General features: G+C 69.1%; 53 protein-coding genes (1 of these 53 running past the window's edge). 34 read left to right on the forward strand and 19 right to left on the reverse strand.

Features of this window, described 5'->3' with window-relative positions:
- The 12 genes from A8G18_RS04635 to A8G18_RS04690 form a co-directional block, all read left to right on the forward strand.
- Positions 1–874 (forward strand): glutamate ligase domain-containing protein (locus tag A8G18_RS04635; RefSeq protein WP_280746497.1); only part of this gene is annotated, 874 nt, incomplete at its 5' end.
- A 110-nt stretch (positions 875–984) separates the two neighbouring features.
- Positions 985–1644, forward strand: coding sequence for a cell division protein FtsQ/DivIB (locus A8G18_RS04640; RefSeq protein WP_016932842.1), 660 nt, complete (start codon positions 985–987; stop codon positions 1642–1644).
- 256 nt (positions 1645–1900) lie between these two features.
- Positions 1901–3142: a cell division protein FtsZ gene (gene ftsZ, locus A8G18_RS04645; protein ID WP_064062923.1), complete on the forward strand. Its 1242-nt coding sequence runs from the start codon at positions 1901–1903 to the stop codon at positions 3140–3142.
- A complete protein-coding gene (gene pgeF / locus A8G18_RS04650; protein WP_064062924.1) occupies positions 3139–3885 on the forward strand; it encodes a peptidoglycan editing factor PgeF in 747 nt (248 codons plus the stop codon). Before ftsZ ends, pgeF begins: the two co-directional genes overlap by 4 nt.
- Positions 3882–4616, forward strand: coding sequence for a YggS family pyridoxal phosphate-dependent enzyme (locus tag A8G18_RS04655; protein ID WP_064062925.1), 735 nt, complete (start codon positions 3882–3884; stop codon positions 4614–4616). The genes pgeF and A8G18_RS04655 overlap by 4 nt, the downstream gene beginning before the upstream one ends.
- Positions 4617–4648: 32 nt before the next feature.
- The gene (locus tag A8G18_RS04660) at positions 4649–5311 is read left to right on the forward strand and encodes a cell division protein SepF (protein WP_016932846.1); all 663 of its coding nucleotides are present in this window, start codon (positions 4649–4651) and stop codon (positions 5309–5311) included.
- Between the two features lie 154 nt (positions 5312–5465).
- Positions 5466–5756: a YggT family protein gene (locus A8G18_RS04665; protein WP_006554132.1), complete on the forward strand. Its 291-nt coding sequence runs from the start codon at positions 5466–5468 to the stop codon at positions 5754–5756.
- Between the two features lie 151 nt (positions 5757–5907).
- Positions 5908–6753 (forward strand): DivIVA-like cell division protein Wag31, encoded by an 846-nt coding sequence (wag31, locus tag A8G18_RS04670; RefSeq protein ID WP_064062926.1) that lies wholly within the window; start codon positions 5908–5910, stop codon positions 6751–6753.
- Positions 6754–6817: 64 nt separating this feature from the next.
- Positions 6818–7078, forward strand: a complete 261-nt coding sequence (locus A8G18_RS04675) for a hypothetical protein (RefSeq protein WP_064062927.1) — start codon at positions 6818–6820, stop codon at positions 7076–7078.
- Between the two features lie 260 nt (positions 7079–7338).
- Entirely contained in the window at positions 7339–10497 is a 3159-nt protein-coding gene (ileS, locus tag A8G18_RS04680; RefSeq protein WP_064062928.1) for an isoleucine--tRNA ligase, read from the forward strand.
- A gap of 11 nt (positions 10498–10508) precedes the next feature.
- Positions 10509–11816 carry a DNA polymerase IV gene (locus tag A8G18_RS04685; RefSeq protein WP_064062929.1) on the forward strand — a complete coding sequence of 436 codons (1308 nt, stop codon included), beginning with the start codon at positions 10509–10511 and terminating at the stop codon, positions 11814–11816.
- A 122-nt stretch (positions 11817–11938) separates the two neighbouring features.
- Positions 11939–12442, forward strand: coding sequence for a WKL family lipoprotein (locus A8G18_RS04690; protein WP_016932851.1), 504 nt, complete (start codon positions 11939–11941; stop codon positions 12440–12442).
- Between the two features lie 83 nt (positions 12443–12525).
- Here the strand turns inward: A8G18_RS04690 and A8G18_RS04695 are convergent, their stop codons facing one another.
- On the reverse strand, positions 12526–13482 hold the full coding sequence (locus A8G18_RS04695; protein ID WP_064063024.1) for a hypothetical protein: 957 nt from the start codon (positions 13480–13482) through the stop codon (positions 12526–12528).
- Positions 13483–13549: 67 nt separating this feature from the next.
- On the opposite strand from A8G18_RS04695, the gene lspA reads away from it, so the two are divergent.
- The 6 genes from lspA (at position 13550) to A8G18_RS04725 (ending at position 21587) form a co-directional block, all read left to right on the forward strand.
- On the forward strand, positions 13550–14170 hold the full coding sequence (gene lspA / locus A8G18_RS04700) for a signal peptidase II (RefSeq protein WP_016935470.1): 621 nt from the start codon (positions 13550–13552) through the stop codon (positions 14168–14170).
- Positions 14171–14184: 14 nt separating this feature from the next.
- Entirely contained in the window at positions 14185–15093 is a 909-nt protein-coding gene (locus A8G18_RS04705; protein ID WP_016935471.1) for an RluA family pseudouridine synthase, read from the forward strand.
- Positions 15094–15096: 3 nt separating this feature from the next.
- Entirely contained in the window at positions 15097–15744 is a 648-nt protein-coding gene (locus tag A8G18_RS04710; RefSeq protein WP_064062930.1) for a hypothetical protein, read from the forward strand.
- Between the two features lie 64 nt (positions 15745–15808).
- Positions 15809–16750: an EamA family transporter RarD gene (gene rarD, locus A8G18_RS04715; protein ID WP_425337689.1), complete on the forward strand. Its 942-nt coding sequence runs from the start codon at positions 15809–15811 to the stop codon at positions 16748–16750.
- A gap of 38 nt (positions 16751–16788) precedes the next feature.
- Positions 16789–20325, forward strand: coding sequence for a DNA polymerase III subunit alpha (gene dnaE, locus A8G18_RS04720; protein ID WP_064062931.1), 3537 nt, complete (start codon positions 16789–16791; stop codon positions 20323–20325).
- Between the two features lie 122 nt (positions 20326–20447).
- Positions 20448–21587, forward strand: coding sequence for a carboxylate-amine ligase (locus A8G18_RS04725; RefSeq protein ID WP_064062932.1), 1140 nt, complete (start codon positions 20448–20450; stop codon positions 21585–21587).
- A 101-nt stretch (positions 21588–21688) separates the two neighbouring features.
- Here A8G18_RS04725 and A8G18_RS04730 read toward each other — a convergent pair whose 3' ends face one another.
- The gene (locus A8G18_RS04730; RefSeq protein WP_016935389.1) at positions 21689–21916 is read right to left on the reverse strand and encodes a hypothetical protein; all 228 of its coding nucleotides are present in this window, start codon (positions 21914–21916) and stop codon (positions 21689–21691) included.
- Positions 21917–22039: 123 nt separating this feature from the next.
- Here A8G18_RS04730 and A8G18_RS04735 point away from each other — a divergent pair, with 123 nt between their 5' ends.
- Positions 22040–22513 carry a nitroreductase family deazaflavin-dependent oxidoreductase gene (locus A8G18_RS04735; protein ID WP_016934120.1) on the forward strand — a complete coding sequence of 158 codons (474 nt, stop codon included), beginning with the start codon at positions 22040–22042 and terminating at the stop codon, positions 22511–22513.
- A gap of 127 nt (positions 22514–22640) precedes the next feature.
- A complete protein-coding gene (ilvA, locus tag A8G18_RS04740; protein ID WP_026003284.1) occupies positions 22641–23960 on the forward strand; it encodes a threonine ammonia-lyase IlvA in 1320 nt (439 codons plus the stop codon).
- 35 nt (positions 23961–23995) lie between these two features.
- On the opposite strand, the gene A8G18_RS04745 is transcribed toward ilvA, so the two are convergent.
- Together A8G18_RS04745 and treZ are read right to left on the reverse strand one after the other, a co-directional pair.
- Positions 23996–24271, reverse strand: coding sequence for a hypothetical protein (locus tag A8G18_RS04745; protein WP_064062933.1), 276 nt, complete (start codon positions 24269–24271; stop codon positions 23996–23998).
- 86 nt (positions 24272–24357) lie between these two features.
- The gene (gene treZ, locus A8G18_RS04750) at positions 24358–26106 is read right to left on the reverse strand and encodes a malto-oligosyltrehalose trehalohydrolase (protein WP_064062934.1); all 1749 of its coding nucleotides are present in this window, start codon (positions 26104–26106) and stop codon (positions 24358–24360) included.
- A gap of 111 nt (positions 26107–26217) precedes the next feature.
- On the opposite strand from treZ, the gene A8G18_RS04755 reads away from it, so the two are divergent.
- The gene (locus tag A8G18_RS04755) at positions 26218–26886 is read left to right on the forward strand and encodes a TetR/AcrR family transcriptional regulator (RefSeq protein ID WP_016934124.1); all 669 of its coding nucleotides are present in this window, start codon (positions 26218–26220) and stop codon (positions 26884–26886) included.
- Between the two features lie 39 nt (positions 26887–26925).
- On the opposite strand, the gene A8G18_RS04760 is transcribed toward A8G18_RS04755, so the two are convergent.
- Positions 26926–27339, reverse strand: coding sequence for a YchJ family protein (locus A8G18_RS04760; protein WP_064062935.1), 414 nt, complete (start codon positions 27337–27339; stop codon positions 26926–26928).
- A gap of 158 nt (positions 27340–27497) precedes the next feature.
- Here A8G18_RS04760 and A8G18_RS04765 point away from each other — a divergent pair, with 158 nt between their 5' ends.
- Positions 27498–27983, forward strand: coding sequence for a TIGR00725 family protein (locus tag A8G18_RS04765; RefSeq protein WP_016934126.1), 486 nt, complete (start codon positions 27498–27500; stop codon positions 27981–27983).
- A gap of 149 nt (positions 27984–28132) precedes the next feature.
- On the opposite strand, the gene treY is transcribed toward A8G18_RS04765, so the two are convergent.
- Genes treY through A8G18_RS04780 form a run of 3 tightly spaced genes read right to left on the reverse strand, consistent with a single transcriptional unit; the run spans position 28133 to position 34931 of the window.
- A complete protein-coding gene (gene treY / locus A8G18_RS04770) occupies positions 28133–30535 on the reverse strand; it encodes a malto-oligosyltrehalose synthase (protein WP_084421506.1) in 2403 nt (800 codons plus the stop codon).
- Positions 30532–32805: a glycogen debranching protein GlgX gene (glgX, locus tag A8G18_RS04775; protein WP_064062936.1), complete on the reverse strand. Its 2274-nt coding sequence runs from the start codon at positions 32803–32805 to the stop codon at positions 30532–30534. Before glgX ends, treY begins: the two co-directional genes overlap by 4 nt.
- Before the next feature lie 47 nt (positions 32806–32852).
- Entirely contained in the window at positions 32853–34931 is a 2079-nt protein-coding gene (locus A8G18_RS04780; RefSeq protein WP_064062937.1) for an acyltransferase family protein, read from the reverse strand.
- Positions 34932–35081: 150 nt separating this feature from the next.
- On the opposite strand from A8G18_RS04780, the gene A8G18_RS04785 reads away from it, so the two are divergent.
- From A8G18_RS04785 to A8G18_RS04815, 7 genes are all read left to right on the forward strand, one after another.
- Positions 35082–36371 carry an adenosylmethionine--8-amino-7-oxononanoate transaminase gene (locus A8G18_RS04785; protein WP_064062938.1) on the forward strand — a complete coding sequence of 430 codons (1290 nt, stop codon included), beginning with the start codon at positions 35082–35084 and terminating at the stop codon, positions 36369–36371.
- A 92-nt stretch (positions 36372–36463) separates the two neighbouring features.
- Positions 36464–37603 (forward strand): 8-amino-7-oxononanoate synthase, encoded by a 1140-nt coding sequence (locus A8G18_RS04790; protein WP_064062939.1) that lies wholly within the window; start codon positions 36464–36466, stop codon positions 37601–37603.
- Positions 37600–38313 (forward strand): dethiobiotin synthase, encoded by a 714-nt coding sequence (gene bioD, locus A8G18_RS04795; RefSeq protein ID WP_064062940.1) that lies wholly within the window; start codon positions 37600–37602, stop codon positions 38311–38313. Before A8G18_RS04790 ends, bioD begins: the two co-directional genes overlap by 4 nt.
- 76 nt (positions 38314–38389) lie before the next feature.
- The gene (locus A8G18_RS04800) at positions 38390–38677 is read left to right on the forward strand and encodes a hypothetical protein (RefSeq protein ID WP_026003506.1); all 288 of its coding nucleotides are present in this window, start codon (positions 38390–38392) and stop codon (positions 38675–38677) included.
- Positions 38674–39510, forward strand: a complete 837-nt coding sequence (locus tag A8G18_RS04805) for a hypothetical protein (protein ID WP_064062941.1) — start codon at positions 38674–38676, stop codon at positions 39508–39510. The genes A8G18_RS04800 and A8G18_RS04805 overlap by 4 nt, the downstream gene beginning before the upstream one ends.
- A 53-nt stretch (positions 39511–39563) precedes the next feature.
- A complete protein-coding gene (locus A8G18_RS04810; protein WP_064062942.1) occupies positions 39564–41480 on the forward strand; it encodes a fumarate reductase/succinate dehydrogenase flavoprotein subunit in 1917 nt (638 codons plus the stop codon).
- Between the two features lies 1 nt (position 41481).
- Positions 41482–42228 carry a succinate dehydrogenase/fumarate reductase iron-sulfur subunit gene (locus tag A8G18_RS04815; protein ID WP_016935037.1) on the forward strand — a complete coding sequence of 249 codons (747 nt, stop codon included), beginning with the start codon at positions 41482–41484 and terminating at the stop codon, positions 42226–42228.
- Positions 42229–42246: 18 nt separating this feature from the next.
- Here A8G18_RS04815 and A8G18_RS04820 read toward each other — a convergent pair whose 3' ends face one another.
- Positions 42247–43242, reverse strand: a complete 996-nt coding sequence (locus A8G18_RS04820; protein ID WP_064062943.1) for an iron-siderophore ABC transporter substrate-binding protein — start codon at positions 43240–43242, stop codon at positions 42247–42249.
- A gap of 112 nt (positions 43243–43354) precedes the next feature.
- Between A8G18_RS04820 and A8G18_RS04825 the strand changes: the two genes are divergently transcribed.
- Positions 43355–44959 (forward strand): MFS transporter, encoded by a 1605-nt coding sequence (locus A8G18_RS04825; protein WP_172506107.1) that lies wholly within the window; start codon positions 43355–43357, stop codon positions 44957–44959.
- Positions 44960–44996: 37 nt separating this feature from the next.
- Here A8G18_RS04825 and A8G18_RS04830 read toward each other — a convergent pair whose 3' ends face one another.
- From A8G18_RS04830 to A8G18_RS04855, 6 genes are all read right to left on the reverse strand, one after another.
- A complete protein-coding gene (locus tag A8G18_RS04830; RefSeq protein ID WP_064062944.1) occupies positions 44997–46154 on the reverse strand; it encodes a VWA domain-containing protein in 1158 nt (385 codons plus the stop codon).
- Positions 46151–48352: a DUF5682 family protein gene (locus A8G18_RS04835; RefSeq protein ID WP_064062945.1), complete on the reverse strand. Its 2202-nt coding sequence runs from the start codon at positions 48350–48352 to the stop codon at positions 46151–46153. The genes A8G18_RS04830 and A8G18_RS04835 overlap by 4 nt, the downstream gene beginning before the upstream one ends.
- Complete coding sequence (locus tag A8G18_RS04840) at positions 48349–49461, reverse strand: ATP-binding protein (protein WP_064063028.1); 1113 nt, start codon at positions 49459–49461, stop codon at positions 48349–48351. Before A8G18_RS04840 ends, A8G18_RS04835 begins: the two co-directional genes overlap by 4 nt.
- A gap of 77 nt (positions 49462–49538) precedes the next feature.
- Positions 49539–50948, reverse strand: coding sequence for a DUF5691 domain-containing protein (locus A8G18_RS04845; protein WP_064062946.1), 1410 nt, complete (start codon positions 50946–50948; stop codon positions 49539–49541).
- On the reverse strand, positions 50945–52237 hold the full coding sequence (locus tag A8G18_RS04850; protein ID WP_064062947.1) for an SWIM zinc finger family protein: 1293 nt from the start codon (positions 52235–52237) through the stop codon (positions 50945–50947). Before A8G18_RS04850 ends, A8G18_RS04845 begins: the two co-directional genes overlap by 4 nt.
- 42 nt (positions 52238–52279) lie before the next feature.
- Positions 52280–52906: a TetR/AcrR family transcriptional regulator C-terminal domain-containing protein gene (locus A8G18_RS04855; protein ID WP_064062948.1), complete on the reverse strand. Its 627-nt coding sequence runs from the start codon at positions 52904–52906 to the stop codon at positions 52280–52282.
- Between the two features lie 161 nt (positions 52907–53067).
- Here A8G18_RS04855 and bioB point away from each other — a divergent pair, with 161 nt between their 5' ends.
- Positions 53068–54081: a biotin synthase BioB gene (gene bioB, locus A8G18_RS04860; RefSeq protein ID WP_016934226.1), complete on the forward strand. Its 1014-nt coding sequence runs from the start codon at positions 53068–53070 to the stop codon at positions 54079–54081.
- Positions 54081–54281, forward strand: a complete 201-nt coding sequence (gene bsaP / locus A8G18_RS04865; protein WP_064062949.1) for a biotin synthase auxiliary protein BsaP — start codon at positions 54081–54083, stop codon at positions 54279–54281. Before bioB ends, bsaP begins: the two co-directional genes overlap by 1 nt.
- Positions 54282–54294: 13 nt before the next feature.
- Here the strand turns inward: bsaP and A8G18_RS04870 are convergent, their stop codons facing one another.
- Genes A8G18_RS04870 through A8G18_RS04880 form a run of 3 tightly spaced genes read right to left on the reverse strand, consistent with a single transcriptional unit; the run spans position 54295 to position 56470 of the window.
- A complete protein-coding gene (locus tag A8G18_RS04870; RefSeq protein WP_064063029.1) occupies positions 54295–54861 on the reverse strand; it encodes a DUF488 domain-containing protein in 567 nt (188 codons plus the stop codon).
- A gap of 13 nt (positions 54862–54874) precedes the next feature.
- Positions 54875–55525: a maleylpyruvate isomerase family mycothiol-dependent enzyme gene (locus A8G18_RS04875; protein WP_064062950.1), complete on the reverse strand. Its 651-nt coding sequence runs from the start codon at positions 55523–55525 to the stop codon at positions 54875–54877.
- A 45-nt stretch (positions 55526–55570) separates the two neighbouring features.
- The gene (locus A8G18_RS04880) at positions 55571–56470 is read right to left on the reverse strand and encodes an SDR family NAD(P)-dependent oxidoreductase (RefSeq protein WP_064062951.1); all 900 of its coding nucleotides are present in this window, start codon (positions 56468–56470) and stop codon (positions 55571–55573) included.
- Between the two features lie 110 nt (positions 56471–56580).
- On the opposite strand from A8G18_RS04880, the gene A8G18_RS04885 reads away from it, so the two are divergent.
- Together A8G18_RS04885 and A8G18_RS22985 are read left to right on the forward strand one after the other, a co-directional pair.
- Positions 56581–57210 carry a TetR/AcrR family transcriptional regulator gene (locus tag A8G18_RS04885; protein WP_064062952.1) on the forward strand — a complete coding sequence of 210 codons (630 nt, stop codon included), beginning with the start codon at positions 56581–56583 and terminating at the stop codon, positions 57208–57210.
- A gap of 62 nt (positions 57211–57272) precedes the next feature.
- Positions 57273–57413: a hypothetical protein gene (locus A8G18_RS22985; RefSeq protein WP_016934221.1), complete on the forward strand. Its 141-nt coding sequence runs from the start codon at positions 57273–57275 to the stop codon at positions 57411–57413.
- 15 nt (positions 57414–57428) lie between these two features.
- On the opposite strand, the gene A8G18_RS04890 is transcribed toward A8G18_RS22985, so the two are convergent.
- A protein-coding gene (locus A8G18_RS04890) for an NUDIX hydrolase (protein WP_064062953.1) crosses the window boundary here: on the reverse strand, positions 57429–57671 show its 3' end. 468 nt of this gene lie beyond the right edge of the window; only the last 243 of its 711 coding nucleotides appear in the window; the start codon falls outside the window, past its right edge; the stop codon is at positions 57429–57431.

The raw sequence follows: 57671 nt of genomic DNA on the forward strand, positions 1-57671 counted from the left end.
GCTCGCCGAGCGGGTCGTCGCGCTCGGCCGCGACGACCTGCGGGTCCGGGGCTACGGCACGGCCGACGTCATCGGCACCGAGGGCGACCACCGCGGCGTTCCTGTCGGCGTGCGTCTCCTCGGCTGGGAGGCCAAGGACGTGGGTGGGGTCGCCGAACTCCACCTCGCGGGTGAGGATTCGCCGCGGACGGTGCGACTGTCGGTCCCCGGCCGGCACATGGCGTTGAACGCTCTGGCCGCGCTGCTCGCCGCGCTCGAGGCCGGGGCGCAGGTCGACGAGGCGCTCGAGGGACTGGCCGGTTTCGGCGGAGTGCACCGGCGATTCCAGTACACCGGCCGCGAACACGGCGTGCGGGTGTTCGACGACTACGCCCACCATCCCACCGAGGTCCGGGCTGTCCTGGCGGCCGCGGCCGAACTCGTCGCGGGGGAGCCGCTGCGCTACACCGAGACCGGCACCGAACGGCCCCGGGTGATCGTCGTGTTCCAGCCGCACCTCTATTCGCGCACCGAGGCGTTCGCCACCGAGTTCGGCGCGGCTCTCGACCTCGCCGACGAGGTCGTCGTGCTCGACGTCTACGGCGCCCGGGAGGAACCGATCCCCGGTGTGAGCGGTGCGCTGGTCGCCCGGGCGGTGAGCAGGCCGGTGCACTACCAGCCGAACCTGTCTGCGGTTCCCCGGCAGGTCGCGCGTCTGACCAGGCCCGGAGATGTCGTGATCACGATGGGCGCGGGTGACGTCACGATGCTCGGCAGGCAGATCCTCGACGCACTCCACAGCAAACCGGGGCGCTACCGTCCGGCCGGGTCCTCACCCGAGCCCGGCGGATTCCGTGCTGCCGGTGGCTCCGGACCGGAGCCGATCGACCCGTGACGCCCGCCGCCGTCTCGTCACGTGCACGTCGTGGGCGACCGTCACGAGAGCCTCGTGAACCCGGGGGGCCCAGGGAACGCGGCACCGCCCGCCGCCCGTCGGGCCGGTCGGTGCGGTTGCGGACCGTGCTCGTCGGGGCAGGGATCGTCGTGGTGCTCCTCGGGGCGATCGCGGTGGCCTGGTTGTCGCCGTTGCTGTCCGTGCGGTCGATCGAGGTGACGGGGATCGAGGTCGTCACCTACGACGAAGTGGTCGACGCGCTCGAGGTGGCCGAGGGCACACCGCTGCTGCGGGTCGACACGGCAGCGGCGGCGCAGCGTGTCGCGACGATTCCCCGCGCGGCTTCGGTCCGGGTGCAGCGGGTGTATCCCTCCTCTGTGCGTGTGACGGTCACGGAACGGGAGGCGATGGTCTTCTTCGACGCACCCGACGGCACCCATTCGGTAGACATCGAGGGGGTCGACTTCGCGGTCGAGCCACCACCGATGTTCACCCCGCGACTGGTGACGCCCTCGCCCGGCACGGGTGATCCCACGACCCGCGCTGCCGTGGAGGTGCTCGACATGCTGCCGCCCGAGCTGCGCGTCCAGGTCGAGACGATCGAAGCGCCGACGGCATCCGACATCTCGCTCGTGCTCACCGACGGGCGTGTCGTGGTGTGGGGTGGAGTCGATCGTTCGGACCGGAAGGCGGCGGTCGTCGGTCCGCTGCTGACACAGCCGGGGGAGCGATTCGACGTGGCGAGTCCCGACCTGCCGACGGTGAGGTGAGGGATCGGTGAAATTCGTGCGGCGTGTCCGGCGCGTCTGCTGGCTAATCCCGGTACCCGTGCCATAGCGTTTCGGACAGCCGCGTTACTTGACATAACCTTCAAGCTGTGGTTGAGGGTTTGTCGAGGCGACGTGCTGCAAGGCCGTCCGACAGACGGACGCGACCGACATGAGCCAGACCCCGACCCAGCACCACCCAGACCCGAGCACCACCCGGAAGCATGCACCACCCGGAACTTCAGGAAGGCGAGAGCACATGACGCCCCCGCACAACTACCTCGCCGTAATCAAGGTCGTCGGTATCGGCGGTGGCGGCGTGAACGCGGTCAACCGCATGATCGAGCAGGGACTCAAGGGAGTCGAGTTCATTGCCGTCAACACCGACGCGCAGGCGCTGCTCATGTCGGATGCCGACGTCAAGCTCGACGTCGGTCGCGAATTGACCCGCGGACTCGGCGCCGGCGCAGACCCGGAGGTCGGCCGCAAGGCCGCCGAAGACCACAAGGACGAGATCGAAGAGGTGCTCAAGGGCGCCGACATGGTCTTCGTGACGGCCGGCGAGGGCGGTGGAACCGGTACCGGCGGTGCACCCGTCGTCGCGAGCATCGCCCGCAAGCTCGGCGCGCTCACCGTCGGTGTCGTCACGCGCCCGTTCTCGTTCGAAGGCAAGCGCCGCGGCAGCCAGGCAGACACCGGAATCCAGACGCTGCGCGAATCCTGCGACACGCTCATCGTCATCCCCAACGACCGGCTCCTGCAGCTCGGCGACGCCGCCGTCAGCCTCATGGACGCCTTCCGTTCCGCCGACGAGGTGCTCCTCAACGGTGTGCAGGGCATCACCGACCTGATCACCACCCCGGGTCTGATCAACGTCGACTTCGCCGACGTCAAGGGCGTCATGTCGGGCGCCGGCTCGGCGTTGATGGGCATCGGCTCGTCGCGCGGTGAGGGACGTGCCATCAAGGCCGCCGAGGCGGCGATCAATTCGCCGCTGCTCGAGGCGTCGATGGAAGGTGCGCGCGGCGTGCTGCTGTCGATCGCCGGCGGATCCGATCTCGGTCTGTTCGAGATCAACGAGGCCGCCTCGCTCGTGCAGGAGGCCGCACACATCGACGCCAACATCATCTTCGGCACGGTCATCGACGACTCGCTCGGCGACGAGGTCCGAGTGACCGTCATCGCTGCCGGGTTCGAGGGCGGAACCCCCGCTCGCCGTCCGGTCGAGGTGGGTCAGCAGCAGCCGGGCCAGTCGCAGCAGCAGCAGCCGCAGCAGTCGCCGCAGCAGCAACAGTCGTCCGGCCGTCCCGGTGCGATCGGTGTCGCCCGCGCCGGTGAACTCGGCCGCCCGGAGCGCGAGCCGGTCGAGCCGGCTCCCGTGCGGGACCCGGCGCCCGTTGCCGGCCAGCCTCCGGCAGGAGGGGGCAACGCACCCCGCAGCGTGGACATCGACGACGACGGTGACGACGACGTCGACGTGCCGATCTTCATGCGCCGTTGACGGCTCCGCATCGCCTGCTGCGCGCGCGCCGGGTCGTGACCACACGGGCCGGTGGGGTGTCCGCAGCTCCGTACGACAGTTTCAACCTCGCCGACCACGTCGGTGACGATCCGGCCGCGGTCGACGCCAACCGGCGGCGACTCGCGTCCGTCATCGGGCTGCCGCCCGAACGCTTCGTCTGGATGGAACAGATCCACAGCCGCAACGTCACCGTGGTCGACGGCCCGGTGACGGGTCCGGTTCCTGCCACCGATGCGCTCGTCACGCGCGAGACCGGGCTCGCGCTCGCGACCCTCAGTGCCGACTGCGTGTCGATCCTGCTGTCCGACGAGGCCGCCGGGGTGATCGCTGCCGTGCACGCCGGTCGTGTCGGTGCGCGCATCGGAATCCTTCCCCGGGTCCTCGACGTCATGGTCGACCTCGGGGCCCGCCCCGAGCACATCGGCGCATTGCTCGGACCGGCGGCGAGCGGACGGAACTACGAGGTGCCCGCGGCCATGAGAGCCGACGTCGAGGCCCACCTGCCGGGCAGCGCGACCCGCACGAGTCGCGGAACACCCGGTCTCGATCTGCGTGCCGGTCTGCGCCGGCAGCTCGCCGAGCACGGTGTGACGGCCGTGGTCGAGGATCCGCGGTGCACGATCGAGGACACCGCTCTGTTCAGTCACCGGCGTTCGGCACCCACCGGCAGGTTCGCCTCGGTCGTCTGGCTCGAGGAGGCACGCGAGGAGGGGACGGCGTGAGCGTTCCGGCCTCCGGGGACAGGCGCCGCGAACTCGCCGGACGTCTCGCCGCCGTCCGCGAGCGACTGGACGCCGCGGCCCGCGCGGCCGGTCGGGATCCGTCGGAGGTCGCACTGCTCACCGTCACCAAGTTCTTTCCCGCCTCGGACGCCGTGCTCCTCCACGAGCTGGGATGTGACCGCTTCGGCGAATCACGTGAGCAGGAGGCGAGTGCGAAGATCGCCGAGTTCCGGGCGAGCGTGGCCGAGCCGGTCGAGTGGCACATGATCGGGCGGGTGCAGCGCAACAAGGCTCGTGCGGTCTCCCGCTGGGCGCACACGGTGCACTCGGTCGACAGTCTCCGTCTCGTGCACGCCTTCGAGAAGGGTGTGCGGGCGGCGCTCGACGATGGTGAACGCGAGGCCCCGCTGCGAGCCCTGCTGCAGGTCAGCCTCGACGGAGACCGAGAGCGGGGCGGCGTGGTGGCCGAGGATCTTCCGGCCCTCGCGGACGCGGTCGGCGCGTCCGAGGTGCTCGAACTCGGAGGCCTGATGGGTGTCCCACCGCTCGGGTGGGAGCCCGAGCGCGCGTTCGAGCAGCTGCACGGCCTGCATGCACGCCTGCTGGAGGATCACCCCGCGGCCGTGGAGTTGTCCGCAGGGATGTCAGGTGACCTCGAACACGCGGTTCGGTGGGGTTCGACGTGCGTGCGTGTCGGAACGGCGGTCTTGGGGTATCGACCGTTAGCCTGAATGACATCCGCCGCGCGAGGGAAAGGCGATCGATGAGCACACTCCACAAGTTCAAGGCGTACTTCGGGATGGTGCCGCTCGAGGATTACGAGGACGAATACCTCGACGATCCGGCGAGCGGCCGTCGCGACCGCGATCGGGACTACGGCGACGCGCCCTACGGCGGCTACGCGCCGTCGCACCGCGACGAGTACGCCCCGTCGCATCGCGAGGAACCGGTCCGCGAGTTCGAACACGACGAATTCGACCGGTACGAGCCGGCACCCCGCCCGCGGGTCGAGCCCATCACGGCCCGCAGCGCCCGCCCGGCGCCCGCCCCGGCCCGTGCTGTCGCCGGGCGTGCATCCCTGGGTGCCGAGAGCCGGCTCGAGCGCGCCGAACCCCGGCGTGGCGCGCTCTTCGACGAGGGAGGTCCGTTGTCCAAGATCACCACGTTGCGCCCCCGCGACTACAGCGAGGCGCGAACGATCGGTGAGCGTTTCCGCGACGGGACGCCGGTCATCATGGACCTCGTCGAAATGAGCAACGCCGACGCCAAGCGTCTCGTCGACTTCGCGGCCGGACTCGCGTTCGCGCTGCGCGGCTCGTTCGACAAGGTGGCCACCAAGGTCTTCCTGCTCTCGCCCGCCGACATCGACGTCTCCGCGGAGGAGCGGCGGCGCATCGCCGAGACGGGCTTCTACAACCAGCAGTAGTCGACGCGCGATGCGCGGGCGCGTACGGCGCGCCCGGCGTCGCACGCCCGTCGCCGTCCCTCGAGTGTCCCGACACGCCCGGCCATGATGCAGATCACTGCAGGCCGGGCGTTTCGGTTTTGATCGACCCGTCCTCGTCGGGCATTGTGGGCAGGTGGCCGTTTTCGAGGTGCTGTGGTTCCTGCTGTTCATCTTCTGGCTTCTGCTGATCGGACGGATCATCGTCGAGTTCATCAGAACCTTCGCGCGGGAGTGGAAGCCGTCCGGCTTCGTCGTCGTCGTCCTCGAAGCGATCTTCACGGTCACGGACCCGCCGGTGAAGTTGCTGCGGAGGTTGATTCCTCCGCTCAATCTCGGTGGTGTACGGCTCGATCTGTCCATCATGGTCTTGCTGTTCATCGTGTATTTCCTCATGGCATTCCTGCCCAGGGGCGGAGCAGCATGACGCCCCCGCCCGGCGTCGTGCCGGGCAGTCCCGGAGCTGCCGTGTGCCACAATGGAGTGCCATATACAGTGGGTTTTGATACGCGTAACGCACTGTCGATTACTCAGAACGCCTGCTTGACCGCTTACTCGACGCGTGAAGGGATCCTTCCATGCCGCTGACACCAGCTGATGTGCACAATGTCGCGTTCAGCAAGCCTCCGATCGGGAAGCGTGGTTACAACGAGGACGAGGTCGACGCCTTCCTCGATCTCGTCGAGCAGGAGCTGACGAATCTCATCGAGGAGAACGCCGACCTGCGTCAGCGGGTGGCCGAACTCGACCAGGAGCTCGCCGAGGCCAAGAAGGCGCCGCGCACCGCGTCGTCGTCCGCGCCGGCGGCCCCGTCCAAACCGGAACCCGCACGCGTGGTGGAGACGCCCAAGCCGGAGCCCGCTCCGGCGCCGGCCCCCGCTCCGGTCGCCGCGGCACCGTCGAGCGGCGACGCGAGCATGCAGGCCGCCAAGGTCCTCGGACTCGCCCAGGAGATGGCCGACCGGCTCACCGGCGATGCCAAGGCCGAGGCCGAGGAGCTCGTCCGCAACGCCCGGACGAATTCCGAGCAGCTCGTCTCCGATGCCCGCACCCGCAGCGAGGCGATGATCGCCGACGCGCGGCAGAAGTCCGACGCGATGCTCGCCGACGCGCGCACCCGCTCCGAGACGCAGCTGCGTCAGGCCAAGGAGAAGTCCGACGCCCTGCAGGCCGACGCCGAGAAGAAGCACACCGAGATCATGGCGACCATCAACCAGCAGCGTTCCGTGCTGGAGGGTCGTATCGAGCAGCTCAAGACGTTCGAGCGCGAGTACCGGGTCCGTCTGAAGTCCTACCTCGAATCGCAGCTCGAAGAGCTCGAGCAGCGTGGTTCGGCCGTTCCGGTGGACGGCGGACAGGAAGCGTTCAACCAGTCCAACTCGTCGTCGTTCGGGTCGTCGTCCTTCGCGAAGGGCAACAGCTGACCGACGGTCTCCCGGCCTGATGCTGTACGGCCCTGGTGCTGTACCTCGGTAGAGGAGGAGCGTCGTGCTCGTCGTCACGCTGGTACTCGCAGCTGTCGGATTCGGTCTCCTCGTGATCGCGTTGATGACCGGATCCGTGGTCTGGGCATGGGGTTGTATCGCGGTGTGCGTCGTGGGAGCGGTGATCCTGCTCGCGAGCGCACTCGGCGGCCGGAGCTCGGCCGAAGGCGAGTGGGCCGATCCGCGGTCCGCCGGGCAGGCCGGACGTCGCGGCCGGCGCGCACCGCGGCAGCGTCCCGGCGACCGGAATTCGTCGGATCGCTGAAGCGGCCTACAATATGCACCATCGAGTGAAGCTCGATCCCGCGCATGCGGGGCGGCGTCGATCCGGCCATCACCGGGGAGCCTCCGGAAGAACGGCGACCGCCGCGGTCGCTCACTAGAACCGGACGGGTGGGCCCGTCACAGCCCGAACGAGTGGCCGTCCCCACGGGACGTGCAAGCGGGGTGGTACCGCGGTAGCCGTGCACGCGCACGGTGATCGTCCCCGTGCCGAGACGTATCCAGGCACGGAGGAGCCACGCTGTGACCGAGAACCACGCTGCACCGGATCCCACCGCAGCAACCGCCGGCGGTACTGCCGGATATCCGCGCGTCGACTACGACCTGCCGCGCGATTCGGGCGTCGACTTCCCGGCGCTCGAAGAGCGCGTCCTCGCACAGTGGGCCACCGACGGCACCTTCGAGGCGTCCCTGCGCAATCGCGACGGCGCCGACGATTTCGTCTTCTACGACGGCCCGCCCTTCGCGAACGGCCTGCCGCACTACGGGCACCTGCTCACCGGCTACGTCAAGGACGTCGTGCCGCGCTTCCAGACCATGCGCGGCAAGAAGGTCGACCGCCGCTTCGGCTGGGACTGTCACGGTCTGCCCGCCGAACTCGAAGCCGAGAAGCAGCTCGGCATCACCGACAAGTCGCAGATCGACTCGATGGGCCTCGCCGAGTTCAACGCGTACTGCAGGCAGTCGGTGCTGCGCTACACCGGTGAGTGGCGCGACTACGTCACCCGCCAGGCCCGGTGGGTCGACTTCGACAACGACTACAAGACACTCGACCTCGACTTCATGGAGTCGGTCATGTGGGCGTTCAAGTCGCTGTACGAGAAGGGCCTGATCTACCAGGGCTTCCGCGTGCTGCCCTACAGCTGGTACGAGCAGACGCCGCTGTCGAACCAGGAGACCCGCCTCGACGACGCATACAAGATGCGTCAGGACCCGGCGGTCACCGTCGACATGGTGCTGCGCGCCCCCGGCTCCGAACTCGACGGCGCGTGCGCGCTCATCTGGACCACCACGCCCTGGACCCTGCCGTCGAACCTCGCGATCGCGGTACACCCCGAGATCGAGTATGTCGCGGTGCGCGGCGCCGACGCGAAGATCTACCTGCTCGCGCAGGACCGCCTCGGACATTACGCCCGCGAACTCGGCGAGGATCCCGAAGTCCTCGGCCGCTACCGCGGCGCCGACCTCGTCGGCCTCGCCTACGAGCCCCCCTTCGATTTCTTCACCGGGCGGGAGAACGCCCACCAGGTCATCGCCGCCGACTACGTCACCACCGAATCCGGTACCGGAATCGTCCACCTCGCACCGGCCTTCGGTGAGGAGGACATGGAGTACTGCCAGCGCAACGGCATCGAGCTCGTGCAGCCGCTCGACCCGGGCGGCAAGTTCACCTCGATGGTCCCGCCGTACGAGGGCCTGCAGGTCTTCGACGCCAATCCGGTGATCATCAAGGACCTCAAGGCCGCCGGAAAGTTGTTGCGGCACGAGACCATCGAGCACTCCTACCCGCACTCGTGGCGGTCGGGCCAGCCGCTGATCTACATGGCGGTGCCGTCGTGGTTCGTCGCCGTCACCCGCTTCCGCGACCGCATGGTCGAGCTCAATCAGCAGATCACGTGGGTGCCCGAACACATCCGCGACGGTCAGTTCGGCAAGTGGCTCGAAGGTGCCCGCGACTGGAACATCAGCCGTAACCGGTACTGGGGCAGCCCGATCCCCGTGTGGGTGTCGGACGATCCGGAGTACCCGCGCGTCGACGTCTACGGTTCGCTCGACGAACTCGAACGCGACTTCGGCGTGCGGCCCACCGACCTGCACCGGCCGATGATCGACGAACTCACCCGGCCCAACCCCGACGACCCGACCGGCAAGTCGACGATGCGTCGTGTTCCCGAGGTGCTCGACTGCTGGTTCGAGTCCGGTTCCATGCCGTTCGCCCAGGTGCACTACCCCTTCGAGAACCGCGACTGGTTCGACACGCACTATCCGGGCGACTTCATCGTCGAGTACAACGGGCAGACCCGTGGCTGGTTCTACACGCTGCACGTCCTCGCGACCGCGCTGTTCGACCGTCCCGCCTTCAAATGTGTTGCTGCCCATGGTATCGTCCTCGGCGACGACGGTCTGAAGATGAGCAAGTCGAAGGGCAACTACCCCGACGTCAACGAGGTCTTCGCCCGCGACGGCTCCGATGCCATGCGGTGGTTCCTCATGTCGTCGCCGATCCTGCGCGGCGGCAACCTCGTCGTCACCGAACAGGGCATCCGCGAGGGCGTACGGCAGGCGCTGCTGCCGCTGTGGAACGCGTGGAGCTTCCTGCAGCTGTACGCGTCGAAGCCGGGCACCTGGCGGACCGATTCGCCGAACGTGCTCGACCGGTACATCCTCGCCAAGCTCGCGCAGACCCGCGAGGTCATCACCGAGGCGCTCGAGACGGTCGACATCGCCGGTGCGTGCGACGAACTGCGCACCTTCTGCGACGCGCTGACCAACTGGTACGTGCGGCGCTCGCGGAACCGGTTCTGGGACGAGGACACCGACGCGATCGACACCCTCCACACGGTGCTCGAGGTCGTCACGCGCCTGGCCGCGCCGTTGCTGCCGATGGCGTCCGAGGTGGTCTGGCGGGGTCTGACCGGGGGCCGGTCGGTGCATCTGACGGATTGGCCGGCCGCCGACGACCTGCCGTCGGATCCGGCGCTCGTCGCCGCGATGGACGAGGTGCGCGGTGTGTGCTCGACCGTGCTGTCGCTGCGCAAGGCGCAGAAGCTGCGCGTGCGGCTGCCGCTGCCGGAGGTCACGGTCGCAACCCCGGGATCTGCGCACCTCGATCCGTTCGTCGACCTCATCAAGGACGAGGTCAACGTCAAGCGGGTCGTGACGACCGACGACGTCGAGGCCCACGGCCGCTTCGAGGTGGTCGTCAACGCGCGTGCGGCCGGTCCGCGCCTCGGCAAGGACGTGCAGAAGGTCATCAAGGCCGTCAAGGCCGGAGACTGGTCGCAGGCGGAGGACGGTACGGTCACCGCCGCCGGCATCACACTGCTGTCCGAGGAGTACACCAGCCGCCTCGTCGCCGCCGAACCGGAATCCACGGCCGCACTGCCGGGCGGCAACGGGCTGGTGGTCCTCGACACGACGGTCACCGAGGAACTCGAGGCCGAGGGCTGGGCCAAGGACCGCATCCGCGAATTCCAGGACGCGCGCCGCAATCTCGGACTGGAGGTCTCGGACCGCATCTCGGTGCGGTTCGAAGTTCCGGCCGAGCGTGCGGAATGGGCTGCCCGCCATCGTGATCTGATCGCGGGTGAGATCCTCGCCACGACCTTCGAACTCGGTGCGGCCGAGGGCGACGCGATCGAACTCGGTGAGGGGACGCGCGCGTCGATCGTCAAGGCGTGACTCGTCGCTGGGTGTTGCACCTGGATCTCGACGCGTTCTTCGCGTCCGCCGAGCAGTTGACCCGGCCGACCCTGCGGGGTCGGCCGGTCCTCGTCGGGGGGCTCGGGGCCCGCGGGGTGGTCGCCGGTGCGAGTTACGAGGCCCGCGTCTACGGCGCGCGCTCGGCCATGCCGATGAGTCGGGCACGCCGACTCGTCGGACCGGCTGCGGTCGTGCTGCCTCCGCGCGGCATCCTCTACCGCGAACTGAGCGGACTCGTCTTCGACACCCTGCGCGCCCGGATCCCGATCCTCGAGACCCTCTCGCTCGACGAGGCGTTCGCCGAACCTCCCGAACTGGTGGGTGCCGACGCCGCCGAGGTCGAGTGGTTCTGTTCGGAGCTACGCGAACATGTGAGGGAGAGAACGGGTCTCGTCGCGTCCATCGGAGCGGGGTCGGGCAAGCAGATCGCGAAGATCGGATCCGGTCTCGCGAAACCGGACGGTGCACTCGTCGTGCGGCCGGAGGGCGAGCTCCCGCTGCTGCACGGCCTGCCCGTGCGCAAGTTGTGGGGGATCGGCCCGGTGGCCGAGGATCGGTTGCGGCGGCTCGGCATCGAGACGATCGGAGATCTCGCGGCCCTGCCGGTCGCCGAGGCGGCATCGATCCTCGGCGGCACGGCCGGCCCGGGTCTGCACCGGCTCGCCAACGGGTTCGACGACCGGCCCGTCGTCGAGCGCGCCGAAGCGAAACAGGTCAGCGCCGAGACCACTTTCCCGACCGACATCGTCGCGATGTCCGGGCTGAGGCGCGCGATCGCGGCGTCCGCGTCCGCCGCGCACTCCCGGCTGCGCAAGGACGGCCGTGCCGCCCGCACGGTGGTGCTCAAGCTGCGCAAGGCCGACATGTCGGTCCTCACCAGGTCGTCGACGCTGCCCTACGCCACCGAGGACGTTCGGGTGCTCACCGCCGCGGCCCAACGTCTCGCGCTCGATCCCCTCGAGATCGGGCCCGTCCGGCTCGTCGGTGTCGGCTATGCGGGTCTGTCCGCGATCGCGCAGGACACGCTGTTCCCCGAACTCGACCGGACGGCGACCGAGGAGTCCGTGCCGGCCGAGGACGACGAGGAGCCGGTCGCGTCGAGCGGACCGGCCACCCGCTGGACGCCCGGCGCCGACGTCCGCCATCCCGAGTTCGGGCACGGATGGGTGCAGGGCGCGGGACACGGCGTGGTCACCGTCCGCTTCGAGACCCGCAGCACGGGCGCGGGACCTGCGCGGACACTCGACGAGAACGATCCGGAGCTCACGGTCGCCGATCCCCTCGCGAGCCTGAACTGAAACACGTTCCCGGCGTCCTCATGGTCCTCTCACTACCGCCGGGTACTCTTGCGGGCGATCCGCTGCCGGATGACCGAGCACGACGAACGCGTCGTGCACGACCGAACGAGAAGGACGAGAAGTTGAAGCTTCGCAAGATCACCGTCGCCACTGTGGCGCTCGCCGCTGCCCTCACGATGTCCGCCTGCAGCTCGGACGACGGCGGTAGCTCCTCCGAGACCGCGAAGACCAGCACCACCACGACCGCTGCGGCTCCGGTCGCCGACTACCCGCCGGTGCCCTCGCCCGAGGAACTCAACGCCGACCTCGCGCGCGCCTTCGACCTCAACGTCCCGGCGTCCGAGAAGACCGATCTGGTCCAGGGTGCCGAAGAGGATCCCGAGCTGATCAACAAGGTGGCCCAGGCCGCCAACGACGCCGGCGTGCAGGTGAACGTCGTCGATGTGACCGACAACGAGAACGGCACCATCACCGCCGGTGTGGAGATGGCGCTCGCGGGCAGCAACCAGCCGTCCTTCGGCACGGTCGACTTCGTCGCCGAGGACGGCACCTGGAAGGTGTCCAAGGACTACGCGTGCTCCATCGTGATCAACATGGCGCAGCTGCAGTCCCCGGCCTGCGCGTGATGTAGTACTCGTCCCGAACGACTCGACGGCCGGCGCGGAACATCCGCGCCGGCCGTCGCCGTCGTCTCCCTGCTGTTTCCGGATTACCGATCCGGGACGGCCCAACCCACCCGGTCGACCTGCGACTGGGACAGCCGCGTTCCGCCATCCGGTTCGACGTAGGTCTGATCGCCTCGCACCGTCAGCTCTCCGCCGACCGGCAGGGGGAGCGACGTGTCGACCGTCATCGACCCCTCACCGGCCATCGTGTACTGCTCGATGTCGAGACGGCCCTGCCCGTTCGGCAGCACCCAGGTGGACTCACGCGGTGTCTGTTCGACCTTCACATCGACCGTGATGCGATCGTCCTCGCGCTCGACGAGCGTCGCCGTCCCCACCTGGTCGAGGGTGATGCCGGCGCTCATCACCTGCTGGTGGACCTCCCACACCGCGCCCACCCCGATCGCTTCCTCCGGGAACGACACGATGCGATAGACGGCCTGGTAGAAGGCCTGCTCGATCGCCGACCGCGCGATGTTCGCCGCATCGGGGGCAGGTTCGAGGCGCAGCGCGCTGATAGCGCCGGTCGGCCCGATCGTCAATCCTGCTCCGGAGCCTTCGGCATCGGACAGCGCCGACCCGAGCGTCCCGTCCGGCGACGTCGCCGACCCGACCGTGATGTCGACGACGGTGCTCGGATCCTTGTCGGAGATCGCCCGCTCGACCGTGGCCGAGAGCGGAAGAGTCAACTCGGGTGTGGAGAAGTCTTGTTGCGGGTCGGCGCCGACCCGCTGGAAGACCTCGGAGCGGGTGGTCAGCACGACGTTCTGCTGCACCCCCGCCGCGGGAGCGAACCGCACCGCAGATCGGGGTTCGGCACCCGGGTCGAGCACCGTCGTGGCCACCGCCGACACGGGCACCGTCACCTCCGTCGATGTCGCGGCCGTGACGGCGGGCGCGCCGTCCGAAGGACCACCGCAAGCGGCGACGAGAGTGGAGATGGACAGCACAGCCGCAAGGGCACACGGCCCCGAGCGGGCGAATCTGGACAGCGCAGGCACGACACCCAGGGTAGCCACGACGGGAGGGGGAACCGCCGCGGTCGTCCGGGTAGGGGATGATGGAACGGTGACGAACGAAGCTCCCCGACCCGACCGCGACGCGGATCCGCCGGTTCCCGGTGGTGCCGACGAACCGGCGCCGTCCCCGTCCACCGGCGTCGGCAGGCGCATGCTGCGACCGCTGCTGCTCGTGGCGCTCGTCGTCTACCTCGCGGATCTGGCGACGAAGGTGCTCGCCGTCCACTACATCGACCCGGCCGACCCGATCTCCATCGTCGGCGACACGGTCACCCTGACGCTGATCCGTAATCCCGGCGCCGCGTTCTCCATGGCCACGGGCATGACCTGGCTGCTCACGCTGGTCGCGATCGCTGTCGTCGTCGGTGTCGTGAAGATCGGCCGGACCTTGAGATCGGGGTGGTGGGCGCTCGGTCTCGCCCTGGTCCTCGGGGGAGCGCTCGGCAATCTCACCGACCGTCTGTTCCGCTCGCCCGGACCGCTCCAGGGCCACGTCGTCGACTTCGTGTCGGTCGGATGGTGGCCGGTGTTCAACGTCGCCGACTCGGCCATCGTGTGCGGAGCGATCCTGCTCGTCGCCCTGACCGTGTTCGGCATCGAACCCGACGGCGGCGCCTCGAAGGGCCGGGACGCGGCACCGGACGAAACGAGAAAGGAATCACACCAGTGAGGGAAACCCGCGCGATGCCCGTACCCGACGGGCTCGACGGGATGCGTGTCGATGCAGGCCTCGCGCGCCTGCTCGGTCTGTCCCGGACCGTGGTCGCCACGCTCACCGAGGAGGGCGCCGTCGTGGTCGACGGTGCGGCCGTGGGCAAGTCCGACCGATTGTCCGGCGGCTCGTGGCTCGAGGTCGAGCTACCCGAGCCGCCCCGTCCCCTGACCATCGAGGCCCAGCCCGTCGAGGGCATGGAGATCCTCTACGCCGACGACGACATCGTCGCCGTCGACAAGCCCGTGGGTGTCGCCGCCCACGCGAGCGTCGGATGGACCGGCCCGACGGTGATCGGCGGTCTCGCCGCCGCCGGATACCGGATTTCCACGTCCGGCGCCCACGAACGGCAGGGCATCGTGCACCGGCTCGACGTGGGTACCTCCGGCGTCATGGTGGTCGCGACATCCGAACGGGCCTACACCGTCCTCAAGCGTGCCTTCAAGGAGCGCACGGTCGAGAAGCGGTACCACGCGCTCGTCCAGGGGCATCCCGACCCGAGCAGCGGTACCATCGACGCGCCCATCGGCCGGCACCGCAGCAGCGACTGGAAGTTCACGGTCACCGCCGACGGGAAACCCAGCGTGACGCACTACGACACGATCGAGGCGTTCCAGGCCGCGAGCCTGCTCGACATCCACCTCGAAACCGGTCGCACCCATCAGATCCGCGTGCACTTCTCGGCGCTGCGTCACCCGTGCTGCGGCGACCTCACCTACGGCGCCGACCCGCGTCTCGCGGCACGTCTCGGTCTCGAACGGCAATGGCTGCATGCCTGCACACTCGGGTTCTCGCATCCCACCCGCGGACATTGGGTCGAGATCACCAGCAAGTACCCGCCGGATCTCGAACACGCACTCGCCGTGTTGCGCAGCGCCTGACCGATGGGACGCGTCCTGCCCTGGGCGGCGGTCGTCGCCCTCGTGGTCGCCGTGCTCGTCGCCGGGTGGACCGCCCCGCCCCGGCCGGCCCCGGTCGGCAGCGACACCCTCGGCCCCGACAACGGTGAAGCGGTCGCCGACTACCTGACGCGAGCCGCCGACAGTCTGACCGAGGCGGACGCGGCCGGAGCCCTCGAACACTGGGGACTGGTGTCGTTCGCCGACACCGTGGCCGTCGACCGGGTCGTCGAACTCGCCGACGAGGTGCGGGTGGGGCAGGTGCTGCTCCGCGTCCCGCTCGATCGTGTCCAGACACCCCTCGTGCCGGTCGCGGTGCCGGAGAATCCGGAGGCCGTGCGGCGCGCCCCCTCGGTCGCCGCAGGCCGGCTGGGCCTGGTGGAGTTCGGAACGGAACGCGCCGAGCGGATCGCCGCGGTCTCCGCAGAGCGGCTCGCCGCGGGATGCGAGTGCGTCGTCGCGGTGGTCCTCCGCGGTACCGCAGCACAGTTCCGGGCCGTCGCCGACGAACCGGACGTGCGCGCCGTGGAGGTCCTGCCCGCCGACGCGGTCGCGGGACGCTTCGCGGTGACCCCGCTGCTCCCCACCCATGTCGGGACGGTCGTGCCCGGCCCCGACGACGGGGAGGTGTGATGTCACCTCGGGACGACGGTCCCTTCGGGACGACAGTGCACCGGCGACGCCGTACGGTGATCCGGTGACCGACTCGGGGCGACACGGCGATTCGGGACAACGGAGCCTCGTGCGCACGGGCGTGCTGTGCGGACTCGGCGCCTACGGGTTGTGGGGACTGTTCCCCGCCTACTTCGGTCTGCTCGAACCCGCCGGCGCCGTCGAGATCCTCGCGCATCGCGTGCTGTGGACTCTCGTGCTCATGCTGGTCGTGCTCGGTGTCATGGGCCGTCTGGCCACCCTGCGCGGCCTGTCCGTCCGCACGTGGGGTCTGGTCGCCGCGGCCTCCACCGCGATCGCGATCAACTGGGGCGTGTACATCTACGGTGTGGTCTCGGGCCGGGTGGTCGAGACGGCGCTCGGCTACTTCGTCAACCCGCTCGTCAGCGTGGTGTTCGGTGTCCTGTTCTTCCGCGAACGACTGCGGCCGGCGCAGATCGCCGCGCTGGTGCTGGCGGTGTGTGCGGTGGTGGTGATCACCGTCGACTACGGCAGACCGCCGATCATCGCTCTGACCCTGGCGCTGTCGTTCGCGTCCTACGGAGTGATCAAGAAGATCGTGCCGCTGGACCCGCGGACATCGCTGGCGGGGGAGGGAGTCGTCGCCGCTCCGTTCGCGCTCGGATACGTGATCTTCCTCGCGGTGACAGGTACCGGAACCTTCCTCGGGCACGGGGTGGATCACACCGCCCTGCTCGTGTCGACGGGTCTGGTGACCGCGGTGCCGCTGCTGCTCTTCGGTGCGGCCGCGCAACGGGTCCCCCTCGCGACGCTCGGCATGCTGCAGTACCTCACGCCGAGTCTGCAGATGGCATGGGGTGTATGGGTGCTCGGGGAGGACATGCCCGCCTCGCGGTGGATCGGTTTCGGGCTGATCTGGATCGCGCTGGCGGTGTACAGCACGGACGCACTCGTGCGGGCCCGTCGTCAGCGTGCCGTGGTCACCGCGGAGCCCCGCGCGGCTTAGACTCGTCTCTGCCCACAGACATCCCGGGAGAGGCACGCGTGGCTGACTCGTTCGTTCATCTGCACACCCACACCGAGTACTCGATGCTCGACGGTGCCGCCAAGGTCGGACCGTTGTTCAAGGAGGCCGAACGGCTGGGGATGACGGCCGTCGGCATGACCGACCACGGGAACATGTACGGCGCCAGCGAGTTCTACAACGTCGCGAAGAAGTTCGGCATCAAGCCGATCATCGGCATCGAGGCGTATGTGGCGCCGGAGTCGCGGTTCTCCACCAAGCGTGTGCTGTGGGGCGACCGCAGCCAGAAGTCCGACGACGTCTCCGGCTCGGGTGCCTACACCCACATGACGATGGTCGCCGAGAACTCGACGGGTCTGCGGAACCTGTTCAAGCTGTCCTCGCTCGCCTCGATCGAAGGTCAGCTCGGCAAGTGGGCGCGTATGGACGAAGAGCTCATCGCCCGGCACCACGAGGGCATCATCGCCACCACCGGATGCCCGTCGGGTGAGATCCAGACGCGGCTGCGCCTCGGCCACGACCGCGAGGCGCTCGAAGCCGCCGCGAAGTGGCAGGAGATCTGGGGCAAGGACAACTTCTTCCTCGAGCTGATGGATCACGGCCTGTCGATCGAGCGCCGGGTGCGTGAGGGTCTGCTCGAGATCGGCCGCAAGCTCGACATCCCGCCGCTGGTGACCAACGACTGCCACTACGTCACCAAGGATGCGGCCGCGAACCACGAGGCGTTGTTGTGCATCCAGACCGGTAAGACGCTCTCCGATCCCACCCGCTTCAAGTTCGACGGCGACGGCTACTACCTCAAGTCGGCCCAGGAGATGCGCGAGCAGTGGGACCGCGAGGTGCCCGACGCGTGCGACAACACGTTGCTCATCGCCGAGCGCGTGCAGTCCTACGACGAGGTATGGGCCCACCGCGACCGGATGCCCGTCTTCCCGGTGCCGGAAGGGGAGACACAGGCGAGCTGGCTGCACAAGGAGGTCATGCGCGGCCTCGACCGGCGCTTCCCGGCCGGCCCGCCCCGCGAGTACGTCGAGCGCGCCGAGTACGAGATCACGGTCATCAACCAGATGGGCTTTCCGGCGTACTTCCTCGTCGTCGGCGACCTGATCAACCACGCCCGCGAGGTCGGTATCCGCGTCGGACCCGGTCGTGGTTCGGCCGCCGGTTCGCTCGTCGCCTACGCGATGGGCATCACGAACATCGACCCGATCCCGCACGGTCTGCTGTTCGAGCGGTTCCTCAACCCCGAACGTGTGTCGATGCCCGATATCGATATCGACTTCGACGATCGCCGCCGCGGGGAGATGGTGCGCTACGCCACCGAGCGGTGGGGAAACGACAAGGTCGCCCAGGTCATCACGTTCGGCACCATCAAGACCAAGGCCGCGATCAAGGACTCCGCGCGGGTGCAGTTCGGCCAGCCCGGTTTCGCGATCGCCGACCAGATCACCAAGGCGCTGCCGCCGCCGATCATGGCCAAGGACATCCCGGTCTCGGGCATCACCGATCCGAGTCACGAGCGGTACAAGGAGGCCGCCGAGGTCCGCCAGCTGATCGAGACCAACCCGGACATCAAGAAGATCTACGACACCGCGCTCGGCCTCGAGGGCTTGATCCGCAATGCGGGCGTGCATGCGTGCGCGGTGATCATGTCGTCCGAGCCGCTCATGGACGCGATCCCGCTGTGGAAGCGCGCGCAGGACGGCGCGATCATCACCGGCTGGGACTATCCGTCCTGCGAGGCCATCGGCCTGCTGAAGATGGACTTCCTCGGTCTGCGCAATCTCACCGTCATCGGCGACGCGATCGAGAACATCAAGGTCAATCGCGGGATCGATCTCGATCTCGACACCCTGCCGCTGGAGGATCCGGCGACCTACGAACTGCTCGCGCGCGGCGACACGCTCGGCGTGTTCCAGCTCGACGGCAGCGCCATGCGCGACCTGCTGCGCCGCATGCAGCCCACCGGCTTCGAGGACATCGTCGCCGTGCTCGCGCTGTACCGCCCCGGCCCGATGGGCATGAACGCGCACAACGACTACGCCGACCGGAAGAACGGGCGGCAAGAGGTCAAGCCGATCCACCCCGAGCTCGAGGAACCGCTGAAGGACATCCTCGCCGACACCTACGGCCTGATCGTCTACCAGGAGCAGATCATGCAGATCGCTCAGAAGGTGGCCGGGTACTCCCTCGGGCAGGCCGACCTGCTGCGTCGCGCGATGGGCAAGAAGAAGAAGGAGATCCTCGACGAGGCCTACGACGGCTTCGCGCAGGGCATGAAGGACAACGGCTTCTCGCAGGCGGCGATCACGGCGCTGTGGGACACCGTTCTGCCCTTCGCCGGTTACGCGTTCAACAAGTCGCACGCCGCCGGCTACGGCCTCGTGTCGTTCTGGACCGCCTACCTCAAGGCGAACTATCCGGCCGAGTACATGGCCGGGCTGCTCACCTCCGTCGGCGACGACAAGGACAAGGCCGCGGTCTACCTGTCCGACTGCCGCAAGATGGGCATCACCGTGCTGCCCCCGGACGTCAACGAGTCGCACACCAACTTCATGTCGGTGGGTGAGGACATCCGGTTCGGCCTCGGCGCGGTCCGCAACGTGGGCGCGAACGTAGTCGCCTCGATCATCAAGGGACGGGAGGAGAAAGGCCGCTACACCGACTTCTCCGACTATCTCAACAAGATCGACACCGTCGCATGCTCGAAGAAGGTCACCGAATCCCTCATCAAGGCAGGAGCTTTCGACTCGCTCGAACACCCGCGTAAGGGATTGATGCTCGTCCATGCCGACGCGATCGACGCGGTGATGAGCACGAAGAAGGCCGAGGCGATCGGCCAGTTCGACCTGTTCGGCGGGGCCGACGCCGACGAGTCCGTCGCCGCGGTGTTCAACGTCCGCATCCCCGAGGAGGAATGGGATACCAAGCATCTTCTCGCTCTCGAACGGGAGATGCTCGGTCTCTACGTCTCCGGGCACCCGCTCAACGGCGTCGAACACGTCCTCGCGTCCCAGGCCGACACCCAGATCCCGGCGATCCTCGAAGGCGCGCTCAAGGACGGCACCCAGGTCACCGTCGGCGGCATTCTCGCCTCCGTGAACCGCCGCATCAACAAGAACGGTCTCGCCTGGGCGTCCGCGCAGCTCGAGGACCTCACAGGTGGCATCGAGGTGCTGTTCTTCCCGCAGTCCTACGCCGTCTACGGTATGGACGTGGTGGAGGACTCGGTGGTCCTCGTCAAAGCCCGGGTGTCCATCCGCGACGACCGGATCTCCCTGATCGCCAACGATCTCGTCGTCCCCGACCTGTCGCAGATCGGGGTGGCGAAACCGGTCTCGGTGTCCATGCCCACCCGGTTGTGCACCCCCGACAAGGTCGGTGCCCTCAAGAACGTGCTGACGCGTCATCCCGGTTCGTCCGACGTGCACGTGCGGCTCATCACCGGCAGCAAGGTCACGGTTCTCAAGCTCGACGACAGTCTGCGGGTCGAAGCGTCGTCGGCGCTCATGGGCGACCTCAAGGCGCTGCTCGGGCCGGGTTGCCTGGCTACCTAGCGGTCTCGCCGCGCGGTCCGAGCACCTCGGCCGGCCGATACGGTTCACACCGAGCACCCTGTACACCCACGCCGAACCGTTGTCCCTTCGTAGAGTGAAAGATCTCGAGTGGGGAGAACGCCATGACCGCCACAGGACCGACGATCACCCCCGCCGTGCGCGGTGGGGCGGCGGCAACGATCGGCGTGGAAGAGGAATTCGTCCTGGTCGACTTCCGTACCGGCCGTCCCCACCTGCGCAGTCTCGAGGTGATCGAGGCCGGACGCGAACTCGGCATCGACCTCACCGTCGAGCTCTCCCGATGCCAGATCGAGACCGCCACCGCGGTGTGTACCCACCCGCAGGACCTACGCGCACAGTTGCACCGCACTCGCGCGGCCGCAGCCGATGCCGCAGCGCGCGCCGGATGCCGGCTGGTCGCGGTCGGAACACCGATTTTCGAGCCTCCGGCGGGATCGATCACCGCCACGCCGCGCTATCAGCGCATGGCACAGCACTTCGGGGGCATCGCCGACGGCGTGATCTGCGGATGTCACGTGCACATCGGTGTCGATGATCGTGACCGCGCGGTACAGCTCATCAACCATCTGCGACCGTGGCTCCCCACCCTGCTGGCGTTGACCGCGAACTCCCCGATCGCCGACGGCCGGGACACCGGCTATGCCAGCTGGCGATACCTGCGATGGGGGCGCTGGCCGAGCGCGGGAGTGCCCCCGCAGTGCACCTCGGCCGCGGATTACGACGCGGCGGTCGAATCGCTGCTCGCCACCGGCACGATCCTGGACCCCCGCATGGTCTATTGGGATGCGCGGATCTCCGCTCGTCATCCGACCGTCGAGATCCGCGTCGCGGATGTACCTGCGACCGTCGAGGAAACCGTCACGCTGGCCACCTTGGTCTATGCGCTGGCCGCCCGGGCGACAGCGGCGATCGAGCGCGGCGAGGCGGCGCCCTCGGTCGGCCGGGAGTTACTGCGCGCAGCGTGCTGGAGAGCCGCCCGGGACGGTCTGGCCGGGCGCGGCGTCGATGTTCACTCTGCGCAGCTGGTTCCGGCTGCGGAATTGATCCGCCGACTGCTCGTCCAGGCAGGGCCGGTCCTCGAGGAACTCGACGCCTATCGATCCGTGCACGACACTCTGGCATCGATCCTGGACCGCGGCAACGGCGCGATCCGGCAACGGCGCATCCGCGAGCATGGCGGCTCCTTCGCGGATGTGATCGCCGACGCGGCACGGCGCACCGTCGAGGGCTGTACGTCCTGATCCACCTCGGGCGGTCGGGGATCTCGGTACTCGGGGATCCAATCGATCGGGCTGCACGAAGCCCGGCCGGACGTCACGGGTGCAGATATGGGACGGTTCGTTCAGGAACGGAACACGCGCCGCTGGAACCGGCGGACCCACCACACGGCGACGGTGACCGCGGCCGCGCCGAGCACGGCACTCTGTGCGCTGGCGGTGACGACGAGGACCACGAGCAGGGTGAGGACGCCCATCGCGAGAGCTTCGAGCTTGTACAGGGGCCAGATCGTCCCGGCGATGTCGACACCGTCGGTGCGCTCGCGAGGGACCCGGGTATCGAGCACGGACATCGCGGTGCACCTCCTGAAGGTCGAGCGGAATACTTTCTTCAGGATAGACGCAGGGAAGAGTTCGGGCCACCGAACTCGGCAATCGAGCGGCGACCGTCACCACGAGCGTGTTGACTGATCGGCATGCCACTGCACGGAGAGTACGAACCGAGTCCCGTCGAATGGAGCGCGAAGCAGGTCGAGGAGTACGAGTCGTCGGGCGGTACCCGCGGCACGACCCTCCAGGGTCGGCCGGTGATCATCCTGACCACGGTCGGGGCGAAGTCCGGCAAGCTCCGCAAGATCCCTCTCATGCGCGTCGAACACGAGGGTGCCTATGCCGCCGTCGCGTCGCTGGGCGGCGCTCCGAAGCATCCGGTCTGGTACCACAACGTCCTGGCGAATCCGCACGTCGAGTTGCGGGACGGCACCGAGATACGGGACATGATCGCTCGCGAGGTCCACGGCGACGAGAAGGCGCAATGGTGGGAACGTGCCGTCGAGGCGTTCCCGCCGTACGCGGAGTATCAGGAGAAGACCGACCGTGAGATCCCGCTCTTCGTCCTCGAGCTCGCCGAAGACCCGGAATCGATCGCCGGGGGTGCTGCGGGCGCGTAGCCGATCACGGCGAAGAATCCGAAGATGCTGCCGTCCCCCTGAGGCGGGTCCCGCCGTGGTGGGCGATTCGGGGGAGTGGCAGCATTGACGGGTGACCTCCACTTCGCGAACAGCAGAACCGACGACTGTGACTGCCGTGCCCGGCGCGGCCGACATCGATGCGGCTGCCGAGCGAATTTCGGAGGCGGTCGCCCCGACCCCGCTCGAGCTCAGCCCCCGGCTCTCGGCCCTCGTGGGTGCGAACGTCTACCTCAAGCGTGAGGATCTCACTCGCGTGCGGTCTTTCAAGCTCCGCGGCGCATACAACGCGATGGCACAGCTCGACGCGGCAGAACGCACCGCAGGTGTGGTCACGGCGAGCGCAGGAAACCACGCCCAGGGTGTGGCCTACGCGTGCCGGGTGATGGGAATCCAGGGCCGAATCTACGTGCCCACCCGCACTCCCAAGCAGAAGCGCGACCGGATCCGCGTGCACGGCGGGGACAGCGTCGAACTCATCGGCGTCGGCGACACCTTCGACGCCGCGGCCGCGGCGGCAGCGGACGATGCGCTCCGTACCGGAGCGACGATGATCCCGCCCTTCGACGACGCCCGCACGGCCGCCGGGCAGGGCACGATCGCGCGCGAGATCCTCGAACAACTCGACGGCGATCTCGATGTCGTGCTCGTCCCCGTGGGCGGGGGTGGCCTCGTCGCCGGCGTTGCCGCGTATCTGCGCGAGCGGTCCCCGCGCACGTCGATCGTCGGCGTCGAGCCGGCGGGAGCAGCATCGATGACGGCCGCGCTGGTCGCGGGCGGTCCGGTGACGCTGCCGGAGGTCGAGCCGTTCGTCGACGGCGCCGCGGTCAAACGGATCGGCGACGTTCCCTACGCGGTCGTGTCCGAACTCGGCGCGGAGGTCGTGTCCCATTCGAGCCTGCCGCTCGTGGCCACGCTGCGCCGCGAAGGGCTCGGCCGCGCACCGTTCGGGATGACCCAGATCGACGAGGGTGCACTGTGCACCACGATGCTCGACCTGTACCAGAACGAAGGCATCATCGCCGAGCCCGCCGGCGCGCTGTCCGTCGCCGCCCTCGACGCGATCTCGGTGCAGCCCGGAGCGAACGTGGTGTGCCTGGTGTCGGGCGGCAACAACGACGTCTCACGCTACGGCGAGATCATCGAGCGGTCGCTCGTCCACCGCGGACTCAAGCACTATTTCCTCGTGGACTTCCCACAGGAGCCCGGTGCGCTGCGCCGGTTCCTGGACGAGGTCCTCGGGCCGGACGACGACATCACCCTGTTCGAGTACGTCAAGCGCAACAACCGGGAGACCGGTGCCGCCCTCGTCGGTATCGAACTGGGTGCTGCAGAAGGCCTTTCGTCGCTGCTCCATCGCATGGACGCATCGCCGATCGACGCGCAGCGACTCGAGCCGGGGTCGCCGGCCTATCGTTATCTGACGTAACCGGGCGCCCCGGTCGCGTCAGGGGTGGTGTGCGGTCACCAGTGATTGCACACCCACCACGGGCCCCACCAGTAGCAGTCGGGCCGCCAGTAGTTGTCCCGGTGATGGTCGCGGTCGTAGTTCTTGTCGTGACGGTTGTAGTACTGGTCGTGCTCGTGATGGTCGTAATTTCCGTGGTCATCGTGTCCGCCGCCGACATTCACGATCCCGGGTGCGGTGTCGACGGTCGGGGACGCCGATGCGACTCCGGCGGGAACGAGAACGAGGGCGGTGCCGAGAAATGCGCTCGCCAGAATCTTCCTGGTTTTCATGGGGATTCACCTCGAGAATTCGACGGTACCCGAGACGGTACTCGCTCACTCGTGGCATAATCAACGACTTTTTCGCTCGACGAACGTTATCGCTGGGGCATGTCCGGAGCCTCGAGGACGGCGAAGGACCAGCCCGGGACGAGCACCGCGGATTCGGTGCGGTTGACGACCGGTTCGTCCCACCACAGCAGCGGCTTCCCGCCGACCGGCACGGTGACGGGATCGGGTCCGAGATTGCAGGCCACGCGGAGCGCCCCGCGGTGCACGACGAGCCACTTCTCCTCCTCGTCGTAGGTCACGTGCACGTGCTCGAGCCAGGGATCGGTGAGCTCGGCGCGGGCTCGCCGGAGCGCGATGAGCGCCCGGTAGCACTCGAGCAACCGGGCGTGCCCGTCCTCGCCGCGTTCGTCCCAGCGCAGTTTCGATCCGACGAAGGTCTCCGGATCCTGCGGGTCGGGTACGTCGGCGGCGTCCCAGCCGTGTTCGGCGAACTCGCGTCGGCGACCCTCGACGACGGCCGCGGCGAGTTCCGGTTCGGGATGCGACGTGAAGTACCGGAAGGGTGTGCTCGCACCCCATTCCTCGCCCATGAACAACATCGGTGTGAACGGTGAGGTGAGTACGAGCGCGGCCTTCAGGGCGAGCTGTCCGGGTTCGAGATAGGCCCCCGGCCGGTCGCCGAGTGCCCGGTTGCCGACCTGGTCGTGCGTGCAGGTGTAGGCGACCAATCCGCTCGCCGGCGTGCGCCGGGTGTCGAGCGGACGTCCGTGGACGCGTCCGCGGAAGGTGGAGTACGTCCCGGCGTGGAAGAAGCCGTGCCCGAGGGTGTACGCGAGGCAGTCCAGGGAGCCGAAGTCGCCGTAGTAGCCCTGCCGTTCACCGGATACCGCCGCGTGGATCGCGTGGTGGACGTCGTCGGCCCACTGCGCGTGCAACCCGTAACCGCCACCGGGCCGCGGGGTGATCATCCGCGGATCGTTCAGGTCCGATTCCGCGATCAGCGACAGGGGACGACCGAGATGGGCGGACAGGCGGAACGTCTCGACCGCCAGTTCCTCGAGGATGTGCGTCGCAGTGTGGTCGACCAGCGCGTGCACGGCGTCCAGGCGGAGCCCGTCGATGTGGAAGTCGCGGAACCAGCGCAGCGCGTTGTCGAGAATGTACTTGCGCACCTCCCCGGAACCCGGACCGTCGAGGTTGATGTTGTCGCCCCAGACGCCCGGTGCCGCGGAGAGATAGGGACCGAAGCGGCCCAGATGGTTCCCGGACGGGCCGAGATGGTTGTAGACGACGTCGAGGACGACCCCGAGACCGCGCGCATGAGCGGCGTCGACGAAACGCTGCAGCGCGTCGGGGCCGCCGTAGGGCTCGTGGACCGCGTACCAGAGCACCCCGTCGTAACCCCATCCGTGGGTGCCGTTGAACGCGTTGAGCGGCATGAGCTCGACGAATTCGACCCCCAGTTCCACGAGTTCGTCGAGTCGGCCGATCGCGGAGTCGAGGGTGCCCTCGGGGGTGAAGGTCCCCACGTGCATCTCGTAGACGATGCTTCCCGTCAGTTGCCGACCGGTCCAGCCGCGATCGGTCCACTTCGCTCCGTCCACCACGTGCAACTGCGACGGCTCGTGCACGCCCTCGGGCTGCCGGGGCGACCGCGGGTCCGGGAGGACCGCCCCGGTGTCGTCGTCGAGCACGAAACCGTATCGGGCGTCGGGGGCGACATCGACGGTGGCACGCCACCAGCCGTCGTCGTCGCGTTGCATGTCGTGGAGCGTTCCGTCGGCGAACAGGCGGACGGACGACGGGATCGGAGCCCAGACCTCGAAGGTGTGCACCCGACCAGCATGCCGTGTCGGCGGCCCCGGTGCAGCGGATGAGGCCGTCGGGAGCCAGGGCTGCGGTGCATCAAATTTTGCTGCAGCTGCAATGCACTCGATACTGGGGAAGTGAACCCGAATCCCGAGCGAGCCCGCCGACGGTACATCTCACCGTTGCGGGAGGAGTCGGCGCGTCGTACCCGCGAGACGATCCGCGACGCCGCGGCGCGCCTGTTCGTCCGCGACGGCTACGTCAGCACCACCGTCAAGAACATCGCGGACGAAGCAGGTGTCGCCGTACGGACCGTGTTCACCGCCTTCCCCGGCGGCAAGGCGGAGATCTTCCGCGAGGCACTCGACCACGCGGTGGCCGGCGACGGCGACCCGCGGGCGGCCACATCGGATCCGGAACCCCACAAGGGAAGCGGCACGGTCTCGCACGTGGATCTGGTGGTCGAGCAGCTGGTCCGCTACGGCACCGCGATGCTCGAACGTGCGGGTGGGCTGCTCATGACCTCCGTGGAATCGTCGGGGGCCGACCCCGACATGCGTCGATTCGCGGCGGACGACGCGAAGGCGACGGCCGAGAACGCCCGTACCCTCGCCGAAGGGCTCGAACACGCCGGCTGGCTGCGCGAGGACGTCACCGTCGAACACGCCGCCGACGTCCTGTTCACCCTGAGTTCCCCGCAGGTACATGCCCTGCTGCGACGCGAGTGCGGATGGGATGTCGATCGGTACCGGCAATGGCTCTCCGGCACTCTCCGCACGACGTTGCTGCGCACACCCGCGCCGTGACGTCGGTGCTCTGCCCGATCGCACCGTGACGGACTCGATTCAGTCGTCGCCGTGATCGTCGAGGTAGAGCCACTCGCCGTTCTCCCGCACGAACCGGCTGTGTTCGCGCATGGAGTCGGGCACGCCGGACGCCGTCCAGTGCGCGCGGAAGTCCACCCTGCCGGTGGTGTGCAGGAATCCGCCACCGGTGGTGTGCACTATCTCGAGCCCCGTCCAACGCTGCTCGGGGTCGAACTCGATCGAGCGCGGGCGCGTGGTCGGATGCCAGGTCCGCATCAGGTGCGCCGCATCGCCCACCGTGAATGCCGTGTACCGCGAACGCATCAGCCGCTCCGCGGTCGGGGCGTTCGCGCCGGCCAGCAGTGGCCCACAGCATTCGGACAGGGGTACCCCGCGACCGCACGGGCACGGGGAATCCGGGCGGGTATCGGCTCGGCGCTCGGCTCTGCTCATGGCCACAGTGTCCCCCAACCGGTCGCTCGGCCGGCCTCGGGGCGGTGGCTGCGGAGGATCGCCACTGCCGGCGACGAGCGCGGTGTTGTGGAGCGACCGACGCCGGATCGCGAATGATGTTCTCGGACCGCGCGCTCCGGAGCGTTCCATGATGCACAATGCCGAACATGAACGCGCAGCGCTATGTCGGGGTCGTGGGTCCGGGTGAAGCCACGCCCGAACAGCGACGTATCGCCCGGCAGGTCGGGGGGCTCCTCGCCGGCCGCCGGGCCGTCGTGGTCACCGGCGGCCTGGGTGGGGTGATGGCGGCGGCCTGTCGCGGCGCTGTGGAAGCCGGCGGGACGACCCTCGGTCTGCTACCCGGGGACGACCGTGCCGAGGGCAATCCCTATCTGACGGTGGCCGTTCCCACCGGTCTCGGAGAGATGCGCAACGCGCTGCTCGTGCGCAGCAGCGACGCGTTGATCGCGGTGGGCGGCAGCTGGGGCACGATGAGTGAGATCGCGCTCGCGGTCCGGATCGGCGTTCCGGTCATCGCCATCGGGGGCTGGAAGATGCCCGCTGCGGGAGTGCTCGACGTCGAGTCGCCCGCCGAGGCCGTCGAGTGCCTGCACGCACTGTTGTGGCGTAAGGATCCGGTGTGATCCGACCGTGGACACGACGAGGGGCGCGAATCTACGAGTCGGCGTCGGCGGGTTCGTACCGTCGGCGGGTTCGCCTGGAACCGGCGGCGGACCCGCCGGCGCCAGGCCGAAGAAGACGCGCGCGACGCCCTCGACCCTGAACGGCACCTCTATCCGGAATTCCGAACCCGCACGAGCGCTGCCACCGGCAGGGGATCGAGCAGATCGACGATCCGGACCGGCCCGGTGAAGGTGCGTCCGGTCAGGGCATCCGACCATTCGCCGTCCGGCAGGTGAAGAGCCGTGTCCTTCCATCCGGAACGCGACAGCGCCACGGTGTGGCGAGCGGACACCGCGAGCACGTCGAGATCGTCCGGTGCGGGACCACGGCCGAACGCGAGAAGATGCTCGGCGGCCGGGCCGGTGGCGAGTATCGGCACGTAGGCCCCGCCGACGAAGCTCTCCGGACGTTCGCGGCGCAACCGGAGCGCCGTGCGCACGAGCGTGAACTTCGCCGGGGCCGAATCGGGGGCGTCGAGCAGTCGCCGTCGGGCGTCGAAGTCCACCGGCCGCCGATTGTCCGGGTCGACGAGCGAGTCGTCCCACAGTTCGGTGCCCTGATAGACGTCGGGTACACCCGGACCCAGCAGCTGCAGCAACTTCTGGCCGCACGAGACGGCCGCGACGTGCGGTTCGACCTCCGCGACGAACGAGGTCAGCTCGCCCGCGACGGGTCCGTCGAAGATCGCGTCCAGCCAGCCGTCCACGGCGGCCTCGAACTCCTCGTCGACCTCGGTCCACGTGGATCGGGTCCCGTTCTCCCGCAGCGCCTTCTGTGCGTAGGCGTGAACCCGGTCGCGCAGTTCGGCGGTCACCACTCCGTCGAGTGGCCACACCCCGAACAGGGTCTGCCACAGGAACAGTCCGATCGCCGGATCCGGCGCGGGCGCACGGTCGTTCCACGACCCGAGCCGCCGCGACCACTCGTCGGCGACCTGCGAGAGCACACCGATCCTCGCCCGGACGTCCTCGCTGCGCTTGGTGTCGTGGGTCGACAGGGTGGTCATCGCCCGCGGCCAGTGCCGAGCCCGCTGGGTCCATGCAAGGTGGAATTCGGCCGGGGAGACGGAGAAACGGCCGGGTTGCCCGCCCACCTCCTGCAGCGAGATCAGCCGCACCGCACGGTAGAACAAGCAGTCCTCGACCGCCTTGGCGGTCGCGGCCCCGCACACCTGGCCGAAGCGGGTCGCGGATTCGTCCCCGAAGGCCATCGCCCGGGCGAACACCGCGAGCGCGGGACCGAGCGAGGGGTGCGAACGGGCGAGATCGCCGACGATGCGCGGCACCAGGGTCGCGAGCGGCGCGTAATCGGCACGATAGACGGGAAGCTGTGCGGCGACGGCGATCACGGCCTCGTGCAGCGTCCCGTCGTCGCATTCGGTGTCGCCGGTCTCACGCCGGATCGCCCGCACGAGCCGGCGTACCTCCGGTGCGAGCCCGTTCCCGAGCACCGACCGCTTGAGGTCGTGTTCGCGTGCGTGCAGCCACGATACGTCGCCCTCTGCGCCGGTGAACCTGCGCGACAAGGCGTTCAGTTCCGGCTCGCCGGACGGATCGACGAAGACCGCCGACAGTTCCCCGAGCGCGTCGTAGCCGGTGGTGCCGTCCACCGGCAGGGTGGCGTCCAACGGCTCGGCGTCGCCGAGGATCTTCTCGATCACGAGCCACCGCTCGGGGCCGATCACCTCGCGCAGACGCGCGAGATAGCCGGCGGGATCGGCGAGACCGTCCGGATGGTCGACGCGGATCCCGTCGACGAGATCGTCGGCGATCCACGACGCGACCTGCTCGTGCGTCGCGTCGAACACCTCCGGATCCTCCACCCGCACGGCGGCGAGATCGTCGACGGTGAAGAAGCGGCGATATCCGATCAGCCCCGAGTTCCACGCCACGAGACGGTAGGCCTGTCGCGCGTGGACCTCCTCGCCGGTGCCGGCGTCGGTTCCGGGGGCGATGGGAAATCTCTTGTCGTAGTAGGCGAGCAGAGGTTCGTCGCCGGAACGGTCGACGGTCAGGTCACGGATGTCGTCGTCGGACCCGAGCACCGGCAGGGCGATCCGTCCGTCCGCGCCGTTGTCGTCGGCGAGGTCGAGATCGAAGAAGGACGCGTACCGGGACCCGGACCCGTGTTTCAGGACGTCCCACCACCAGGCGTTCTGGCGCGGGTCGCTCACACCGACATGGTTGGGGACGATGTCGACGACCAGTCCCATGCCCCGCGCGCGCGCCTCCCGCGACAACCGCTCCAGCCCCTCGCGGCCCCCGAGCGACTCGGAGACCGTGCCGGGATCGACCACGTCGTAACCGTGGGTGGACCCGATCGTCGCGCTGAGGACGGGGGAGAGGTAGACGTGCGAGACCCCGAGGGCGTCGAGGTAGTCGAGCACGGCGACGGCGTCGGCGAAGGTGCACTCGTCGCCGCGCATCTGGAGTCGGTAGGTGGACAGCACCGACGCAGGGTTCCCCGCGCCGCCGCCGCTCACACCTGCCGACTCCGTAACGTCCGAGGTCACCGGGTTCTCCGGAGCACCAGCACCGAACGCGCCTGCACCCGCACCGGTTTACCGGCGACGACCGTCTCCTCCCGCAGACCGTCGGGGACGTCGGTGTCGAGCGCGACCGTCCACTCCTCGGCGTGCGGGCCGTCGGGGGTGACGAACTCGATCGGTTCGTGATGGGCGTTGAAGCACATCAGGAACGAGTCGTCGACGACGCGCTGCCCCCGCTGATCGGGCTCGGGGATGCCTTCGCCGTTGAGGAAGACCGCGAGGGACTTGCCGAAGCCGCTGTCCCAGTCCTCCGGCATCATCTCGTCGCCGGCCGGGGTGCGCCACGCGATGTCGCGGGACTGATCACCGCTGCGGATGGGCCGGCCCTCGAAGAACCTGCGCCGCCGGAACACCGGGTGCTCGGTCCGCAGCGCGATCACATGGCGGGTGAACGCGAGCAGTTCGGCGTTGGACTCGGCGAGCGACCAGTCCACCCACGACAGTTCGTTGTCCTGGCAGTACACGTTGTTGTTGCCCTGCTGGGTGCGACCGAACTCGTCGCCGTGGGCGAGCATCGGCGTGCCCTGGGACAGGATCAGCGTCGCGAGCATGTTGCGTTGCTGGCGCCCGCGCAGCGCGAGGACCTCGGGATCGTCCGTGGGACCTTCCACCCCGCAGTTCCACGACCGGTTGTGCGACTCGCCGTCGCGATTGTCCTCACCGTTGGCGTCGTTGTGCTTCTCGTTGTACGACACCAGATCCGCGAGGGTGAAACCGTCGTGGGCGGTGACGAAGTTGATCGACGCGCCGGGGCGGCGGCCGGTGTCCTCGTACAGATCGGACGAGCCGGTCAGGCGCGACGCGAACTCACCGAGGGTGGCCGGTTCGCCGCGCCAGTAGTCGCGGACCGTGTCGCGGTACTTGCCGTTCCATTCCGTCCACTGACCGGGGAAATTGCCCACCTGGTAGCCACCCTCGCCGATGTCCCACGGCTCGGCGATGAGCTTGACCTGCGAAACCACCGGATCCTGCTGGACGAGATCGAAGAAGGCCGACAGGCGGTCGACGTCGTGCAGCTCGCGCGCCAGAGTCGACGCGAGGTCGAAGCGGAAACCGTCGACATGCATCTCGGTGACCCAGTAGCGCAGCGAATCCATGATCAGCTGCAGGGTGTGCGGGTGACGGGCGTTGAGGCTGTTGCCCGTTCCCGTGTAGTCCATGTAGTAGGCCTTGTCGTCGTCGACGAGGCGATAGTAGGCGGCGTTGTCGATGCCGCGGAAGCTGATGGTGGGACCGAGATGGTTCCCCTCGGCGGTGTGGTTGTAGACCACGTCGAGAATCACCTCGATGCCGGCCTCGTGGAAGGTCCGCACCATCGCCTTGAACTCGGCGACCACCGCGCTCGGCTTGTTCGACGACGAGTACTCGGCGTGCGGCGCGAAGAACCCGAAGGTGTTGTACCCCCAGTAGTTCCGCAGGCCCTGGTCGAGCAGCACCTGGTCGTGCATGAACTGGTGCACCGGCATCAGCTCGATCGCGGTGACCCCGAGGTCGAGGAGATGGTCGATGATCGCCGGATGCGCGAGCCCGGCGTAGGTGCCCCGCATGTGCTCGGGGACGTCCGGGTGCGTCGCCGTCATGCCCTTGACATGAGCCTCGTAGATGACGGTCTCGTTGTAGGGACGCCGGGGCTGGCGATCCATCGCCCAGTCGAAGAACGGGTTGATCACCACCGTCGTCATGGTGTGGCCCAGCGAGTCCAGTGCGGGCAGATCCGCGGCCGCGTCGGAGGTCCGTCCCGTCGCGATCGCCTCGGGTTCGGCGGTGTCGTCGGGCGCGGTGGCGCCGCCGTCGGTGTCCTCCGATGCCTCGTCCGTGGCCGGGCCGGTCTCGGGCTCGGCGCCGGGCAGCGGGTAGGAGAACAGCGACGGATCGCCGTCGAACGAGCCGTCGAATGCCTTCCCGTACGGATCGAGGAGCAGTTTGCTCGGATCGCATCGGTGTCCGTTCTCGGGGTCGAACGGGCCGTGCACGCGATAGCCGTAGCGCTGGCCGGGTGAGACCGTGGGAAGGTATGCGTGCCAGACGTATCCGTCGACCTCTTCGAGAGGGATGCGGGTCTCCGTCCCCTCGCGTGAGATGAGGCACAGTTCGACCTTCTCGGCGATCTCGGAGAACAGCGCGAAATTCGTGCCGGCCCCGTCGTAGGTCGCTCCGAGGGGGTACGGGGATCCCGGCCACACTTCCAGCGTCTCGGGCATCTCGTCGGTAGCACTCGCTTCGGTGGACTCCATGCCCGCCAACAGTAGTCTTCCGGCGGCCCGGGCACCGGGTGAGCGCGTCACCACCAGCCGGTGGCGGGACCGAGTTGTCTGCCGAGCTCGGGCGTCAGCGTGCGGACGTAGGTGGTGGTGAGGTGGTTCTCGTCGCGGTAGATGAGGATGTTGCCCTCCACCGCCCGGCACAGGTCCGGGCGGCAGAACTGGTCGGACAGGTCGAGCAGCGACACGGTGGGCAGGTGCGCGGAGGCGGCGATGGCCGGGTCGACCGGGTCCAGCGCCTCGCCCCGGGGCACCCCGCACGTCTCGGCGTTGCCGCCCCCGGCGAGGCAGTCGGCGGCCCGGTACGCGACATCGTCGCGGAAGAGCCACGGGTTGTCGCGGATCGCGATCACCGGGATGCCGTAGTCGGCGAGCGTCTGCCACAGGTCGATGTACCAGAACGGAACGAAGTCGCCCGGCCCTTCGCCCTGATCCTTGGTGCGCGTCGAGGTGGTGAACACGTAGTCGGGCGGATCCGCGCGCAGTTCCGCGAGCACGGCGGTCGACCACGTGTCGCACTCGATCGTCGGGGACTCCTCGACGAGCGGGGCGAGCGGATCGGACAACGGGCACCCCACCTTGAGATAGGTGTCGAGGCGGAAACCGTGTTCGATACCGAGCGCGTCGAGCGCGGCGAGCCAGTGCTCCGAATGCGACCCACCGGCGAGCACCATGCGGCGCGTCGCGAGCGGATCGCCGTAGGTGCAGGTCAACGGCGTGCGATTGGTGTGCTGGGCGATGCAGTTGTCGAGTGTCGCAGGAGGCAGGTCGCGATGGGCGACCAGTAGCGGTGGTTGCACCGGCTGCGGCTCGGTGGAGACGGCGGGATCGAAGACGGCGGCGCCCGGATACAGCTCCGCCGGCAACGCCGAGGTGCGCTCGACCGTCTCGGCCGAGCGGTCGACGTAGGTGTGCCAGAGATTGCCGGCCCCGACGAGCGCGACGGCCGCGACCGTCACGAGACCGAGCACGGCCGTCCGGGACGGCCGAGGAGGGGCGACGCGACGGAGAGGCTCCTCGAACCACCGGGTCGACGCCTCGGCGAGCAACAGCGACAGGACGATCACACCGAGCCCGCCCACGAGACCGACCGACGGGTGCCCGCGCACGATCAGGTAGCCGATGAGGAGCGGCCAGTGCCACAGGTACAGCGAGTAGGCGATCGCCCCCAGACGCACCATCGGTGCGGACGCCAGCAGTCGCGCCGACGGGGTGTCGTGGTCGGGACCGGAGCCGACTCCCGCCACGACGAGAGCCATCGCCGCGCCGACGGGCACGAGCGCCCACGGACCGGGGAACAGGGCGTTGCCGTCGAGGACGAAACCGCACGCGAGCAGCACGACGAGTGCGAGCCCACCGAGCACAATCCGCAGCACACGCGGAACCCGCAGCCACGGTGACAGGCACACGAGCAGTCCGCCGAGGGTCAACTCCCAGGCGCGGGCGGCACTGTCGTAGTACAGCCACGACTGCGCCCGGTCGGACAGCACCGCGTACGCCAGCGAGGATGCGGTGAGTGCCGTGAGCAGCACCGTCAGCGGGATACGCACCGGCATCGACATCCGGCGCAGCAGCCATGCGAAACCGAACACCACCACGAGCGCCGCGACGTAGAACTGGCCCTGCACCGCGATCGACCACAGGTGCTGGAGCGGGCTGACCATGGGATCCGCGGCCAGATAGTCACTGGCGGTGAGGGCGAGGTACCAGTTCTGGACGAAGAGCAGCGACGCCCCGGTCTGGTCGGCCACCGCGAGCCACTGTGTGAACGGCTGCAACACGACCGTGGCGACGGCGACGGCGCTGAGCACGAGGACGAGCGGGGGCAGCAGACGCCTGCCGATCCTCCGCAGGACGGGACGCGGGTCGAGCGGCGCCGGGGATTCGGCGGTCCGCAGCAGCGAGCCCACGAAGAAGAAGCCGGACAGTGCCAGGAAGACGTCGACCCCTCCCGAGACGCGGCCGAACCAGACGTGGAAGATCACCACGAGCGCGATCGCCAGTCCGCGCAGTCCGTCGAGATCGGCGCGCCGCGCGGGGCGGGTGCCCGCCGTCCGCGCGGCACTCTCGAGTTCTCGTCCCGAGGTGTGGACGGACATGTGACGGATACCCCCGGTGTCATGCGTGTTCGGCTGTACTGCCGCCCGGCGCCGATCGGTGCACCGGACGATTGCCGTGAGTGTTGTTCACGGCAACTCGGCAGACTACGCGGCTGCGGTGGGGGGCGGCCAACCGCCTACAGTCTGGGCGTGAGCAACTCCTCCCTCTCTCTCGAACGGATTCGCACTCTCGACAGCCGGCACCTGTGGCATCCCTACGGCGCGTTTCCGGCGCCCGCCGAATCGCTCGTGGTCGACCGCGCCCACGGTACCCGGCTCGTTCTCGCCGATGGACGCGAGCTGATCGACGGGATGAGTTCGTGGTGGGCGGCAGTGCACGGATATCGCCATCCGGTTCTCGACGCCGCGGTCCGGGACCAGCTCGAACGGATGAGTCACGTGATGTTCGGCGGCCTCACCCACGAGCCCGCCGCGCGGCTCGCGGAACTGCTCGTCGACATCACCCCCGAGGGTCTCGACACGGTCTTCCTCGCCGATTCGGGCTCGGTGGCGGTCGAGGTCGCCGTGAAGATGGCGGTGCAGTACCAGCGCGCTGTCGGCAGGCCCGGACGGCGTCGTCTGCTCACCTGGCGGGGCGGCTACCACGGCGACACCTTCGCCCCGATGAGCGTGTGCGATCCGGAGGGCGGCATGCATGCGCTGTGGACCGACATGCTGGCGCGGCAGATCTTCGCTCCCGCCCCACCGGCGCATTTCGATCCCGGCTACGTCGCGCAGTTCGAGGCGGTCCTGCTCGAGCACGCCGACGAGCTCGCGGCGATCGTCGTCGAACCGGTCGTCCAGGGCGCCGGCGGTATGCGCTTCCACGACCCGCTCTATCTGCGTGAGCTACGCAGGATGTGCGACGAGCACGGACTGGTGTTGATCTTCGACGAGATCGCGACCGGTTTCGGGCGCACCGGGGAACTGTTCGCGGCCGACCACGCGCAGGTGAGCCCGGACGTGATGTGCGTGGGCAAGGCGCTCACCGGCGGGTACATGACACTCGCCGCGACGCTGTGCACCCGGGCCGTCGCCGAAGCGATCAGCGCCGGCGAGGGCGGCGGCGTGATGCACGGCCCGACCTTCATGGGCAACCCGCTCGCGTGCGCCGTCGCGGTCGCGGCGGTCGAATTGCTGCTCTCCCGCGACTGGCGCGCCGAGGTGGGGGCACTGAACGCGGGCCTGACGGAGGGGCTCGTCCCGGCCCGCGAGCTGCCGGGGGTCACGGATGTTCGGGTACTCGGGGGTATCGGTGTGATCGAACTCACCGACCCGGTGGACATGCGTGCGGCGACCGACGCGACGGTCGCGGCCGGTGTGTGGCTTCGTCCGTTCCGCAATCTCGTCTACGCCATGCCTCCTTACGTGTGCTCCACCGCCGACGTCGCGGAGATCACGTCGGGGATGATCGCTGCGGCGGGCGCCCAGGTCGGGTAAGCCGCCGCGGGGGCATGCCGCGGGACGTTCGACGCGGCATCGACGCGGGCTGCCGCGCCGACTTGAACAGCGTTCAAGTATGGTTACCGTTCATGACCGCACATCCCGCCCTGGCGTGGCTCGACGACACCGCGGCGGCGCGACGCGCAGCGGGTCTGCACCGGGAACCCGTCGTCCGAACCCCCGGCTCGGCCGTCGTCGACCTCGCGTCCAACGACTATCTCGGTCTGTCCCGTCATCCGGAGGTCCTCGCGGGGGCCACCGCCGCACTGCGGCGCTGGGGAGCCGGTGCCACCGGATCGCGGCTGGTCACCGGCACCACCGCCGAACACGAACTGCTCGAACGCGAACTCGCCGACTTCGTCGGGGCGGACAGCGGTCTGGTGTTCTCGAGCGGATACGCCGCGAATCTCGGTGCTGTCGCCGCCCTCGGCGGCAAGGACGCGCTGATCGTCTCCGACGCCGGGGGGCACGCGTCGCTCGTCGACGCGTGCCGGCTGTCCCGCTCGAGAATCGTCGTCACTCCCCACAACGACGTCGGCGCGGTCGCGCACGCCCTCGCGACCCGCACCGAGGCGCGCGCGCTCGTCCTGACCGACTCGGTGTTCAGTACCGACGGAGACCTCGCCCCATTGCGGCGGCTGCACCGCATCTGCCGCTCGCACGACGCGTTGCTCCTCGTCGACGAGGCCCACGGTGTGGGAGTCCGCGGCGCGGGGGGCCGCGGACTCGTCCACGAAATGGGTCTCGCCGGCGAACCCGACGTGGTCGTCACCGCGACGCTGTCGAAATCCCTTGCGTCCCAAGGAGGAGTGGTGCTGGCCGACCGGCGTGTGCGCGAACACCTCGTGGACACCGCCCGAACGTTCATCTTCGACACCGGCCTGGCACCGGCCGCGGTCGGTGCCGCCCGGGGAGCGTTGAAGGTGTTGCGCGCCGAACCCGCCCGTGCCGCGGCCGTACTCGAGCAGGCCGCGCACCTCGCGCGCGTCACGGGCGTCGACGCACCGCCGTCCGCGGTGGTGTCGGTGATCCTCGGCGACCCGCATGTCGCCGCCGATGCTGCTGCGCAGTGCCGCGAACGCGGTGTGCATGTCGGCTGCTTCCGGCCGCCGTCGGTACCGGCCGGCACCTCGCGGCTGCGGCTGACCGCCCGCGCGAACCTCACCACCGACGAACGCGCACTCGTCGACGAGGTGCTCACCGATGTCCTCGCGGGGGCCCGGGCGTGAGCATCCTCGTCGTCACCGGTACGTCGACCGATGTGGGAAAGACCGTCGCGACCGCCGCGCTGGCCGCGAGCGCCGTGGCGGCGGGGCTGCGGGTCGCGGTGTGCAAGCCCGCCCAGACCGGTGTGGCGGACGACGGCCCGGGCGACCTGCAGGAAGTCCGCCGGCTGGTCGGGGGCTCCGTCCACCTCGTCGAACTCGCTCGGTACCCCGACCCGCTCGCACCCGATACCGCCGCGCGGCGCAGTGGACGCCGGTTGCTCGACCTCGACGAGGTCGTCGACGCCGTCCGGAGTCTCGACGCCGGATACGACCTCACCCTCGTCGAAGGCGCCGGCGGCCTGCTCGTCCGCCTCGGCGCCGGGGGCTTCACTCTCGCCGACGTCGCTGCGGCGCTGGGCGCACCCGCGGTGGTCGTCGCGGCGGCAGGGCTGGGCACGCTCAACCACACGGCGCTCACCGTGGCCGCACTCCGCGCGGCGGGGATCGCCTGTCCGGGAGTGATCATCGGATCCTGGCCCGCCGCACCGGATCTGGCGGAGCAGTGCAATCTCGACGACCTCCCGGCCGTCACCGGCGTCCCCGTGGTCGGCAGGATCCCGGCCGGCAGCGGGGCGATCGACGCGGCCCGCTTCGCTGTCCGGGCCTCCGAGTGGCTGGCGCCGCCGCTCCGGACGAAACGGCATGCGAGCGAAGCTTCCGCTGTACTGTGATGGATGCCACACTGCAACGGCCTGTCCCATCGTGTCGGCCGGCGCGACATGCCGACCGCTCGGCCCGGAGGTACGGATGTCCACCAGCGAAGTGCAGGAACTCCAGCGCACCGCCGCCCACCTGCGCCACTGCCTCGGATCACTACGATCGCGCTACGGGGACGCAGCCCCCGTCCGGAGGCTGGCGAACGACCTCGAACGCCTCGACATCGACATACGCGACTTCGCCGAACATCCTCCACGCGAGGCCGTCAACAGTCTCGGTGAACGCATCCCGATCCCCGACACGCCGTACGACGACTCGTTGTTCCGCGGAACGGATACGGACGACGAAGGTCTCGGCGGGCTGCACGGCTCGCGGTGAGCACGTCCGAGGCATCACCGGCGGCCCGCGGCACGCCCGCGACCGGCGTGCGCTCCGCGGGCCGCGCACGGATCGCCGCACGTACGCTGCGGAACGACCGCTGGTGGCAGACCCCCGCACTCACCGTGCTCGGCCTCGGTGTGTTCGTGGTGTACGCGACGATCCGCTCGTTCGTGCGCAGCGCCTACTACGTCGAGGACTACCACTATCTGACGCCGTTCTACTCTCCGTGCGTGAGCGCGTCCTGCGTGGACGGTGCCCGCCATTTCGGAACGTGGGTCGGCGAACTCCCGATGTGGATTCCGCTCGCGTTCCTGTCGCTCCCGCTTCTCCTCGGTTTCCGACTGACCTGCTATTACTACCGCAAGGCCTACTACCGCTCGTTCTGGTTGTCGCCGCCCGCGTGCGCGGTGGCCGAACCCCACCGGCGCTACACCGGCGAAACGCGGTTGCCGCTGATCCTGCAGAACTCGCACCGCTACTTCTTCTACGCCGGTTTCGTGGTGTCACTGATCAACACCTACGACATGATCGCGGCCTTCCGTAGTCCGAGCGGATTCGGCATCGGGCTCGGCAACCTCATCCTGCTGATCAACGTGATACTGCTCTGGGGATACACGCTCTCGTGCCATTCGTGTCGGCACGTCACCGGAGGGCGGCTGCGGCACTTTTCGAAACATCCTGTGCGGTACAGGATCTGGACGTTCCTGTCGAGGCTCAACGTCAGGCACATGCAGTTCGCGTGGATCACGCTGGGCACCCTGATCCTCACGGACTTCTACATCATGCTCGTGGCGAGCGAGACCATCACGGATCTCCGGTTCGTCGGCTGACGGACCCGAGCAGTACGGCGGAAGGGCAGGCGACCGGAAGAGGGGAAGCTCAGATGGTGGATGTCGAACGGCACAAGGTCGACGTCGTGGTGATCGGAGCGGGTGGCGCCGGACTCCGCGCGGTCATCGAGGCGCGGCAACGCGGTTTCTCCGTCGCCGTGGTGTGCAAGTCGCTGTTCGGTAAGGCCCACACCGTGATGGCCGAAGGCGGGTGCGCCGCCGCGATGGGCAACGCCAATCCCCGCGACTCCTGGCAGATCCACTTCCAGGACACGATGCGCGGCGGCAAGTTTCTCAACAACTGGCGGATGGCCGAACTGCACGCGCGCGAAGCGCCCGACCGGGTGTGGGAACTGGAAACCTACGGAGCCCTGTTCGACCGGACACCCGACGGACGGATCAGCCAGCGCAATTTCGGTGGCCACACCTATCCACGACTCGCCCACGTCGGCGATCGCACCGGACTCGAACTCATCCGCACGATGCAGCAGAAGATAGTGTCGCTGCAGCAGGAGGACCACGCCGAACACGGGGATTACGAGGCGCGGGTGCGGGTCTTCGCCGAATGCACCATCACCGAACTGGTGAAGGACGCGGAGGGTCGCATCGCCGGAGCGTTCGGATACTGGCGTGAGACCGGGCGATTCGTGTTGTTCGAGGCGCCCGCCGTCGTCATCGCCACCGGCGGCATCGGCAAGTCGTGGAAGGTGACGTCGAACTCGTGGGAGTACACGGGCGACGGTCATGCGCTCGCCCTGCGCGCCGGTGCCGCCCTGATCAACATGGAGTTCGTCCAGTTCCACCCCACCGGGATGATCTGGCCGCCCAGCGTCAAGGGCATCCTCGTCACGGAGGGCGTCCGCGGCGACGGCGGGGTGCTGAAGAACTCCGAGGGGGAGCGGTTCATGTTCTCCTACATCCCTCCGGTGTTCAAAGGCCAGTACGCCGAAACCGAGGAGGAGGCCGACCGCTGGTACGACGATCAGGAGAACAATCGCCGTACCCCCGATCTGCTCCCGCGCGACGAAGTGGCCCGCGCCATCAATTCGGAGGTCAAGGAGGGCCGCGGCACCCCGCACGGCGGAGTCTTCCTCGACATCGCCTCGCGGATGCCGGCCGCCGAGATCATGCGGCGGCTGCCGTCGATGCACCACCAGTTCAAGGAACTCGCCGACGTCGACATCACTGCCGAAGCGATGGAGGTCGGCCCGACCTGCCACTACGTGATGGGTGGAATCGAGGTCGACCCCGACACCGGCGCGGCCTCCGTGCCGGGACTGTTCGCGGCCGGGGAGTGCTCGGGCGGGATGCACGGGTCGAACCGCCTGGGCGGAAATTCGCTGTCGGACCTGCTGGTCTTCGGCCGCCGGGCCGGTATCGGCGCGGCCGACTACGTCCAGGGCCTGACGACGCGACCGGCCGTGATCGAAGCCGACGTCGACGCCGCGGCACGCGCGGCACTCGCTCCCTTCGATCCGGCCGAGGCCGACCGCGCCGAGAACCCGTACACCCTGCACACCGATCTGCAGCAGGTCATGCAGGATCTCGTGGGCATCATCCGCCGCGCGGACGAGGTCGAACGCGCGCTCGCCGAACTCGACGGGTTACGGTCCCGGATCCGAAACGTCGCAGTGGAGGGACACCGCCAGTTCAACCCGGGCTGGCATCTCGCCCTGGACCTGCGGAACATGCTGCTCGTGTGCGAATGCGTCGCACGAGCTGCGTTGCAGCGCACCGAGAGTCGCGGAGGGCACACCCGCGACGACTATCCGTCGATGGATGCGCAGTGGCGTCGCACACTGCTCACCTGCCGCCTCGACGGGGGCGACCCGTTCGTCCCGGACGTCTCGGTCACCGCCGAGCGGCAGGAGCCGATGCGCCCCGACCTGCTGGAACTGTTCGACATCGACGAACTCGGCAAGTACTACACCGACGAGGAACTCGCGGATCATCCCGGACGGAGGGGTTGAGATGGGATATCGGGCGGCGTTCAGGATCTGGCGGGGCGACGCCGACGGTGGACAGTTGCGCGACTACACCGTCGAGGTCAACGAGGGTGAGGTCGTCCTCGACATCCTGCACCGCCTGCAGGCCACCCAGGCACCGGATCTCGCCGTGCGCTGGAACTGCAAGGCGGGCAAGTGCGGATCCTGCTCGGCGGAGGTCGACGGCCGCCCGCGCCTGACGTGCATGACCCGCATGTCGCTGTTCGATCCCGACGCGACCGTCACGGTGACGCCGATGCGCACCTTCCCGATCATCCGCGATCTCGTCACCGACGTCTCGTTCAACTACCGGAAGGCACGCGAGATACCGGCCTTCGCGCCGCCCCCGGATCTCGCGCCGGGGGAGTACCGGATGCAGCAGGTCGATGTGCAGCGCTCTCAGGAGTTCCGCAAGTGCATCGAATGCTATCTGTGCCAGAACGTCTGCCACGTGGTGCGCGACCACGAGGAGAACAAGGAGGCCTTCGCCGGTCCCCGCTATCTCATGCGCATCGCGGAACTCGAGATGCACCCGCTCGACGTCGCCGATCGGCGCGACGTGGCGCAGGACGAGCACGGCCTGGGCATGTGCAACATCACCAAGTGCTGCACCGAGGTGTGCCCGGAGAACATCCACATCACCGACAACGCGCTGATCCCGATGAAGGAACGCGTCGCCGGCCGCCGCTACGACCCGATCGTCTGGCTCGGCAACAAGCTGTTCCGGCGCTGAGCCACAAGCAGAGAGGGCTCAGTTCACGCGTTCGGCGACCAGCGGAACCAGCTCGTCGAGCGCGAACGGCACCGACAGCACCGAGTTCGTCGAGAACGCCGCAGAGATGTCGGAATCACTGTCGAGCACGAGGAACCGGCCGTCGCGCACCGCCGGGATCTGCCGGAAGACCGGATTGTCGGTCACCTCCGCCGCCGGTACGTAGATCGGCAGCACGATCAGTAGATCCGCATCGAGCAGGTTCAGGTTCTCGTCGGAGACGGTGATGAAGAAGTCGTCCGTCGCCGCGGCCTGCACCTGAGGATTGTTCACGAAGCCGAGCTCGGTCATGAAGTCGACGCGCGAGTCGCCGACGACGTAGGCGCCCCACCCCTCCGACGTGTAGGAGGCGACGGTGACGGTCCTGCCCGCGAACTCGGGGTTGTCGGCGGCGGCCTGTTCGAAGTCCGCATCGATCTGCGACAGCAGTTCGGTGCCCTTGTCCGGGACACCGAGAGCCGCTGCCACGGTGGTCACCTGGTCGTCGAGCGACGTGAGATAGGCGTCGCTGCCTTCCGGGCCGGCGACGGTCGGGGCGATCCCCGACAGCGTCTCGTAGCGGGCCTGCTCACCGGAACTCTTGGTGTCGAGGATCAGATCGGGCTCCTGCGCCGCGAGCATCTCGAAGGACGGCTCGATCGTGCCGATGAGCTCCGGCGGCGAGTCGTACAGCCCCTGCGCCCACGGCCCCACGCCGTCGCCGCCGAAGGCGAGCCAGTCGCTCGCCGCCACCGGCTGAACGCCGAGTGCCAGTGCAGTTTCGGCGTCGCCCCAGCCCAGAGCCGCGACGCGTTCGGGGGCGGACTCGATGGTGACCTCCCCGAACTTCGTGTCGACCGTGACGGGGAAGGCGCCGTCGGCCGGTGCCGAACCGGAGTCGGACTCCGTGTCGGACGATCCGCACGCGGTCAGCGCGATCGCGGTGGCCGTGAACAGAGTGGCGGAACGGAGCAACGCAGCGGATCGGCGTGTCATGAGGGGCCTCGAGTCTGTCGAACAACAAGTGAGGCGATCCTAACCCGGTGGGGTGACCGAAGGTGAAAACCCGCCGGAAACCGCGCAGGGCAGCCGCTCGAGCGCGCACTATGTGTCCGTGACCCCACCTGACGACGGTCGGCCGGCACGGGCGAAGCCGGTGCTGGCCTCGTTGATCCTCGTCGCCGCCGTGGCGAACCTGAACCTCGCCGTCGCGAACGTGGCACTGCCCGAGATCGGGAAGGCGTTCGACGCGAGCCAGACCCAGCTCAACCTCGTTGCGGTCGGGTATTCCGTCGGTCTCGCCGCATCCGTGCTCTACCTTGGTGCCGTCGGCGACCGTTACGGACGCAAGACGATGCTGCTGCTCGGCATGGCGTTGTCGGTTCCCGCATCGGCGGTCGCCGGGTTCGCGCCGAGCACCGAGGTGCTGTTCGCGGCGCGGGTGCTCGGCGGTGTCTCCGCCGGTCTGGCGTTCCCCACCACCCTGGCCCTGATCACCGCACTGTGGTCGGGCGCAGCGCGCACGCGCGCGATCGCGTTGTGGTCGTCGATCGGCGGCGGCCTGACCGCGCTCGGCCCGCTCGTCGCAGGCACCCTGCTCGAACAGTTCTTCTGGGGTTCGGTCTTCCTGGTGACGATCCCGCTCGCGCTGATCGCTTTCGCCCTGACCTGGATGTTCGTGCCCAGCCACGTCAACGAGTCGACCGATCCGGTCGATCATCTCGGCGGTGTGGTCTCGATCGTGCTGGTCGGCTCGCTCGTCCTCGGCATCAACTTCGTGCCCGTCGACGGGATGGAGACCATCGCGGTGTCCGCTCTCGTGATCGCTCTCGTCGCGGTGATCCTCTTCGTCATGCGCCAGCTGCGCGCGGCGAATCCCCTGTTCGACCTGCGCGTCGCGCGGCGCCGGGTGTTCTGGGTCGCGGCCGTGGCGGGCATCATCGTGTTCGGCACCCTCATGGGAACGATGTACATCAGCCAGCAGTACCTGCAGAACGTGCTCGGCTACTCGACGCTCGCGGCCGGATCGGCGGCGCTGCCCGCCGCATTCGTGATGGTGCTGGTGGCACCGCAGTCGGCGAAACTCGTCGGGTCTCGCGGTTCTCGTTTCACCCTGCTGTCGGGTTACGTCGCGATCGTGGCCGGACTCGTCGTCGCGCTGATTCTGTGGGACGAGGACGCGCACTACTGGGTGATCGCCCTCGGATACATGTGCCTGGGAGCCGGTGTCGGTCTCGCCGGTACCCCGGCCTCGCATTCGCTCACGGGATCGGTGCCGGTTTCCCGCGCCGGAATGGCCTCCGGCACGGCCGATCTGCAACGCGACCTCGGTGGAGCGATCGTCCAGTCGATCCTCGGCGCGCTGCTCACGGCCGGATACTCGGCCTCGCTCGCGGCGACGATCGCGGCGAGTCCGCAGGCCGCGTCGGTCGACGAGCAGACCGAGACCGCGTTGGAGAAGTCGTTCGCGGGCGCCGTCGGCATCAGCGAGCACTATCCGCAGTACGCGCCACAGATCATTGCGGCCGCCCGCACGGCGTTCCTCGACGGCGACACCCGCGCCTACACCGCCGCGATCGCCATCGTGCTGATCGGAGCGGCACTGGTGGCCTTCGCCTTCCCCTCCCACACGGCCGAGACGGCGCTGCTCGCCCGGTACGCCGAGGAGGACGGTGACGCGCAGGCCGATTCCTCCGGCGAACCGGCCCGCTGATCCCGGGCCGTCACGCCGTTCGGGGCCGGTCCGGCGTTCACCTCGACTGCGACCAGCGCCCGACGTCGCCCCGTTCGAGCGCGACGGCGAGCAGCTCCGGGAAACGGTCGGGTGTGCACGCGAAGACGGGCACGCCGAGTGCGGCGAGCGCCGCCGCGTTGTCGCGGTCGAAGGACGGCGCCCCGTCGTCGGACAGGGCCGGCAACACCACGACCTGCACACCTGCCCCGACCATCTCCCGGATACGGGAGAGCATCTCGGCGCGGATACCGCCCTCGTACAGATCGGAGATGAGCACGAACAGCGAATCGGCCGGCCGGGTGATCAGCGACCTGCTGTAGGCGATCGCCCGATTGATGTCGGTGCCGCCACCGAGCTGGGTGCCGAACAGCACATCCACCGGATCGGCGAGCATGTCGGTCAGATCCACCACGGAGGTGTCGAAGACGACCAGCGACGTGCGCAACGCCCGCATCGAGGCCAGGACCGCCGCGAACACCGACGCGTACACGACGCTCGACGCCATCGACCCGGACTGGTCCACCGCGAGCACCACATCGCGTTTCACCGCCCGGGAACGACGCCCGTAGCCCACCAGCTTCTCGGGCACCACCGTGCGATGTTCCGGCAGGTAGTGGGCGAGGTTCGCACGAATCGTGCGGTCCCAGTCGATGTCGCGCGGTTTCGGATTCGACGTCCGCGACGACCGGTCGAGTGCACCCGTGACGGCGGTACGGGTGTGCTGCGCGATGCGGGCCTCGATCTCACGCACGACCTTCTCGACGACCGTGCGTGCCGTCGCCTTGGTGGTCTCCGGCATCACACGGTTCAGGCTCAGCAGCGTGCCCACCAGGTGCACGTCCGGTTCGACGGCCTCGAGCATCTCGGGTTCGAGGAGCAGCCGGGTCAACCCGAGCCGATCCACCGCGTCGCGCTGCATCACCTGGACGACGGACGTGGGGAAGTAGGTGCGGATGTCGCCGAGCCAGCGTGCCACCCGGGGCGCGGATGCGCCGAGACCGGCGGTGCGCGGCGCGGTGCCGTCGCCCGGCGCGGTGTCGTACAGGGCGGCGAGCGCGGCGTCCATGGCGGTGTCGTCGGCCGAGGACAGGGAGCCCGTGGAGTCCTCGGCGGCCTCACCGAGTGCGAGCCGCCAGCGGCGCAGACGTTCGGTGTCTCCGGATTCGGTTGTCATGCCGACACTCCCAGGATCGACGCGGTGGCGGTCAGGGCGATCCGGCCGCGGTCCACCGCGGGCGGTGCCTCCGTGCGACGGGTGCGTTCGCCGCGCACCGTCTGCCCGAGCAGGCGTCGCTCCCCGAAGGCGAAGGACCCGAAGGTGCGTCGGAGGACGGGCAGGACGTCGACGAAATCGTCGTCGGTGAGTCCGCTGATCCAGCCGTCCACGAGATCGAACAGGGCGCCGTCGTGGACCAGCAGGAGCCCGCCGCCGCCGAGGAAACCGTCGATCCAGCGCGCTTTCGCGGGCGCGGGTGACCCCACGGACAACGCTCGCGCGACCCGCACGGCCGCATCGTGCTCGCCGAGCCGGCCGGCGTCGCGCAGCATCCGGGTGGTGCGGCCGACGAGCAGACCGTCGACGTCGTCGCGTTCGCTCACCGATGTCAGCGTGTCCAGCCACCGGACGGTCGCGGTCGGGTCCTCGCGCAACGCGAGCGCGAGATGCACGCCGTCGATCGCGGTGCGCAGCGCATCGGCGGCGTCGTGGTCGAGACCGGCGACCGCCGCCGGGAGGCCGGCGCAGACACGCGCGAGCAGAGCGTCGCAGACGTGGTCCAGGGAGGACAGATCGGTGCCCCGCACGTCGCCGTAACGGACGGTCCGCACGAGGGTCGGTAGTGCGCTCATCAGGTGCAGCACATCGTGATCGAGAGCGGCCGCCGCGTCGATCGCCCTCACCAGCGACGGGATCGTGGTGCGTAGGTCGGCGAGCAACGCCCGTTCGAGGAGTTCGGTGAGGTCGGCGAGCGCGATCCCGGAGCGAGCGGCACGGTCGGCCACCATGGCACCCGCGGCGGATCCCACCGTCGTGCCCCACCGGGACGCCTCGACGATCGCCACCGACAACTCGGGCTCCCACCGCAACGTCCAGGTTTCGCGGAACGTGCCGGTCGAGCGCACCTCGCTCTGCGTGGGCGTACCCCAGTCGATCCCGAGCAGCGCCAGCCGGTGCAGCAGTCGCGACCGCGCAACGTCGATTTCCCGGCGCAGGTCCAGATCGAGGTTCTTCGCTTCGCTGGACCGCTTGAGACGCAACGACTTCGCCTGTCGCTGCAGGTCGGTGTCGAGCGGGACGGTGGGGGTGTCCTCGGAGACGGATCCGAGTGCCTCCCCGACGACGAGCCGCCGCGTGACGAGGTCGAGCAGGACGTCGTCGCCGTCGCACAGCACCGATCGGGTCGCTTCGACGACCTCGTCGAGTCCGGCCACCGCGCGACCGCGCAGCGCAGCGAGCGTGTCGGCGAGGCGCGTCGCCTCGATGACGTGGGCACTCGAGACGGGCAGATCCTCCTCGCGCAGAACACGGGCCACGCGGGTGAACCAGCGCGCGGTCGTGTCCGCGGGCTGGGTGAACAGGTGGTGGTACCAGCCGGGTGAGGTGATGCCGGCGCCGTAGCCCGACGACAACGACAACCGGGAGTGGCTCCACGGCACCCAGGTGAGGGTGGTCTTCACTTTGGGTAGGCCCTTGAGCAGACGCGCGTCGGGCGCGGCCGGTCCGAGCCGGCCGGTGAGTGCGGGGGCGTGCATCGCCCCGCACACCACAGCGATCGCGCGGGCCCCGGCCTTGACCGTCGCGCGCAGCACCTGCCGCATGTGCGCTTCGCGTCGCGCGGTGTGGTCGTCGATCCCGACGTCCTCTCGCAGCGTCCGCATCGCGTCGGTGATCTCGTCGAAGGCCTGTGCGGTGCCGTGCTCGACCACCGCGTCCCACCACTGCTCGAAGTCCGCGTAGCCGCCGGCGCGGGCGAGTATGCCGAGCAGATCGTCGGTCGCGCGGTCGCCGACCTCGCGTTCGGCGGCGAGCGACATCGCCGCCGGAAGGTCGCAGAACCGCACGTCCGCGTCGTGCAGATACGCCCAGCGCAACGCCTGCCACTCGGGCGAGAAGGCCGCGACCGGCCAGAACGCCGCCCGCGCCGGTTCGTCGCGAGCGTAGGCCAGCAGTGCGACCGGCGGAACCATGTCGTCGGCCGCGGCGAGCGCAAGTACCGGATCGGCGTCCGACGGACCCTCGATGAGGACGGTGTCGGGTTCGAACTCTGCGAGTGCCTGCAGGACCGCGCGCGCCGAACCCGGCCCGTGGTGCCGGATGCCGAAGACCCGGATCTCCGCGGGCGCATCCGCGCGGTCGAAGAGAGCGTCGGTCACCCGGTGATCTCCCGGCACGCCCGGTAGAAGTCGGTCCAGTCGCCGCGTTCCCGGACGACGGCCTCGAGATATTCGTTCCAGACGACGCGATCGGAGACCGGGTCCTTGACCACCGAACCGAGGATGCCGGCCGCGACATCGGACGGACGCAGCACGCCGTCGCCGAAGTGCGCCGACAGTGCCAGACCACCCGTCACGACCGAGATCGCCTCGGCGGTGGACAGCGTGCCCGATGGGGACTTCAGCTTGGTGCGGCCGTCGGTGGTGACGCCGCTGCGCAGCTCGCGGAACACCGTGACGACGCGGCGGATCTCCTCCGCGGCCGCGGGCACGGCGGGCAGTTCGAGTGCGGCGCCGAGTTGTTCGACGCGGCGGGTGACGATCGCGACCTCGTCCTCCTCGCTCGCCGGCAACGGCAACACGACGGTGTTGAACCGTCGGCGCAGCGCGGACGACAGGTCGTTGACCCCGCGGTCGCGATCGTTGGCGGTGGCGATGACGTTGAACCCCTTCGTCGCCTGCACCTCGGTGCCGAGTTCGGGGACGGGCAGAGTCTTCTCCGACAGGATGGTGATCAGCGCGTCCTGCACGTCGGCGGGAATGCGGGTGAGTTCCTCGATACGTGCCACGGCGCCGTCGCGCATCGCGGTCATGACCGGGGAGGCGACCAGCGCGGCGGAGCTCGGCCCTTCGGCGAGCAGCCGCGCGTAGTTCCAGCCGTAGCGCACCGACTCCTCGGTCGTGCCTGCTGTTCCCTGCACGAGCCGGGTCGACGAACCGCTGATCGCGGCGGCGAGATGCTCCGACACCCAGGTCTTCGCGGTACCCGGCACACCGAGCAGCAACAGTGCCCGGTCGGTCGCCAGGGTCGCGACGGCGACCTCCATCAAACGGCGCGGGCCGACGTACTTCGGGGTGATGACGGTGCCGTCGGACAGTTCGCCGCCGAGCAGGTAGGTCACCACCGCCCACGGCGACAGCTGCCACGACGGCGGGCGCGGCCGATCGTCGAGTCGCGCGAGCGCCGCGAGTTCGTGCGCGTACTGCTGCTCGGCGTGCGGGCGCAGCAGGGCGGTGCCGGATACGCCGGTTTCGGTGGTGTCGGGCACGTCGGTCCCGGACGTGCCGGTCTCGGGCGCCGTGGCCTCATCGGTGCCGACAACTGCGGGGGTCGACTCGGTGTCGGTCAACTCAGCTCCTCGTGGATCGTCTTGCGGAGGGTCAGGGTGTCGGCTGCGCTCGCGAACAGGTGCAGGCGACCGAGATCGTCGGTGCGGTTCGCGGCGTCGGCCAGCAGGTCGGCCAGCTCGAAGGGGGCCCGGTGGGCGAGCAGGATCAGGACGTCGCGGACGACACGGGTGGTCGTCGACTTCGTGTACAGCGCGGTGAGCACCTTCTCGGCGATATCACGCGGCCACGGCGCGGGGAGGGCAGCGAGCAGCGCGTCGTCGAGGATCGCGGACGCCGGCGCCTCGCGTAGGTGCGTGAGCAGGACGTCGAGGGGGACGACCCGCGCGAGGTCCGCGTCGACGCTGCCGTCGCGTCGCAGCAATGCGGCAGCCCACTCACCGTTGCGCTGCCGGACCGCCGCGCGGCCCCACGCGGCCGTCAACGCGGTGCGGAAGGTGTCGTCGATGTCGAACTCCGGCAGCACCGTGTCTGCGGCGTGGTCGTTCCACACGGACAGCGGGGCTGCCGCGACGGCCGCGACCAGCAGCTCTCGGGCTCCACCGACCGGACTGTCGGCGAGACCGTCGCGGAGAGCGTTCTCGTCCGGCCGGTCGGGCACCGCGAGGGTGACGGTCGAGTCGTCGGCGAGCATCCACTGTCGCACCCGCTCGGTCATACGCTGCGCGAAGGCGGAATCCGGCAGGCGCGGAAGAAGCTCGAGCGCCACGGCGCGGACCTTGCGGCTGCGGTCGTCCAGTGCGCGTTCGAGCAGGGCTTCGTCGTGCGGGCCGAGCCTCACCGCGAGCAGGGCGAGCAACTCGGCTCGCTGGGCGGCGGTCTGCGCGCCCCACGATGCCGCGAGTGTCGCGGTGGCCGCCGCCGGGTCGTGCGTGCGGAGCGTCTCGAACCACCGGCGGCGCCGGGCGGGTGGGCCGGCGTGCCAGGATGTGTCGTCGAGCGGGTCGGGAGGCAGCAGTTCGGCCCATTCCGGGTTGCGTGCGGCCACCCAGCGTCCCCGTGTGCCGGTGAGCGCGACGAGCCGGTCGCGGTGCACCGCGTCGGTGGTCGCGACGGTCAGCAGATCGACCACGACGTCGTGCGACGCGCGAAATCGGGCGGCCACCTCGAACCACTCGTCGAGCAGCGGGGAGCGGACGGCGAGCAGTGCGCGCAGGCGTTCGGCAGCGGCGCCGGGCAGGACGGGACGGTCGTCGTCCGGGGCCGGTGACGGCAGCTCGCGGACCACGGGCGCGGTCGCTGCGGTGAGGAAGGTCGCCTCCAGTGCGACAGCGGCGAGCAGTGTCGCCGCGGGGTCTCCGGCCAGTCGGCCCGCGGCGTCGGCCGTGTGCAGCGCGTCGAACTCGGGCGCGGAGCGTGCCGTGCCGAGAAGTGCTGCGGTCGTCAGCGATTCGGGCAACGCGGTCACCAGGTCAGCACCTGTCCTTCGGTGAACAGGGACACCGGGGTGAGAGTGGTTCCGTCCCAGTCGCCGCAGACCGTCACCGGACGGCCACCCGCGACCGTGTGCAGCCGCCAGCGGCTGTCGTCGTCTCCGGCCAGCGGCAGTGCCCGTCCGGACGGGTCGACGACGTACCAGCCGTCCTCGCTGGGGGTGGGAGTGACTGCGTCGAGCAACACGGGCCAGGTGCGCAACCACGGGTCGGACCCACGCATGCGGGCGTACTCGCCCAGCGCGGCGTCGAGTCCGGTGGCGGGCAGTGTCGTGAACGGCTCGGCTTCGCCGTGCTGCCGGCCGAGCATGGCACGCAGCGGGGCGGCGCCTGGGCAGAAGTGCAGATCGGCGTCGACGAGCGAACCCGGGAAGGGGATCGGTGTGCCGAAACGTGCTGTGCCGTGCGCGAAATCGAGAACCATGGCCCATCGGCGGCTCGATCGTCCGCGCAACCACGTCCTGCGGGTGAACATCCGGCTCTCCTCGGTGACACGCACCGCGAGGACCTGCCACCGGTCGCGCACGGCCGGTTCGGCACGCACCTCCTCGCTGCGGGTACCGAAACCGAGATGGGTCTGCAGCGAATACAGGAGCGGCCGGGGCAGTTCGTCGCGCCGCCGGTACGCGACGGCCATCAGGTGCAGACGCGCGTATTCGGTGAGCAATCTGGCGGGCCAATCCGTTTCGTCGGTCACGACGGTCGCCAGTGCGCGCAGCGCGGAGGCCGCACCGGGGGCCTGGGCATCGACCATGCGGGCGGCGATCGTCTCGTAGGTCTCGTAGCCGTGGTCGACCGCCCCGAGACCGTGCCTGATCCGGTCGGTCAGCCAGCGGTCGAGATCCTCGAGTCCTGCCGCGACCCGCTCCGCGCGACGCTGGGCGGTCGCCGGGTCGGGGGTCCTGACCGGCTCGTCGTCCGCGGGGGCGCGCAGTGCGGTGGACGCGGCGCGGGAGGCGAGCCAGCGGGTGACGGAATCGGGCGCCTGCCCGGCGGGCACGGCACCCTCCGACCAGCACACGAGCAACGACAGGGCGTGCTTGCAGGGCAGCTTCCGGCTGGGGCACGTGCACGAGTAGGCGGGAGCCCTCGTATCGATCGCGGTGCGGTACGGCGTCGTGCCACGGCCGCGGCACAGGCCCCACAGAGCTGCGTCGTCGTGACCGGTTTCGAGCCATGCGGAGGCGACGCCGCGCGCAGCCGTCATCGAGGACGGATCGGGTGCGACGGCGTTGATCTGCTGGAGGGTCCAGGGTGCGGTCACGAGCGTCGAAGATAGGAGACGGGTCCGACAGGAGTGGCGGGATCAGGATGTCGCACGGGTCTCCAGACGTGCGCGGATGCCGTCGACGAACAACTGAAGACCGAACTCGAACCGGACGGCGGGATCGCCGTCGAGCAGGTCGTCGTCGGCCTCGGCCGGCTGCTCGGTCACGACATCGGGGGAGAGGGGAGCGCGGGTGAGCGCGCCGAGTTCCTCGAGCTGCGCGCGGGACTGCTCGTCGACGGTGTGGCCGAGCACGTAGTGCAGCAGCGCGTAGCCGGTGAGCTCGGCGTATGCCTGCGACAGGCCGGCACGTCCGGCGGTCCCCACGAAGGCGTCGCGGGCCCGGGAGGTGGTGAGCCGCGATGCGTAGCTCGACGCGACGAGTTCCGCGCCGTCGCGGTGAGCGAGCAGCGCGGCGCGGAAACGGTGCGCGAGTTCGGCGAGCGCGCCGTCCCAGGCGTCGCTTGCGGGAGGTTCGTCGACACCGTCGAGGATGCGGTCGGCCATAGCCCCGAGCAGGGTCTGCTTGTTCGGGAAGTGCCAGTACAGCGCGCCGGGCTGGACGCCGAGCGACGATGCGAGCTTGCGCATCGTCAGGTCGCCGAGTCCGTACTCGTCGAGGATCGCCATGGCGCCGTCGAGGACGTCGCCGCGTCGCAACTGCACTGCTTCTTCGCTCCTGATTCTCCTGCCGTCCGCGGCGGTACCGCTCCGCCGGGGATCCGAACCGATGGATTCGTGCCTTTGACACTATCGGACGGTTCGCTCTAACCTGAACGCTGTTCAATTGAACGATGTTCAAGTTCTCGCCACCCCAGGAGACGGCAGTGACCCAGGCGCCCGCCCGCACCGACATCCTCGACATCGCCCGCGACCAGGTGCTCGCCCGCGGAATCGGATTCGACCGCGACCAGACCCTCGAGGTCCTGCAGCTGCCCGACGATCGCATCGACGATCTTCTGGCGGTCGCCCACGACGTGCGCATGGCGTGGTGCGGACCGGAGGTGGAGGTCGAGGGGATCATCAGCCTCAAGACCGGCGGCTGCCCCGAGGACTGCCATTTCTGCTCACAGTCGGGCCTGTTCGCCTCCCCGGTGCGCGCCGCCCGGCTCGACATCCCGTCACTCGTCGAGGCCGCGAAGCAGACCGCGAAGACCGGAGCCACCGAATTCTGCATCGTCGCGGCCGTGCGCGGACCCGACGAACGACTCCTCGCGCAGGTCGCGGCCGGCATCGAAGCGATCCGCAACGAGGTCGACATCCAGATCGCGTGCTCGCTCGGCATGCTCACCCAGGATCAGGTCGACCGGCTCGTCGCGATGGGCGTGCACCGCTACAACCACAATCTCGAGACCGCCCGCTCACACTTCCCGAACGTCGTCACCACCCACACCTGGGAGGAGCGCTTCGAGACGTTGCGGATGGTGCGCGAGGCAGGTATGGAGGTGTGCTGCGGCGGCATTCTCGGGATGGGTGAAACCGTCGAGCAGCGAGCCGAATTCGCAGCCGACCTCGCGGCGCTCGAACCCGACGAGGTGCCGCTGAACTTCCTCAATCCGCGCCCCGGCACTCCTTTCGGGGACCTCGAGGTGCTGCCCGCCACCGAGGCGCTCAAGGCCGTGGCGGCCTTCCGGCTGGCGTTGCCGCGCACCATCCTCCGATTCGCCGGCGGCCGCGAGATCACGCTCGGCGACCTCGGCGCGCAGAAGGGGATCCTCGGCGGGATCAACGCCGTCATCGTCGGCAACTACCTCACCACGCTCGGCCGGCCCGCGGAGACCGACCTCGATCTGCTCGGCGAACTGAAGATGCCGATCAAGGCCCTGGGCGAGACGATCTGATGTTCGATCCGTTCACCGGCGAAACGATCGTCGACGGGACGGTCCGAACCCATTCCGCAGCAGTGCAGCTCGGCCTCGAACCGCCGCGGTTCTGCACGCAGTGCGGCCGGCGGATGATCGTGCAGATCGCACCGGACGGATGGTGGGCGCGGTGTTCGCGCCACGGGACCGTCGACTCCGTGATGAGCGAACAGCGGTGACGAGCGGCAGCGCTCACGAATCGTCGCCGGACTCCCCGGGGTAGGTGACCACGCCATCGGGACCCACCGAGGGCGTCGCACCCCACTGTCCCAGTTCGTGCGGGCGCGGTGTCGCGTTGTTGACGAGATGGACGACGGCCCATCCCCGCGCGGTGAGGGTGTTCGCAATCAACAGGCGGTGACAGCGCCAAGGCATCGGCTCACCGCACATGATGGCGACGTGCCGGTGCTCGGCCAGTTCGGTGAGGCGTCGCAGTCCGGCCTCGAAGTCGTCGGTGAGCGTGTAATCGGCGTAGTTCTTGAAACTCGCGTTCTTCCATCCCGCATTGATCGCCGGATCGACGTCCTTCTGTTTCGGCCGCCTGCCACCGAGTTCGGTGAGGTGCAGGTAGCCGATCCCGGCGCTGTCGAGCCAGGACGGCATCTCGTCGGCGTCGAACTGCGGGCTGCGGCGTGAGCCGGGCATCTTCCGTACGTCGACGACGACGTCGATGTCCGCCGAAGTCAGTGTGTCGAGCAGGACGGACTGCGGACACGTCCAGTGGCCGATGGTCCACAGGACACGGGAGTCGGCACTCATGGTGCCCATCGTCTCATCTCGTGTGCGTCACTTGCCGGCGTAGTTCCTCGGCGCCGTCGCCCTCCAACCGGGACAACCCCGCACGACGGCCCGCGAGCAGCAGTAGGATCGCGGAGATCGGTCCCCGCACCTCGGGCCCGGAACCGGAGGACCACTCGGTATCGGTTGCGGTGAAACGGAATCCGTCGAGGGGGACGTCGGCGAAGACCCGGGCCTTCCCGGTGCCGCGGGTGGACCACATCCGAGTGGCCCCCGCCGCCGCGGCATCCGGTGGCATCGGCAGGTCGCGCTGCAGCGGTACCGCGATGTCCTGGCCGTGGACGAGCAGATCGATCATGGCCTCGAGCGGGGTGATGCCCGCGTTGTGCCGCCGGGAGCCGATCATTCCTCGAAGGTCGGCGATCAACTCCTGGATCGGTCGTTGGGCGCGCCGCCGAGAGGATTCTCGGATGATCGTGTTCACCCCGCCGCGATGACGCACGACCATCCGGACGAAGTCGACCACGGTGAGCTGCTGCAACGTGAGGTGCGCGGCGACGTCGCGCACGGTCCAGCCCTCGCACAGCGACGGCCGGCGCCATTCGTCGTCGGTGAGTTGTTCCAGCAGGTCGGCGGTTCGTGCGCGCTGCTCGTCGATCGTGTTCCAGATGTCGTCGACGTTCATGGGATCACCTGACCTGGGGTCCGCCCGACACACGATCCGCCCATTCTAGATCGCGGATCGTTCCCCACTCACGGATTCCGGTGCCGGTACGGGGTCCTCCGCGGCCCGGCTCACCGATTCCCACTCGAGCCAGGTGTCGATCTTCTCCCGGGCGGCGGCCACGGCCGCGTCCAGGACGGCGTTGCCCAGGACGATGCGTCGCGGCGGTCGGTCGGCGTCGACGACCGCGAGGAGTGCCCGCGCGGCCAGGGCGGGGTGGCTGTCGATGCTCGTGGACGCGCTCTGCTTCTCGAGCTCGGCTCGCAGGGAGTCGTAGTCCGATCGCGGAGTGCTCACCGTCATGGTGCTGTAGAGATCGGTCCAGTAGCCGCCCGGCTCGACGATCGTCACGTCGACGCCGAAATGCGCGGCCTCGACGGCCAGTGCTTCGCTGAGTCCCTCGAGGGCGAACTTGCTCGCGCTGTAGAGCCCTGTGCCGGGCCCGCTCAGTACGCCCCCGATGCTCGAGATCTGCACGAGATGCCCGCGTCCTCGACCGCGGAAGGCCGCCATGGCGGCCTGGCTGACCCACATCGCTCCGAAGAAGTTCGTCTCGAACTGCGCACGCGCCTGCTCCTCGGTGAACTCCTCGACGAATCCGTAGGCCATGGTGCCCGCGTTGTCGACGACGATGTCGATGCCTCCGAAACGGTCGCGCGCCCTGTCGGAAGTGGCGAACACCGCCGTGCGGTCGGTGACGTCGGCCGGGAGCCGGAGGAGGCGCCCCGGATCCCGGGGGAGATCGGCCGACCCGATCGATCGTGAGACGGCCACGACGTTGTCACCGCTCGACAGCGCGGCGCGGACGAACTCCCTGCCCAGGCCGCGGCTCGCGCCGGTGATCAACCAGGTGCGGGGACGCGCGGCGGGGGCGGCGGGGTACGCGGTCGTCGGTCGGATGGTCATGCATACCTCCTGATCGATACGAGACGGTCCGTCTCGTTCACTTGAGAATGACCCTTCGAGGAATGCCTGTCAAGACGCAACGTCTCGTCTCGATGCGATATCGTCGACCCATGCCCGCGCGCCCCGAACCCGGAAACTCCCGGCGGAACCCCGCCTCGCGGAAAGCGATCCTCGATGCCGCTTTCGACTTGGTCGCCGAGGTCGGCTACTCGAAACTCGGTATCGAGGCGATCGCCGCCCGGGCCGGCGTGGGGAAGCAGACGATCTATCGCTGGTGGCCGTCGAAAGGAGCCGTGCTCCTCGATGCGTATCTGGCGCACACGCAGGGCGATGCCGGGGACGAGGCGGCGCTGCCCGACACCGGCGACCTCCGCGCGGACCTCATCGCGGTGCTGCAGGCCACCGTGGCGGAGCTGCAGGACCCCAAGTTCGCCGTCCCGCTGCGCGCATTGACCGTCGCGGTGCTCGAAGACCCCGAACTCGCAGCGGAATACGAACGCCGCCTCGACACGCCGATGCGGGAGATGAAGAAGGCCAGGCTCCGGGCCGCGCAGAGTGCGGGGCAACTGCCGGACGACCTCGATCTCGATGTCGCCGTGGACATGCTGTTCGCCCCTGTCGCCCAGAAATGGTCGGCCACCGGCGAACCCCCGTCGAACGACTACGTCCGCACTCTGGTCGAGACCGTCCTCTCCGGCCTGACGCGTCCGTCCGAGGGCATCCCGTCCGCGAGCATGTAACGCACGATTCCTCCTGTCCGATACACACGTCGGAATCACATGACGATCAGGGGAGGGGCACCATGGGTTCGGTCGACGTTCTGGAATGGATCCGCGAAGGTTATCTGGCGGGCGATCCGCTGCGCTCGGCGTTGTTCGTCGGCTCGGCCTTCCTGACGATGCCGCTGCAGTTGCTCGAGGTCATCCTGGGCCGGCCTTTCTGACCTCCTCGGGGAGGTTCACACCGGTGGACGCAGGGCGGCGAATTCGTCCGTCACGCGCAGCCGGGAGTCGGTGAAGCGGTAGAGCGCCGGGGGCCGGCCTCCCGCTTTTCCGGAGGGTGCGGTGTTGCCGGTGCGGGTGAGCACGTTCCGCCGCGCCAGCACCCGCTGAAGATTGGTGGCATCCACTTCGTATCCCAGTGCCGCGCAATAGATGTCGCGCAGAGTCGACATGGAGAACTCCGCCGGCGCGAGGCCGAA

The organism is Rhodococcus gordoniae, assembly GCF_001646655.1.
Lineage (GTDB): Bacteria > Actinomycetota > Actinomycetes > Mycobacteriales > Mycobacteriaceae > Rhodococcus > Rhodococcus gordoniae.

Coding starts and splice junctions, on each gene's coding strand:
- glgX (WP_064062936.1), bottom strand. CDS start 32,805: ATGGAGTCCACCGAAGCGAGTGCTACCGACGAGATGCCCGAGACGCTG.
- A8G18_RS04780 (WP_064062937.1), bottom strand. CDS start 34,931: ATGTCCGTCCACACCTCGGGACGAGAACTCGAGAGTGCCGCGCGGACG.
- A8G18_RS04870 (WP_064063029.1), bottom strand. CDS start 54,861: ATGAGTGCCGACTCCCGTGTCCTGTGGACCATCGGCCACTGGACGTGT.
- wag31 (WP_064062926.1), top strand. CDS start 5,908: ATGCCGCTGACACCAGCTGATGTGCACAATGTCGCGTTCAGCAAGCCT.
- A8G18_RS04710 (WP_064062930.1), top strand. CDS start 15,097: ATGGGACGCGTCCTGCCCTGGGCGGCGGTCGTCGCCCTCGTGGTCGCC.
- A8G18_RS04705 (WP_016935471.1), top strand. CDS start 14,185: ATGCCCGTACCCGACGGGCTCGACGGGATGCGTGTCGATGCAGGCCTC.
- A8G18_RS04885 (WP_064062952.1), top strand. CDS start 56,581: ATGCCCGCGCGCCCCGAACCCGGAAACTCCCGGCGGAACCCCGCCTCG.
- A8G18_RS04875 (WP_064062950.1), bottom strand. CDS start 55,525: ATGAACGTCGACGACATCTGGAACACGATCGACGAGCAGCGCGCACGA.
- A8G18_RS04790 (WP_064062939.1), top strand. CDS start 36,464: ATGACCGCACATCCCGCCCTGGCGTGGCTCGACGACACCGCGGCGGCG.
- ftsZ (WP_064062923.1), top strand. CDS start 1,901: ATGACGCCCCCGCACAACTACCTCGCCGTAATCAAGGTCGTCGGTATC.
- A8G18_RS04765 (WP_016934126.1), top strand. CDS start 27,498: ATGCCGAACATGAACGCGCAGCGCTATGTCGGGGTCGTGGGTCCGGGT.
- A8G18_RS04660 (WP_016932846.1), top strand. CDS start 4,649: ATGAGCACACTCCACAAGTTCAAGGCGTACTTCGGGATGGTGCCGCTC.
- A8G18_RS04730 (WP_016935389.1), bottom strand. CDS start 21,916: ATGTCCGTGCTCGATACCCGGGTCCCTCGCGAGCGCACCGACGGTGTC.
- A8G18_RS22985 (WP_016934221.1), top strand. CDS start 57,273: ATGGGTTCGGTCGACGTTCTGGAATGGATCCGCGAAGGTTATCTGGCG.
- A8G18_RS04880 (WP_064062951.1), bottom strand. CDS start 56,470: ATGACCATCCGACCGACGACCGCGTACCCCGCCGCCCCCGCCGCGCGT.
- A8G18_RS04725 (WP_064062932.1), top strand. CDS start 20,448: ATGACCGCCACAGGACCGACGATCACCCCCGCCGTGCGCGGTGGGGCG.
- A8G18_RS04815 (WP_016935037.1), top strand. CDS start 41,482: ATGGGATATCGGGCGGCGTTCAGGATCTGGCGGGGCGACGCCGACGGT.
- bsaP (WP_064062949.1), top strand. CDS start 54,081: ATGTTCGATCCGTTCACCGGCGAAACGATCGTCGACGGGACGGTCCGA.
- A8G18_RS04830 (WP_064062944.1), bottom strand. CDS start 46,154: ATGACAACCGAATCCGGAGACACCGAACGTCTGCGCCGCTGGCGGCTC.
- A8G18_RS04810 (WP_064062942.1), top strand. CDS start 39,564: ATGGTGGATGTCGAACGGCACAAGGTCGACGTCGTGGTGATCGGAGCG.
- A8G18_RS04735 (WP_016934120.1), top strand. CDS start 22,040: ATGCCACTGCACGGAGAGTACGAACCGAGTCCCGTCGAATGGAGCGCG.
- A8G18_RS04760 (WP_064062935.1), bottom strand. CDS start 27,339: ATGAGCAGAGCCGAGCGCCGAGCCGATACCCGCCCGGATTCCCCGTGC.
- A8G18_RS04820 (WP_064062943.1), bottom strand. CDS start 43,242: ATGACACGCCGATCCGCTGCGTTGCTCCGTTCCGCCACTCTGTTCACG.
- A8G18_RS04800 (WP_026003506.1), top strand. CDS start 38,390: ATGTCCACCAGCGAAGTGCAGGAACTCCAGCGCACCGCCGCCCACCTG.
- A8G18_RS04745 (WP_064062933.1), bottom strand. CDS start 24,271: ATGAAAACCAGGAAGATTCTGGCGAGCGCATTTCTCGGCACCGCCCTC.